General features: G+C 67.2%; 49 protein-coding genes and 1 tRNA gene (1 of these 50 running past the window's edge). 36 read left to right on the top strand and 14 right to left on the bottom strand.

From position 1 onward, the window contains the following. The 4 genes from HMPREF1868_RS07225 to HMPREF1868_RS07210 form a co-directional block, all read left to right on the top strand. Positions 1-416, top strand: the 3' end of a protein-coding gene (locus HMPREF1868_RS07225; protein WP_062531504.1) for a hemolysin family protein. Its footprint begins 895 nt before the window's first position; 416 of the gene's 1,311 nt are visible here — the last part of the coding sequence; its start codon lies beyond the left edge, outside the window; it ends in the stop codon at positions 414-416. Positions 417-563: 147 nt separating this feature from the next. Then, positions 564-1,514 carry a cyanophycin synthetase family protein gene (locus HMPREF1868_RS07220; protein ID WP_062531503.1) on the top strand — a complete coding sequence of 317 codons (951 nt, stop codon included), beginning with the start codon at positions 564-566 and terminating at the stop codon, positions 1,512-1,514. A 153-nt stretch (positions 1,515-1,667) separates the two neighbouring features. Then, on the top strand, positions 1,668-2,105 hold the full coding sequence (locus tag HMPREF1868_RS07215) for a YtxH domain-containing protein (RefSeq protein WP_062531502.1): 438 nt from the start codon (positions 1,668-1,670) through the stop codon (positions 2,103-2,105). Between the two features lie 136 nt (positions 2,106-2,241). Beyond that, positions 2,242-3,111, top strand: coding sequence for a PRC-barrel domain-containing protein (locus tag HMPREF1868_RS07210; protein ID WP_009278243.1), 870 nt, complete (start codon positions 2,242-2,244; stop codon positions 3,109-3,111). Positions 3,112-3,209: 98 nt separating this feature from the next. On the opposite strand, the gene HMPREF1868_RS07205 is transcribed toward HMPREF1868_RS07210, so the two are convergent. Then, entirely contained in the window at positions 3,210-4,478 is a 1,269-nt protein-coding gene (locus HMPREF1868_RS07205; RefSeq protein ID WP_197414973.1) for an Nramp family divalent metal transporter, read from the bottom strand. Position 4,479: 1 nt separating this feature from the next. Then, complete coding sequence (locus tag HMPREF1868_RS07200; protein ID WP_062531500.1) at positions 4,480-6,318, bottom strand: magnesium transporter; 1,839 nt, start codon at positions 6,316-6,318, stop codon at positions 4,480-4,482. Positions 6,319-6,807: 489 nt separating this feature from the next. Here HMPREF1868_RS07200 and HMPREF1868_RS07195 point away from each other — a divergent pair, with 489 nt between their 5' ends. From HMPREF1868_RS07195 to HMPREF1868_RS07170, 6 genes are all read left to right on the top strand, one after another. Further along, a complete protein-coding gene (locus HMPREF1868_RS07195) occupies positions 6,808-9,789 on the top strand; it encodes a glycoside hydrolase family 3 N-terminal domain-containing protein (RefSeq protein ID WP_231782278.1) in 2,982 nt (993 codons plus the stop codon). Between the two features lie 138 nt (positions 9,790-9,927). Continuing rightward, positions 9,928-10,776, top strand: coding sequence for a metal ABC transporter solute-binding protein, Zn/Mn family (locus HMPREF1868_RS07190; RefSeq protein ID WP_197414972.1), 849 nt, complete (start codon positions 9,928-9,930; stop codon positions 10,774-10,776). Then, entirely contained in the window at positions 10,773-11,435 is a 663-nt protein-coding gene (locus tag HMPREF1868_RS07185; RefSeq protein WP_062531498.1) for an ABC transporter ATP-binding protein, read from the top strand. The genes HMPREF1868_RS07190 and HMPREF1868_RS07185 overlap by 4 nt, the downstream gene beginning before the upstream one ends. After that, on the top strand, positions 11,435-12,235 hold the full coding sequence (locus HMPREF1868_RS07180; RefSeq protein WP_062531497.1) for a metal ABC transporter permease: 801 nt from the start codon (positions 11,435-11,437) through the stop codon (positions 12,233-12,235). The genes HMPREF1868_RS07185 and HMPREF1868_RS07180 overlap by 1 nt, the downstream gene beginning before the upstream one ends. Further along, a complete protein-coding gene (locus HMPREF1868_RS07175) occupies positions 12,232-12,585 on the top strand; it encodes a hypothetical protein (protein WP_062531496.1) in 354 nt (117 codons plus the stop codon). Before HMPREF1868_RS07180 ends, HMPREF1868_RS07175 begins: the two co-directional genes overlap by 4 nt. 5 nt (positions 12,586-12,590) lie before the next feature. Continuing rightward, entirely contained in the window at positions 12,591-13,877 is a 1,287-nt protein-coding gene (locus tag HMPREF1868_RS07170; protein WP_156439443.1) for a hypothetical protein, read from the top strand. Between the two features lie 116 nt (positions 13,878-13,993). On the opposite strand, the gene HMPREF1868_RS07165 is transcribed toward HMPREF1868_RS07170, so the two are convergent. Next, entirely contained in the window at positions 13,994-14,545 is a 552-nt protein-coding gene (locus HMPREF1868_RS07165; RefSeq protein ID WP_009278234.1) for a LemA family protein, read from the bottom strand. Between the two features lie 204 nt (positions 14,546-14,749). Beyond that, positions 14,750-14,840 (bottom strand) — tRNA-Ser (locus HMPREF1868_RS07160). A gap of 62 nt (positions 14,841-14,902) precedes the next feature. Here HMPREF1868_RS07160 and tadA point away from each other — a divergent pair. Beyond that, complete coding sequence (gene tadA, locus HMPREF1868_RS07155; protein ID WP_062531494.1) at positions 14,903-15,412, top strand: tRNA adenosine(34) deaminase TadA; 510 nt, start codon at positions 14,903-14,905, stop codon at positions 15,410-15,412. A 175-nt stretch (positions 15,413-15,587) separates the two neighbouring features. Beyond that, positions 15,588-16,574, top strand: a complete 987-nt coding sequence (locus HMPREF1868_RS07150) for a threonine ammonia-lyase (protein WP_231782277.1) — start codon at positions 15,588-15,590, stop codon at positions 16,572-16,574. A gap of 318 nt (positions 16,575-16,892) precedes the next feature. Here HMPREF1868_RS07150 and HMPREF1868_RS07145 read toward each other — a convergent pair whose 3' ends face one another. Then, the gene (locus HMPREF1868_RS07145) at positions 16,893-18,260 is read right to left on the bottom strand and encodes a class I SAM-dependent rRNA methyltransferase (protein WP_062531492.1); all 1,368 of its coding nucleotides are present in this window, start codon (positions 18,258-18,260) and stop codon (positions 16,893-16,895) included. Positions 18,261-18,666: 406 nt separating this feature from the next. Between HMPREF1868_RS07145 and HMPREF1868_RS07140 the strand changes: the two genes are divergently transcribed. Then, positions 18,667-20,529 carry a carbon starvation CstA family protein gene (locus HMPREF1868_RS07140; RefSeq protein ID WP_062531491.1) on the top strand — a complete coding sequence of 621 codons (1,863 nt, stop codon included), beginning with the start codon at positions 18,667-18,669 and terminating at the stop codon, positions 20,527-20,529. A gap of 158 nt (positions 20,530-20,687) precedes the next feature. Here the strand turns inward: HMPREF1868_RS07140 and HMPREF1868_RS07135 are convergent, their stop codons facing one another. Then, complete coding sequence (locus tag HMPREF1868_RS07135; protein WP_062531490.1) at positions 20,688-23,507, bottom strand: oxidoreductase; 2,820 nt, start codon at positions 23,505-23,507, stop codon at positions 20,688-20,690. Between the two features lie 254 nt (positions 23,508-23,761). After that, on the bottom strand, positions 23,762-25,468 hold the full coding sequence (locus HMPREF1868_RS07130) for a DEAD/DEAH box helicase (protein WP_062531489.1): 1,707 nt from the start codon (positions 25,466-25,468) through the stop codon (positions 23,762-23,764). A gap of 191 nt (positions 25,469-25,659) precedes the next feature. On the opposite strand from HMPREF1868_RS07130, the gene HMPREF1868_RS07125 reads away from it, so the two are divergent. Continuing rightward, complete coding sequence (locus tag HMPREF1868_RS07125; protein ID WP_062531488.1) at positions 25,660-26,322, top strand: orotidine 5'-phosphate decarboxylase / HUMPS family protein; 663 nt, start codon at positions 25,660-25,662, stop codon at positions 26,320-26,322. A gap of 89 nt (positions 26,323-26,411) precedes the next feature. Here HMPREF1868_RS07125 and metA read toward each other — a convergent pair whose 3' ends face one another. Continuing rightward, on the bottom strand, positions 26,412-27,383 hold the full coding sequence (metA, locus tag HMPREF1868_RS07120) for a homoserine O-succinyltransferase (protein WP_062531487.1): 972 nt from the start codon (positions 27,381-27,383) through the stop codon (positions 26,412-26,414). A 605-nt stretch (positions 27,384-27,988) separates the two neighbouring features. Here metA and HMPREF1868_RS07115 point away from each other — a divergent pair. Continuing rightward, positions 27,989-28,990: a helix-turn-helix transcriptional regulator gene (locus HMPREF1868_RS07115; RefSeq protein ID WP_062531486.1), complete on the top strand. Its 1,002-nt coding sequence runs from the start codon at positions 27,989-27,991 to the stop codon at positions 28,988-28,990. A gap of 84 nt (positions 28,991-29,074) precedes the next feature. On the opposite strand, the gene yfcE is transcribed toward HMPREF1868_RS07115, so the two are convergent. Beyond that, positions 29,075-29,641 carry a phosphodiesterase gene (yfcE, locus tag HMPREF1868_RS07110; protein ID WP_009278224.1) on the bottom strand — a complete coding sequence of 189 codons (567 nt, stop codon included), beginning with the start codon at positions 29,639-29,641 and terminating at the stop codon, positions 29,075-29,077. Between the two features lie 180 nt (positions 29,642-29,821). On the opposite strand from yfcE, the gene HMPREF1868_RS07105 reads away from it, so the two are divergent. The 9 genes from HMPREF1868_RS07105 to HMPREF1868_RS07065 all read left to right on the top strand — a co-directional run bounded on the left by HMPREF1868_RS07105 (position 29,822) and on the right by HMPREF1868_RS07065 (position 37,697). Continuing rightward, entirely contained in the window at positions 29,822-30,292 is a 471-nt protein-coding gene (locus HMPREF1868_RS07105) for a hypothetical protein (protein ID WP_050796593.1), read from the top strand. A 3-nt stretch (positions 30,293-30,295) separates the two neighbouring features. Further along, positions 30,296-31,543: a serine/threonine-protein kinase gene (locus tag HMPREF1868_RS07100; protein ID WP_062531485.1), complete on the top strand. Its 1,248-nt coding sequence runs from the start codon at positions 30,296-30,298 to the stop codon at positions 31,541-31,543. Positions 31,544-31,715: 172 nt separating this feature from the next. Continuing rightward, positions 31,716-32,156, top strand: coding sequence for a hypothetical protein (locus tag HMPREF1868_RS07095; RefSeq protein WP_062531484.1), 441 nt, complete (start codon positions 31,716-31,718; stop codon positions 32,154-32,156). An 86-nt stretch (positions 32,157-32,242) separates the two neighbouring features. After that, positions 32,243-32,719 (top strand): DUF5067 domain-containing protein, encoded by a 477-nt coding sequence (locus tag HMPREF1868_RS07090; protein WP_062531483.1) that lies wholly within the window; start codon positions 32,243-32,245, stop codon positions 32,717-32,719. Between the two features lie 67 nt (positions 32,720-32,786). Continuing rightward, positions 32,787-33,149, top strand: a complete 363-nt coding sequence (locus HMPREF1868_RS07085) for a hypothetical protein (RefSeq protein ID WP_062531482.1) — start codon at positions 32,787-32,789, stop codon at positions 33,147-33,149. A gap of 267 nt (positions 33,150-33,416) precedes the next feature. Next, entirely contained in the window at positions 33,417-35,402 is a 1,986-nt protein-coding gene (gene dnaK, locus HMPREF1868_RS07080; protein ID WP_255348642.1) for a molecular chaperone DnaK, read from the top strand. Between the two features lie 83 nt (positions 35,403-35,485). After that, complete coding sequence (locus tag HMPREF1868_RS07075; RefSeq protein WP_062531481.1) at positions 35,486-36,256, top strand: nucleotide exchange factor GrpE; 771 nt, start codon at positions 35,486-35,488, stop codon at positions 36,254-36,256. 63 nt (positions 36,257-36,319) lie between these two features. Next, on the top strand, positions 36,320-37,276 hold the full coding sequence (locus tag HMPREF1868_RS07070) for a DnaJ C-terminal domain-containing protein (protein WP_062531480.1): 957 nt from the start codon (positions 36,320-36,322) through the stop codon (positions 37,274-37,276). After that, complete coding sequence (locus tag HMPREF1868_RS07065; RefSeq protein WP_062531479.1) at positions 37,266-37,697, top strand: heat shock protein transcriptional repressor HspR; 432 nt, start codon at positions 37,266-37,268, stop codon at positions 37,695-37,697. The genes HMPREF1868_RS07070 and HMPREF1868_RS07065 overlap by 11 nt, the downstream gene beginning before the upstream one ends. A 273-nt stretch (positions 37,698-37,970) precedes the next feature. Here the strand turns inward: HMPREF1868_RS07065 and HMPREF1868_RS07060 are convergent, their stop codons facing one another. Continuing rightward, positions 37,971-38,336 carry a hypothetical protein gene (locus HMPREF1868_RS07060; protein ID WP_062531478.1) on the bottom strand — a complete coding sequence of 122 codons (366 nt, stop codon included), beginning with the start codon at positions 38,334-38,336 and terminating at the stop codon, positions 37,971-37,973. A gap of 167 nt (positions 38,337-38,503) precedes the next feature. Between HMPREF1868_RS07060 and clpB the strand changes: the two genes are divergently transcribed. The 3 genes from clpB to HMPREF1868_RS07045 all read left to right on the top strand — a co-directional run bounded on the left by clpB (position 38,504) and on the right by HMPREF1868_RS07045 (position 43,005). Beyond that, positions 38,504-41,122, top strand: coding sequence for an ATP-dependent chaperone ClpB (gene clpB / locus HMPREF1868_RS07055; RefSeq protein WP_062531477.1), 2,619 nt, complete (start codon positions 38,504-38,506; stop codon positions 41,120-41,122). A 160-nt stretch (positions 41,123-41,282) separates the two neighbouring features. Continuing rightward, complete coding sequence (locus HMPREF1868_RS07050; protein ID WP_062531476.1) at positions 41,283-42,764, top strand: PASTA domain-containing protein; 1,482 nt, start codon at positions 41,283-41,285, stop codon at positions 42,762-42,764. 40 nt (positions 42,765-42,804) lie between these two features. Next, entirely contained in the window at positions 42,805-43,005 is a 201-nt protein-coding gene (locus tag HMPREF1868_RS07045; protein WP_062531475.1) for a hypothetical protein, read from the top strand. A 78-nt stretch (positions 43,006-43,083) separates the two neighbouring features. Here the strand turns inward: HMPREF1868_RS07045 and HMPREF1868_RS07040 are convergent, their stop codons facing one another. Next, complete coding sequence (locus HMPREF1868_RS07040) at positions 43,084-43,620, bottom strand: hypothetical protein (protein WP_062531474.1); 537 nt, start codon at positions 43,618-43,620, stop codon at positions 43,084-43,086. A gap of 279 nt (positions 43,621-43,899) precedes the next feature. Here HMPREF1868_RS07040 and HMPREF1868_RS07035 point away from each other — a divergent pair, with 279 nt between their 5' ends. From HMPREF1868_RS07035 to HMPREF1868_RS07000, 8 genes are all read left to right on the top strand, one after another. Further along, entirely contained in the window at positions 43,900-44,331 is a 432-nt protein-coding gene (locus tag HMPREF1868_RS07035; protein ID WP_062531473.1) for an Hsp20/alpha crystallin family protein, read from the top strand. Between the two features lie 295 nt (positions 44,332-44,626). Next, positions 44,627-45,850: a peptidase T gene (gene pepT, locus HMPREF1868_RS07030; protein WP_062531472.1), complete on the top strand. Its 1,224-nt coding sequence runs from the start codon at positions 44,627-44,629 to the stop codon at positions 45,848-45,850. Positions 45,851-45,920: 70 nt separating this feature from the next. Further along, positions 45,921-47,468, top strand: a complete 1,548-nt coding sequence (locus HMPREF1868_RS07025; RefSeq protein ID WP_082719579.1) for a YfcC family protein — start codon at positions 45,921-45,923, stop codon at positions 47,466-47,468. 141 nt (positions 47,469-47,609) lie between these two features. Next, a complete protein-coding gene (gene tilS / locus HMPREF1868_RS07020; protein ID WP_062531471.1) occupies positions 47,610-49,115 on the top strand; it encodes a tRNA lysidine(34) synthetase TilS in 1,506 nt (501 codons plus the stop codon). A 359-nt stretch (positions 49,116-49,474) separates the two neighbouring features. After that, complete coding sequence (gene hpt, locus HMPREF1868_RS07015; RefSeq protein ID WP_062531470.1) at positions 49,475-50,029, top strand: hypoxanthine phosphoribosyltransferase; 555 nt, start codon at positions 49,475-49,477, stop codon at positions 50,027-50,029. 30 nt (positions 50,030-50,059) lie between these two features. After that, the gene (gene ftsH, locus HMPREF1868_RS07010) at positions 50,060-52,036 is read left to right on the top strand and encodes an ATP-dependent zinc metalloprotease FtsH (protein WP_062531469.1); all 1,977 of its coding nucleotides are present in this window, start codon (positions 50,060-50,062) and stop codon (positions 52,034-52,036) included. Between the two features lie 87 nt (positions 52,037-52,123). Further along, the gene (locus HMPREF1868_RS07005) at positions 52,124-53,317 is read left to right on the top strand and encodes a pyridoxal phosphate-dependent aminotransferase (RefSeq protein ID WP_062531468.1); all 1,194 of its coding nucleotides are present in this window, start codon (positions 52,124-52,126) and stop codon (positions 53,315-53,317) included. Further along, positions 53,314-54,450 (top strand): phosphatase, encoded by a 1,137-nt coding sequence (locus HMPREF1868_RS07000; RefSeq protein WP_197414971.1) that lies wholly within the window; start codon positions 53,314-53,316, stop codon positions 54,448-54,450. The genes HMPREF1868_RS07005 and HMPREF1868_RS07000 overlap by 4 nt, the downstream gene beginning before the upstream one ends. A 42-nt stretch (positions 54,451-54,492) precedes the next feature. Here HMPREF1868_RS07000 and HMPREF1868_RS06995 read toward each other — a convergent pair whose 3' ends face one another. The 3 genes from HMPREF1868_RS06995 to HMPREF1868_RS06985 all read right to left on the bottom strand — a co-directional run bounded on the left by HMPREF1868_RS06995 (position 54,493) and on the right by HMPREF1868_RS06985 (position 57,078). Further along, complete coding sequence (locus HMPREF1868_RS06995) at positions 54,493-55,656, bottom strand: sensor histidine kinase (RefSeq protein ID WP_197414970.1); 1,164 nt, start codon at positions 55,654-55,656, stop codon at positions 54,493-54,495. Between the two features lie 19 nt (positions 55,657-55,675). After that, positions 55,676-56,383, bottom strand: a complete 708-nt coding sequence (locus HMPREF1868_RS06990) for a response regulator transcription factor (protein ID WP_062531466.1) — start codon at positions 56,381-56,383, stop codon at positions 55,676-55,678. A gap of 83 nt (positions 56,384-56,466) precedes the next feature. Then, positions 56,467-57,078: a hypothetical protein gene (locus HMPREF1868_RS06985; RefSeq protein WP_062531465.1), complete on the bottom strand. Its 612-nt coding sequence runs from the start codon at positions 57,076-57,078 to the stop codon at positions 56,467-56,469. A gap of 84 nt (positions 57,079-57,162) precedes the next feature. On the opposite strand from HMPREF1868_RS06985, the gene HMPREF1868_RS10040 reads away from it, so the two are divergent. Then, a partial coding sequence (locus tag HMPREF1868_RS10040) for a hypothetical protein (protein WP_231782276.1) occupies positions 57,163-57,365 on the top strand: 203 nt, incomplete at its 3' end.

The following is a 57,365-nucleotide window of genomic DNA, read 5'->3' as shown; positions in this document are numbered from 1 at the left end:
TGCTCTCCGAGATGCGCACCAGCCACGACCAGATGGTCATCGTGGTCGACGAGTATGGCGGCACGGCCGGCGTCATAACCATCGAGGACATCGTCGAGGAGGTCGTGGGCGAGATCGAGGACGAGTTCGACCCCGACAACAAGTACCTCACCCAGCTGGGTGAGCGCGAGTGGCTGGTGGACGGCCGCTTCAGCATCGACGACGCCATCGAGCTCGGTTGGCCCATCGAGGACCGCGAGGAGTACGAGACGGTCGCGGGCTTCGTGCTCGAGATAGCCGACGGCCTCCCCAAGCCGGGCGATGCCTTCGAGGTCGATGGCTACAGGTTCCTGGTGCAGTCGGTGCGCGGCCGCCGCATCGCCCTGCTCAGGGTCACGGCCCCGGAGCCAACGACCGGAGACGAGCCGCAGGGCTAGGTGGCAGGCGCGGCGCGCCACCAGGTGCCGTGGGGCGTCTCGCCGACGAGGCCCTGCAAGGCTCCCGTCCCAACCTGCGCGCGGGGCGTCCTCCTCGCCTTTGACTACAATGTATGGACGCATGCGGTTCCTAGGAAAGGCAGCTCCATGGCACAGCTCATAGACATCCTGCGGGTCGAGGTCGGCCTCAAGAACCTCGTTGCCCGGGTGCGCGTCTCGGACGAGGCTCCGCTCATGACCAGCGAGGACCTGCAGGGGACCACGCGCGTCTACAAGCTCATGCCTCACATCGTCGAGCATGCCTGCCTGGGGGACGCGAGCGAGACCTTTAAGGAGGTCATGGGCAACACCGAGCTGGCCCACCTCCTCGAGCACGTGACGGTGGAGCTGCTCTCGCGCTCCGCCGCCTCCGCGGAGGTCTCTTCTGGCCGCACCTACCCCGTCGCGGGAGAGGCGCGCACCTACGACGTCGAGCTCTCCTGCCCCGACGACGTGTTGGTGTGCGCCGCGCTCTCCAGCGCCGTCTGGGTCATGGACTGGGCCTTTGGCGGGGGAGAGGGGCCGCGCCCTGACGTCGACGCCATCGCCGAGGGCCTGACCGGACTGGTCCAGAGCCTGGGCGACGAGCCTGCCGAGGCATACGAGCGCGAAGTCCAGGAAGAGATTGACGCCGAGGTGGAGAAGAGAAGGGACGAGCTCCTGGCCCAGCGCGAGGACGAGCTCGCCCAGAGGAGGGCCCTCGCTGAGGCCGCCGCAGCGGCTGCCGCCGACCAGGCACGCGCCCGCGCGGCCGCCGAGTCGGCCGCGCTCGAGTCGAGCCGTGCGGAGGAACTCTCGCAGCTGCCAAGCTGGGCGGTGGATCCCGACGACCCTTTTGTCCGGAAGGTCAGGGAGGGCCGCGGCCCTGACTTCGTCCAGCGGGAGGCCTCGCCCGAGGCCTGGCAGTCGGCCCAGGAAAGCCTCGGCTCGAGCGATGAGGAGCGTTCCGGGGACGCAGGCGACGTCCTCGATTCGTCGCAGGCCCCCTTCGTCGAGACGGTCGACGAGCCGGGGCCTGTCACGGATGGCGGGGACGTTGAGGTCGAGCTCCCCTGGTAGGAAACGCGGTCACCGACCGCGACGCACTCCTCCGGGCATTTGCGCTTCTGGTAGCCCCAGGTCGGCTAGGATGGTGTCACCATGCAGGGGCGGTCTGTCTCCGCATACGGGAAGGATCTCTCGGCCTTGGCTGGGAAACGACGGGAGGAAGACATGAGCGCAAAGGGAGCACTTGGATTCGTGGCAGGCTTGTTCGCGGGAGCGACGGCCGGATTCGCGGCGGGAATCCTGATGGCGCCTCGTCCCGGCGCGGAGAGCCGAGCCATGGCCGCCGACGCCATGAATGACGCGTGGGACAGCGCGGTCGACTCATACGAGCGCGGCTCGCGCGTGGTCAACGACAAGATCGCCGGAGTCCGTCCGGGCATGGACGCCACCACCGACGAGCTGCGCGCCAAGGTCGACCTGGCCCGCGAGCGCATGGACCAGCTGCGCGACTCGCTCTCCGAGGCCGTGACCAACGCTTCCACGCAGGTGCAGGAGACGGTCTCGGACGTCGCCGACAAGGTCAGCGCTGCCGCCGAGGCGACGGCGTCGGACTCCGCGGTCCACGTGGAGGTCGTCGAGGACGATGCGACGGACGAGGGGTAGCGCTCCTTCGAACGCTGCGTTTGGGGGCGGGCGGACGTTTTGACGTCGCCCGCCCCGCTTGGTTTCGTGCGCGCGGCGCGAGAGGCGCGCGGAACGTTCCGGCAGCCGGTTCGGGAGCCATCGAGGGGAGAAGGGCATGGCCAGGATCTCGGAGCTCATGGGCAGGAAGGTGTACGAGCTGCGTCCTGCCCGCAAGGCGGGCGGCGAGCCTCGGCGCAGGAGGGTCGGCAGGGTGCATGCCGCGGTCTTCTCCCCCGACGGCAGGTCCCTGGTAGGCTACATGGTCAGGCGCCCCGACATCGCGGGGATGGTCAGGCGCCCCGACGCCTTCCTGGCACTTGACTCGCTCCGGTCGGGCGAGGACGCCATATTCCTGACGAAGGACGCGGGGCTGGCGCTGGATGACGGGGCCCGTGGCAGGCTGGGCCTTGAATGGGACTCCTGCGTCATGTGGGCGGGCATGGATGCCAAGACGGAGCGAGGTCGCGTCCTGGGCTACGTGGGTGACGCGACCTACGACGCCGGGACCGGTCGCGTGCAGAGCTTTGCCGTGGGAGACGGCGGCGTGGCCCAGTCGCTCGTGGGCTCGGTTCAGGTCCCCGCGTCCATGCTCAGGGGCTACCGAGGCGGCTACATGGTGGTGGACGACGCTGCGTCTCGGCTCTCTTTGAGCGGTGGTGCCGCGGCGAAGGCCGGTGAGGCGAGCGCCAGGGCGCAGATCGCCGGAAGGAAGGTCGCGGCACGAGCCGACGAGACGGCCTCTCAGGCGCTTGACAGGGGGTCCAGCGCGCTTGGCCGCGCGATCGGCAAGGCCAGAAGGTCCGTGGAGGGGGCAGCGCAAGGTGGGTTGGAGCCCAAGAAGGCGACGGCCACCCAGCCAGGGGCAAAGAAGACCTCGCGGAAGAACACGGGCGCGGACGGCGCACGAGCCGTGGGCCGCCAGATGAAGAAGGCCGGCGGAATGTTCGGCTCCTTCATGGACGAGTATCGCAAGGCGAGCAAGTAGGCCAAGCGCCCTCGGCCTTCGCGGGAAGATCGTCCTGCGGCCTACCCATCGGCCGTCCCCGGGGTACGCGGGCCAGGGCGCCTCCGCGTCCCGACAGCCTAGTATCCCATCGCCTGGAGCGCGAACATGATCACCGTGAGGACCACCACGGCGACGATGGTGAACCAGGTTAGCGCGTTCCAGATGCGCCCGTTGGCCCAGCGACCCATGACGTGGCGGTCGCTTGCGATGTTTACCATGCATACCAGGAGCACGGGCAGGAGCACGCCGTTCACGATCTGTGCTGCCATCATGATGCCGAAGAGGTTCGCTCCCGGGAGCAGCACCAGGGCGGCGCTCAGGATGGCGATGGCCGTCAGGATGCCGCGGTAGGCGGGGGCCTCCTTCCAGCTGCGGTCGGTGCCCCTCTCCCATCCAAAGGCCTCGCACACGGCACCCGCGGTGATGCCGGGCATGACGCAGGAGGCGAGGAACGACGCCCCCACAAGGCCTGCGGCAAAGAGCACGGCGCTGTACTTGCCCGCGAGCGGAACCAACGCCTGGGCCGCGTCGGCAGCGTCCTGAATCACCACGCCCGCGGGGAAGAGGACGCTTGCGGTCGTGAGCACAATGAACCAGGCGATGGCCTGCGAGACGAGCGCGCCGGACACGTTGTCGGCGCGCTGCCCAAGGATGTCGCCCTCGTCGAGGTTCTTCTCGGCAACGTTGCTCGAGACCATGAAGATCATGTAGGGCGAGATCGTGGTGCCTATGCTTGCCACCAGCAGCGAGATGTAGGCGGGGTCTCCCGACATCTGCGGCACGACCGTGCTGCCAAGCGCCTTGCCCCAGTCGGGTCCCACCACGACGCCGGTGATCACGTAGGTGACGAAGACGGCGGAGATGGTGAGGAGGACCTTCTCGATGTGGCGGTAGGATCCAGACATGGCCAGGAGCCACGACGCCAGGGCGGCCACGGGCACCGAGACGTAGACCGGGATGCCGAAGAGCAGAAGTCCCGAGGCGATGCCCGCGAATTCCGACACCGTGACGGAGAAGTTCGAGAGGATGACGGCCAGCATGGCGACCGTCGAGATGCGGATGCCAAACTGCTCGCGGATGAGGGAGGCGAAGCCCTTGCCCGTCACGCAGGCCATGCGCGCGGCGGTCTCCTGCACCACGACAAGCAGCAGGCAGGTGAGCGGGATGGACCAGAGCATGCCAAAGCCGTAGCGCGCGCCCTCGGACGAGAAGGTCGCGATGCCTCCCGCGTCCATCCCCGCCAGGGCGGTGAGGATGCCGGGTCCCATCACGGAGAGCGTCGAGCGGAGCCGCTGCCCCCTCGAGGGCGCCGCGTCGACTCCCGCCGCCCGTCGTGCCGTCGCCACCCTAGGCCCCCAGCCCGCCGGGGAGGCATGCGAGTGCGACGGCGTACACCACGATCGCAACGGCCATGGCCGTTGCCTGGAGCGCGAGGCCCGAGGTCTCGAGGTTCTTGGCGTCCCTCACGCGCAGGATGGTGAGGTATGCCGGCGCGCAGAGGAACGACGCCATAACGCTCACGGCCGCGGAGGCGAAGCCGTGGAAGCTCGGGTCGTACGCGCCCAGGCCGCTCGCGAAGAGCGCCGCCTTGATGCCGCCGGCGACGAGCAGGACGAGCGCGGAGAAGAGAAGCCCCAGGCCGAGCCCCTTGATGGTGAAGCCCAGAAGCGACGGCGCGTCCTCGTCGTCAGGGTCGTAGCCCAGGAAGAAGTTGGTGACGTAGCTTATGGAGTCGTTCGCGGCAATCACGGCCACGGGCAGCGCCAGCGCATGTAGGAGGGTCGTGTCGCTTGCCCCGTTGGTCCCCGCGACCAGGGCGAGCGCCGCCAGGCCCAGCATCCAGAAGGCGAACCACAGCTCGTTCCTGAGCAGCCAGACGAGGTCGTGGCCACCGCGCGACCCGTCCCCGTCGCGACTCGCCGCACCGGCGATCTGCAGGTCCTCCTCGTGCTCCTCCTCCATGACGTCGAGCGCGTCGTCCACCGTGACGATGCCCAGCAGCTTGCGCGCGTCGTCCACGACGGGCATGGCTAGGAGGTTGTACTTCGCGATGTCCTTGGCCACGTCCTCCTGGTCGTCGTCGGGGCTCGCCACGACGAGCTCGCTCTCGGCGATGTCCGACAGCACGGTCTGGCCGCCATGGACGATGAGGTCGTTCAGGCTCACCGCGCCGGCGAGGCGGCCTTCCTCGTCCTTGGTGTAGACGTAGCGGACGGACTCGAAGTTCTCGTCCAGACCACGAAGCGCCGTGATGGCGTCGTCTACGGTGCCCGTCTCGTCCACCAGGACGAACTCGCTGGTCATGATGCGGCCGGCGGTGTCCTCGCGGTACCCCAGGAGCTGGCGGATGGCCTTCTGCTCCTGTACGCCCATGAGCCGAAGCAGCTTCTCTGCCTTGTCGTAGTCGAGCTCGCTCACGAGCTCGGCCGCGTCGTCGGGGTCCATCTCCGACAGCATGCGCGACGCCGTGGCTTCCTCCATGTCGCCCACGATCTCGGCTGCCATCTGGTCGTCGTCGAGCTCGGCCATGGCGTCCGCCGCCTGCTCGTCGTCGAGTTGGGCGAAGACCTGGCCGCGCAGGCGCGGGTCGAGCCTCTCGATGATGTCGGCGACGTCGGCGGGGTGAAGCTCGTCCAGCGTCTTGTGCGAGACCGACAGCTTCACGTTGGATAGGTCCCTCTCCACCAGGTCCATGTAGTTCCAGGCGATGATGCGCTCGGGGATGGACTTCCCGAAGACGCGGGCGATCTTGAGGGACGCGCGCTCGAACGCGGGCGAGAGGGACCTCAGTATTCCCCGGACGCCCACCTCGGCGCCGAGGAGGCGCAGCTGAGAGGAGCTGGTGTCCGAGAGCTTGAGGTCGTTCACGCGCACGACGCGCATGCCGCGCGTGTCGACGATCTGCTTGTTGAGCAGGTCGCGGGCGATGAGGACCTCGTTGGGTTGGAGGTACGAGAAGCGGATGTCGGTCGAGACGACCTTGAGTCGCACCTCGTCGTCGTCGAAGGAGCCTACGTACTTGCGCCACGAGATCATGAACGGTGTCTTGCCGGGCCCCTCGACCGCGAGCGAGGTCACGCGGGGAAATACCTCGCCGGTGGCGATGCCGAGGTCGTTGACCCTGCCAATCCTCTCACCGTCGAGGTCGTAAACGGGGTTGCCCAGCATTTGGGACAGATAGATCATGCGTGCTCCTTCGTTGGTCCGTCGCCGCGCATCGCCGTGGATCGCGTCGCCTTCGCCGGGGGTACCCCGCGGTGAGACCAACCAGGACGCACCGAGGGGTCATCGACTGTGAGGTCGAGGTTTCATCAATGACCCTTCTCGTAGCTTCTTCTCGTCACAAGGCGGGGTCGAAATGGCCACCTGCCTGCGCCTTGAGCATTGTACACGCGTCGAGCTGCCAGAACTCCCACGAATGCCAATCACCACGCAGGAAGGTCATGCGCCATCCCGCGCACCGTCCCGTCGCCCATTCCCGTCCAGGGGCACGCCGCGCGAGCCAGCTGATGTGGGATACTTCCTGGGGTGGACCCGCAGTCAGAGAAGGGGGCGCGAGGTGAGGACCCTGCAAGCCAAGCACTTCCTTGCGGCCTCTCCCGAGGATGAGGTCGGGCGGAGATGACGCGCGCCTTTCCACGCCTCCCCACGTTCGGAAGGCCCGGTGGCGCATCCTTGTCCCCCGATGCGGGACGCAGGTGCCGCATCGCCCTGCGCGTGGCGGCCGGCCTGGGAATCGGCCTGGTGGTCGCCGCCAATGTCGCTGCGGTGCGCTTCGGCGAGACGATCGACTCCTACCTGAGCAGCGACGAGGTCGACGTGTCAGACGTCCGCGTCGAGGCCCAGATGGCCCGCGATGAGAAGCTCTCGGAGGAGGTCGAGGCCGAGGGCCTGGTGCTCGTGCAGAACAGGGGAGACGTGCTTCCCCTCCCTCGCGACGTCGACCGCGTGAACGTCTTCGGCTGGGGTTCGACCCAGTGGGTGGGCGGCGGCTCGGGCTCGGGTGGCGTGGCGGGGGAGTGCGAGGGCATCCTGCAGGCCCTGACCGACGAGGGCATCGCCTACAACGAGGCGCTCGCCAAGATGTACCGTAACTTCCAGGGCGAGAGGCCCTTTCTCTCAAACGGGTCGCTCAACACCCATGACTACGAGTTCTGCCGGCTCTACGAGCCGAGCGTCGAGGACGAGGGGCTCTACACCCCCGAGCTCCTCCAGGAGGCGAGGGAGTACTCCTCCACCGCGATCGTGGTGCTGAGTCGCGTGAGCGGCGAGAGCATCGATTGCCCGCGCGAGCAGTTCCGCGTCACCACCAAGGGCGGTCCCGTCAAGCGGAGCATGGCCCGGCACTATCTCGAGCCCTCCCCCGAGGAGGAGGCGCTCATCCGCTACGTCGCCGCCAACTACCAGAACGTCGTCGTGCTGGTCAACTCGACCAACCCCATGGAGCTCGGCGTCGTCGAGTCCGTCGAGGGGGTGGACGCCTGCATGCTGGTGGGCGCCACCGGGACGACGGGCGCGCGAGCCGTGGTGAGGGCCCTCTGGGGGGACGTGAACCCATCCGGCCGCACGACGGACACCTACGCGTACGACTTCTCCACATCCTCCAGCTGGGCCAACGCGGGAGCGGACGGCGAGGGCCACTACCTCGACGCAGGGGGCTGCTACCCGGCCGACGGGACGCTCAACGGCAACGTGGGCACCCGCGAGGCCTATGACTCCGTGCGCTTCGTCGACTACGCCGAAGGCATCTACGTCGGTTACCGCTGGTACGAGACGGCGGACGCGGAGGGCTTCTGGGAGGGGGAGAGGACCAGCCATGGGGAGGGCTACGACGGCGTCGTCCAATACCCTTTCGGCCACGGCCTGAGCTACACGGACTTCTCCTGGCAGGTGGTCTCGCGCGACCCCCTCAGGGGCGGGGAGCTTGACCCAGACGGAAGCGTGACTACCGTGGTGCGCGTCACCAACACGGGCTCGCGGGCGGGCAAGGACGTGGTCGAGCTCTACGCCACGCCACCCTACGAGCATGGCGGGATCGAGAAGCCGTCGACGCAGCTCGTCGCCTTCGCGAAGACCGACGAGCTCCAGCCAGGCCAGAGCCAGGACGTCACGCTGAGCTTCGACGTGCGGTCCCTGGCGAGCTACGACTGCTATGACGCCAATGGCAACGGCTTTGCCGGCTGGGAGCTCGAGCGCGGGAGCTACAGGATCGAGCTCAAGCGAGACGCGCACACCCTCGCGACCTGCGCGCACGCGAGCGTCAGCTACGAGCTGCCGCACGACCACCCCTACCCAGACGACGCAAGGACGGGGGCGCGGGTCTCGAACCGCTTCACGGGCAGCTCGGCCGAGGCCGGCGTCTCCATCGACGGCAGCAGCACGGGGTCGCCGCTGAGACTCCTCACGCGGGCGGACTTCAGGGGCAGCTTTCCCAAGAACCGTGACGTAGACCGGACCATGCCCGACGCCGTCCGCATCCTCAACCGCTATGACGCGGGTCAGGCCCGCGCGCAGGACTCCCGGTACGACGGAGAGGTCCAGATGACCCAACAGCCCTCGCAGGCCAAGGCGAGGTTCTATGCGCTCGAGCGCCACGGCAGGCTCACCGCCCTGGGCCGCGCCCTGGGCGAGGACTACGACGACGAGCGCTGGGACTCCCTGCTCGGACAGCTCTCGCAGGGGCAGATGGAGCAGCTGGTCCTGCACGGCTACTCCCACACCTCCGAGCTCGGCGTGATAGGAAAGCCTCGCAGCAAGGAGCTCGACGGCTCGTCCCAGGCGTCCTCCTTCAACCAGCTCCGCTGGGGGGTGGGCTTCCCCAACCCCACCACGCTGGCACAGACATGGAACCCCTCCCTGTCAAGGCGCTTTGGTCAGGCGGTGGGCATGGAGTGCGCGATGCTGGGCATCGACGGCTGGTACGCCCCCGCCTGCAACCTGCATCGCACGCCCCTGGGCGGGCGGAACTACGAGTACTACTCAGAGGACCCCCTCGTGTCCGGCGTCATGGCCGCCCGTACCATCGAGGGCGCGCGCCAGGCGGGGACCTACACCTACCTCAAGCACCTCGCCCTGAACGAGCAGGACTCCTATCGCGACTCCCTCTATACCTGGCTGAGCGAGCAGTCCCTGAGGGAGCTCTACCTCGAGCCCTTCCGCAGGGCGGTCGAGGACGGTGGCTGCACGGGCGTCATGAGCTCGTACAATCGCATCGGCGCCATCTGGGCGGGCGGCAGCGAGGCTCTCGTCGATGGCGTGCTGCGCGGCGAGTGGGGCTTCCGCGGCTCCGTGATAACCGACTACAGCGACCATCACGCCTATATGAACGCCGACCAGATGCTTCGTGCCGGCGGCAGCCTCTTCATGGACGGCGTCTTTGACGATGGCGGCTTCGCCCTTGACACCACCACCCCAAACTTCCGCCGGCGCCTGCGGGCGGCCAGCAAGGACGTGCTCTACACCTGGCTCAACGCCCGCGCGTCCAACCTTGGCTACAACGACGCGGCGGCCGCGGCGGGCGAGGCCACGCTCGACCGTCCCGCCAAGACCAAGGGGACCTCCCTCGTGCTGGTGGTCGTCTCGCTGGTCGACGCGCTTGTCGCGGGGACCGTCGTCGTCCGCGCCGCCATGAGGATCCGCCGCCGCCGCAGGGCGTAGGGCCGCTCGCTCCCGCTCCAAAAGGACCGATTTCGACAAGGTGCCCAATCGGGGGGGCCACCGTTCCTCTCCCCGGGCGCGTTGTTGGCCGCCGGGGCCATGGCGCTCGCCCTTACGGGTTGTGCGGAGGGGGCAAACATGAGGGGGAGCTCTTCGGGCGGCGACAAGCCCGTGGTGTACGCGAGCTTCTATCCCGTGGCAGACCTCACGCACCAGGTGGTGGGAGACCGCATGGAGGTGCGGACCATCATCAAGGGCAGCCAGGAGCCCCACGACTTCGAGCTTCAGGCTGGCGACCGAGCCGAGCTGGGCGAGGCCGACCTCGTCATCTACAACGGAGCAGGCATGGAGGACTTCATGGACGACCTCAGGGGCTCCGAGGGTGACGACGGTCGCTTCCTCGACCTCTCGCAGGGCCTCACGCTGCTTCGGGGCAAGGACTCGGACGGGGACGATCGCTCGAGCGTCAACCCCCACACCTGGCTGAGCGTGAGAAACGCCCAGCACGAGGTCGAGCTCATCCGCGACCGGGCGAGCGCGATGGACCCCGACGGGGCGGGCACGTACCAGGCAAACGCGCAGAGGCTCATCGACGAGCTGCACGAGCTCGACCAAAGTTTCCAGGAGCGCCTGGACAAGGGCAAGGCGGGCGAGAGGTACTTCGTGGTCTCGCACGCGGCGTTCAACTACCTGGCGCACGACTACGGCCTGCGGCAGGTGGCCGTGACGGGCATCTCTCCCGAGGACGAGCCGTCCGCGGCCCAGCTTGCGACCATCGCCGACTTCGTGAGGCAGCATGGCATCGACACCATCTTCTTCGAGGGGAGCGCGACCCCCAAGGTCGCGCAGACCCTGGCGCGGAGCACCGGCGCCACCACCTCGACCCTCTACACCATGGAGAACCTGAGCGAGGAGGAGATGGGGCTTGGCTACGTCGAGCTCATGAGGCGCAACCTCGACGCCCTGGCGGAGTCGTTTGATGTGTGAGCTGGTGCGCGCGGGGGCTCGAGTTCTCGTACGAGGGCGTCCCCGTCATAGCCGGCCTGGACTTGAGCCTGCGCCCTGGCGAGCTGGTCGCCCTGGTGGGCAGGAACGGAGCGGGCAAGTCGACGCTCATGAGGCTGCTCTTGGGCGAGCTTGCGCCTGACGCGGGGGAGCTTCTCGTCCTGGGCGAGCGTCCCGTGACGCACCGCCACTACCCGCGCGTCGCCTACGTCTCGCAGGACTCCTTGCGTGGCTACCGCCATTTTCCCACGACCGTCCGCGAGCTCCTCCAGGTCCACTGCCGGCAACTGGGAATCAAGTCCGACGTCGGCGAGCTCCTGGCCCAAGTGCGCCTGGAGGGCTCGCTCGACAAGGCGCTCGACCAGCTTTCGGGTGGGCAGCTCCAGCGGGTGGGGCTGCTCGTCGCCCTTCTCAAGGACGCCCGTCTCATTCTCCTCGACGAGCCGACCAACGGAGTGGACGCCAGCTTCTCGGACGAGCTTTTCCAGGTGCTGAGGGACATGGCGGACGCGGGCAAGGCAGTGCTGGTCGTGACCCACCATCCGGACGAGCTCGAGGGCCGTGCCGACCGTGTGATCAGGCTCAGGGACGGCAGCATCGAGGAGGTCGTTCAGTTGTCGGAAGGAGACGTCGGCGCGTGATGTTCGAATACGAGTTCATGCGGCGCGCCTACCTCGCGGGCAGCGTCCTGGCCGTGATCCTGCCGCTCATAGGCCTGCCAATTCTGCTCAAGAGGCTCTCGATGATGGGCGACACGCTCTCACACGCCTCGCTCGCCGGCGTGGCCATAGGCCTCTGCCTGGGCTTCGACCCGCTCCTTGGTTCCCCGTGGTCGCCTGCGTCGTGGCAGCCTTGGGGGGTCGAGCTCATCAGCAGTCGCCTCAAGGCCTACCAGGAGATCTCGACCGTGATCGTGCTTGCGACCGCCATCGGCCTCGCGGGCATCTTCACGAGCCTCACGGGCGGGAGCAACGCCATCAGCTCCTACCTCTTTGGCTCGATCGTGACCATCGGGGACTTCGAGCTCGCGCTGGTGCTCGTCGTGGCGGCTGTGGTGCTGGTCACCTACCGCCTGATCTACGACCGCCTCTACCTGAGCGCCTTCGACCCCGTCGCGGCCCCTCTCATGGGCATCGACGGCCGGGCGCTCAACCTGGCGTTCTCGTTCCTCGTCGCCATCACGGTAAGCGTGGCGGCAAAGACCATCGGCTCGCTGATCGTCTCGTCGCTGATGGTCATACCCGTCATCTGCGCCATGCAGTTCGCACGCAGCTACAGGGGGACGCTGCTCCTCTCTATAGCCCTCTCGCTCGCCTTCGTCCATGCGGGCCTTGCGGTCTCGTACCACCAGAACCTCAGGCCCGGATCCGTGATCGTGCTCATCGCAGTGCTTGCTTTATCAGTGGCGATGCTCGCCAAGAGAAGGTGGGGGTACCTATGAACAACGTAAGGAAGGCAGGCCTGGGCCTTGCCGGTGCCATTGCCGCGGCGGCCGTCGTCGCGGCGCTGGGTGGTCGCGGGCTTGGCGTTCCCGCGTCGGGTGGCCGGCAGGCGCCCGCGGCACAGGAGCAGGTTCGGGTACTGCGCCAAGACGACCCCGCGAGCAAGGCGGACGTGTCCTTCGCCACGGACGACACCACTGAGGTCCTCATCGACGCCCCCGAGGTGGATTCAGACCAGATCGTGAAGGTGGTCAAGCACGGGGACCACTGGCACGTCTTCACCGCGGACGGACGGGAGTTCGTCACCTACGAGGACCCGAGCGCACTGTACCCCCACGCATACTCGTGAGGGTGGTGAGTCTGGACGAGCTCGCCCGCCAGCCCATCGTCCGCATCCTCAAGCATGACGACCACTACCACGCCTACACGGAGGACGGCAGTGAGTTCATCTGCCGCGAGGATCCCTCCCGTGCCTTCCCCAAGATCAAGATAGGGACCTTCGAGGGGAGCCATGGCGGGCATGTCTCGCACGTGGGTCGCGGCGCTCGGGGTGGCGCGGCTGGGAACGGCGCGCCCCGCTCGCGCGGCAAGGCGGGCGCCTCGAAGCCTGCGGGCCCCATCGCCCCCATCAAGCAGGACAAGAACGACCCCAAGCGCGTGCTATCCATCGAGCACCACAACAACCACTGGCACCTGCACCACGCAGACGGCTCCGAGAGCGTGGTCTACGAGGACCCCTCCTCCGCCTACCCTGACATCAAGATCACGGAGTACGACCTCAACATGGGGCGCCACTTCGAGCCCCTCAAGCCGGGCGAGAGCTTCCGCTACGAGGACGTCGACGCCGCGCTTCTGGTTCCGCTTGACCAGATTAACTATGGCAACGTGGTCCACTCCGTCGACTACGACGAGGCCGCCGGTGGCTTCGTGATTCCCCACCACGACCACTACCACTACGTGTCCATCCAGACGATCATCCAGTTCTGCAAGGACGGTGGGGACACCTTCCACGGCAACGCCCCGCGCGCCGTCGTCGCCACCCTCAAGTACCTGGTCCAGCACCCCGAGGCGCGTCCCAAGGGCAAGAACGGCTGGGGGAGCGACGCCGAGGTGGGGCATGGTGGCGGAGGCAATGCCCACGACGACGAGCGGAACGGCGACCACGAGGTCGAGCGCGACCACGAACGTGCGGCGGAGTCCCGAGACGAGGAGGAGGTGGACTTCACGCGCGGCCCCAGGATCGAGCGCATCGTGCACGAGGGCAGCGTCTGGTACATCTATTACGTCGACGGCAGCTTCAGCACGCTGACGCACGACCCCGAGGACCGCTATCCTGGCGTGCCCATCGAGGAGGGCTCGACGCCCGTCAACGACGGCATGAGCGACGACCGCGCAGGCACTCCCGCCACGGACAAGGACGAGGTCGGGGGTGAGGGGGTCGCAACTGTCCGCCCCGAGACGGGGCCCACAAGGGAAGGGACGTCCGCCGCGGTTGGCCACGAGTGCGAGGCGTCGGCGGCGGCCGAGGGTGCCGACCCCGAGCGCGTGGACGCCTCCCGTGAGAAGGACGCTCCGGCGGAAGCGGCAGATGCCGACGAGACGCCGGCGGGCACGACGGACGACGCCCCCGGCGTGGCATAACCCCGGGCTGGCACTGCGCGCCACGCGAGGTGCGGGGCATTCTCGCCTAAAGAAGGAACCCGGTCGGGATGATCCGGCCGGGCTCCGCTCGTGCGAGGGGGAAGGAGGCTAAGGCTCTAGAACTTGACCTGGGGCGCCTGGCGCACGGAGGCGTCGGCGGCCTCGAAGCCCTTGCGGCGCGGGAACTTGGACCCGGCGACGATGTTGCCGGGGAAGGTGGTGACGGCGTTGTTGTACTCGAGCACGCAGTCGTTGAAGCTCTGGCGCGCGTAGCTGATGCGGTTCTCGGTGTCGGTCAGGTCGCCCTGGAGCTGTTGGAAGTTGGCATTGGCCTTGAGCTCGGGGTAGGACTCCGCGACGGCGAAGAGGTGTCCGAGGGTCTGGGTCAGCTGGTTGGAGGCGGCCATCTTGTCCTCGGGGGTGACGGCGGAGCTCACGGCAGAGCGGGCCTTGATCACGGCTTCGAGGGTCTGGGACTCGTGGCTGGCATAGCCCTTGACGACCTCGACCAGGTTGGGGATCAGGTCGTTGCGGCGCTGGAGCTGCGTGTCGATGGTCTCCCACGCGTTGTCGCAGCGGTTGTTCTTCTGGACGATGCCGTTGTAGATCGAGATGAACCAGATTCCCACCACCACGATGAGTGCGATGATGATTATGGCGAGCGTCATGGCGATTCCCTTCTCGCGGCTCGTATCCTGTCAGACAAGTATACCCGGACCCGCCCACATTCGACCTGGGACGTGGTCCTGACGGCATGTGATGTCCGCGGGGCAACGAAGTCGGATTGCGGGGGTTCAATGTCGACGCGACCGTAAGGCAGGGGACTGACGCCATCGCACCGGGAGGCACCTGGGCGACCTGGCTGATGCGCATGGCGGAGGGGGAGGGATTCGAACCCTCGGAACGGGGTTACCGCTCGACGGTTTTCAAGACCGCTGCAATCAACCACTCTGCCACCCCTCCAATGGGTGCGCGGATATATCCTAGCGCATGAGCCCATGCAGAAGAGGGGAGGCTAGGGGACGATGGCCGAAGCGGAGCGACGGCGCGAGGTCGACGAGGCCTTCATGCGCGAGGCCATCGAGGAGGCCCGCCTTGCCGCGCAGGAGGGAGAGGTGCCCATCGGCGCCGTCGTGGTCTGCGACGGAAGGGTGGTCGCACGCGGTCGCAACCGGCGCGAGCTCGACCATGACCCATCGGCCCATGCCGAGTTCAGCGCGCTGGTGAAGGCGTCGCAGGCGCTGGGTCGCTGGCGGCTTACGGGCTGCACGGCCTACGTGACGCTCGAGCCCTGCCTCATGTGCGCGGGGCTCATGGTCAACTCCCGCATAGACCGCTGCGTCTTTGGTGCCCCAGACCCCAAGGGCGGCGCGCTGGGAACGCTCTATGACGTGAGCCACGACGGACGGCTGAACCACGAGTTCGAGGTGGTGGGTGGCGTGTTGCAGGGTGAGTGTGCGCAGCTGCTTCGCGACTTCTTCCGCGCCCGCCGTGCGGAGCAGCGTGCCGCGAGGGGTGTGGCCTCGGACGAGTAGGGTCGCGCGGGCTCAGGAGCCGGCTCGTCCGCTTACGGACGTCGTCTAGGGCGCATGAGGCCACGCATGCCCTGCCCGTGCGACCGCTCGTCCGCCACGTAACTGCAGTTTTTCTCGCTGTTTATCCAATAGTGAAGTATCTTTGTCTGTATTCCGGGCGAAGGGGCTTATGGGCATGGGCAAGTGGTTCGACGCGGACGACGTACGCGAGGCATACGGGCACATTCGCGACCACGTGCGTCGGACCCCGCTGGAGGAGGCCGTCTATCTCAACGGAGGAGACACGCGCTACTTCTTCAAGCTCGAGAGCCAGCAGATCGGCAAGAGCTTCAAGATTCGTGGCGCCTACAACACCATGTCGCGGCTGAGCGACCGCGAGCGCCGGCACGGCGTGGGCACGGTCTCGACGGGCAACCATGGCGTTGCCGTCGCCTATGCCGCCCGCGAGCTGGGAATCCGCGACTGCATGGTGGTCGTTCCCATGGGGACGCCGCATTCCAAGACCGACCGCATACGCTACTACGGCGCCCGCTCCATGATGCTGGGCTCGGATTACGACGACTCCATCACGCTGGGCATCAACTACATAGACCGCAACGAGATGTTCTTCGTGGACCCCTATGAGTACGACCCGCGCGTGTACTGCGGCCAGGGGACCATCGGGCTCGAGGTCCTGGAGCAGAACCCAGAGGTCGACACCATCGTCGTGCCCGTGGGCGGTGGCGGGCTTATCACCGGCATCGCCACCATAGCGAAGGCCATGAGGCCCGACGTGCGCATCGTGGGCGTGCAGACCAGCGCCTGCCCGGCCATGCTGCAGTCCCTGCGCGACGGAGTCTGCTACAACCGCTACCCGACCTCGGGGAGGACCGTCTGCGAGGCGATCGTGGGCGGCGTGGGGCAGATTGCCTTCGACATGCTGCCCGACCTCCTCGACCAGATGATCATAGTGAGCGAGAGGTCCATCCGCTCCGCCTTCAAGTTCATGGTGAGCCGCGAGCAGCTGAGCATCGAGCCGGGAAGCGCCATGGTGGTCGCTGCCGTGCGAGAGCATGCGGAGCTCGTGGGCGGCCGCAACGTCGCGCTGGTGATAAGCGGCGGCAACCTGGACGCGGACGTGCTCTCGGCCATCCTCGAGGAGGACTTCGGCGACGAGGGGTAGGCCGACTTGGCATCGCGTGTCGGGCACGCTTCCGCGCGCCCCTCGCCTTGCCGCGCACGCTTCAGCGCACATCGAGTCACGTCGAGCACGCATCAACGCACGCTAGGTCGCAGCGCACACGCCGTTGCGCACACGATTTTTGTCGAGCACGCACCAACGCACAGCCGGAGCTGCGTCTGCGCTGTTGGCACGTGGGTCTCGTGTGCGCAAGAGCGTGCTTGGTCCGTGGCGCGTGCGCAAGGGCGTGGACAACGCGGGCCGTGTGCGCCGGCCCGTGGGCGCCGCGGGTGCAGTGGTGCAAAGGGGCGAGGGACGCGCCTACACCAGCTGGAAGATGAAGAAGTCCAGGTAGTGGGTCTCGGGCACGCCCCAGAGGATGGGGTGGTCCGGTGCCTGCTGGCGCTCCTCGACCTGGCGCAGCTGCACCCCGGCCCCGTGTGCCGCCTCCGCGATCGCCTGCGCCAGGCGCTCTCGCGACATGAAGTGGCTGCAGCTGCAGGTGGCCAGGTAACCGCCGCGCGGAAGCATCCGCATCGCATCCTGGTTGATCTGGCGGTAGCCGCGCATCGCGTGGTCGATGGTCCTGCGGCTCTTGGTGAAGGCGGGCGGGTCCAGCACGACGAGGTCGAAGGGACCTCCCTCGGCGCGCAGCCGTGCCTTGTCGCGCGCGAGCTCGGGCAGGTACGCCAGGACGTCTGCCTGGGTGAACCCCATGCGCGGCGTCCCGTCCGCATTCACGTCGAGCCCGTTCAGCCGCGCGTTCTGCGCCGCCAGGTCGAGGGCCGTCTGGCTCACGTCCACGCAGCGCACGAACTCCGCCCCACCCGCGGCGGCGTTGAGGCCGAAGGGCCCCACGTGACAGAAGCAGTCGAGCACGCGTCGTCCCCCGCTGACCTGCCTCACGGCGCGGCGGTTGTACTTCTGGTCGAGGAAGAAGCCAGTCTTCTGGCTGTTCTCTATGTCAAGGTCGAAGGCCAGGCCGTTCTCGTGCACCACGAGTCGCGCGTCTTGGGGCTCCCGCGCCAGGCAACCGTCCAGCGCGCCGCCGCTCACCTCGATCGCGAGCGGGTCCACGGCCCCCGGGGCCGAGAAGTCGTACCAGCCCTTGCGGGGCTCGAGCCCCTCCTTCAGGCGTGCGGGCGAGTCGGAGCGCTCGTAGATGCCGCGCACGCGGACGCCGTCCTCCTCGAGGACGAGGGCCAGGAGCGGGAAGAGGGTGGGCCTCAGGAGCTCCATGCCCACGGTGCCCACCTGCGCCACGAGCACGTCCTCGTAGCGGTCCACCACGAGGCCGGGGAAGGCGTCGGCCTCCGAGAAGAGCAGGCGACAGCAGTTGGTGTCCGGCTCGCAGCCGGCAAGGGCGCGCGATCCCATGGTGGCCTTGCGGTGCCCCCACGCCCAGCGGAGCTTGCGCCACCAGAAGGCGGCGTCGAGCCGGTCGTTCGCGTTGCGGCTCACCACGCGCACGCGGATCTTGCTCTTGAGCGAGAGGAGCCCCACTCCCTGCCAGGTGCCTCTTTCCTCGAAGAGGTCGATGGCACAGCCGTTCGTGGCCTCACGCCCGTCCAGGGGAGAGGGACGCAGTTCCAGGACCTCGCCTTCGAACACCCATGGGTGACCTGCCTTGAGGGAGCGGGCGGCCTTGCGGCTCACGATTGCCTGGGGGTAGGGTCTGAGCTGCTTCATGCTGGGCGTCCCTCCGGTCCTTGCGCTGCCTGCGGGCGAATACGTCTCGTTTGGTCCCGCGTCTTGCATTATGGCCGACACGCCGCCCCCTGCTGGCCGACAGCCTTGAGGCACCAAGTTCGCTGGGCATGGGCCGACCTGTCCCATGCCCCGGCCCCAAAAGGTTACGAGCGGGGGACGGATACCGTTACGTCCGAGTTTCGCCTTGGGCCTCGTAGCCCACGCTCCTCTCATCCGGCCCCTAACATGGCCAGACACCCGCGGCGTCGGATGGGGAGGGAGTGGCCCCAAGGGGTCCGACTCGGCCCAACCCACTGGAGCCGCGGCGTCAGCCAGGGCGGGAGAGGCCCGCCGGCACGAGTGGCGACGCGTCGCCGCGACCCCTGCGAGGGAGGTTGTAACTACTATGAACGGACTGTTTGTGATCGTTGTTGCTGCGGTGGTCCTGGTCATTGGCTATATCGGGTATGGCCGCTGGCTAGCGAAGTCCTGGGGGGTCGACGAGGACGCGCTGACGCCCGCGGTGCGCATGGAGGACGGCCACGACTTCGCCCCCGCCTCGCGCTTCACCGTCTTCGCGCACCAGTTCTCGTCCATCTGCGGCGCGGGTCCCGTCACGGGCACCATCGTCGCCATGATGTTCGGCTGGCTGCCGGTGCTGCTCTGGGTCCTGGTCGGCGGCATCTTCTTTGGCGCCGTCCATGACTTCGGCGCCCTCTACGCCTCCGTCAAGAACAACGGGAAGTCGCTGGGGCAGCTGATCGAGAAGTACATCGGCCGCACCGGCCGCAGGCTCTTCCTGCTCTTCAGCTTCCTCTTCTGCTGCATCGTCGTCGCCGCCTTCACCTCCATGGTCGCCGGCACCTTCAAGATGAGCGTGGGCGAGGCCGGCGTCCTGGACGTCGCGAGGTCCTATCCCGCTGGCGCCGCCGGCACCATCTCGATCCTCTTCACCTTCGTCGCCATCCTCTTCGGCTGGATGTGCCGCAGGTACGAGCTTTCCGGCTGGAAGCAGTTCGCCTTCGCCGTCCTGCTCATCGCCGCGATGTTCTTCCTCGGCATGCTCTTCCCGATCTACTTGAGCCTCAACGCCTGGATCGCCGTGGTCATGGTCTACTTGGTGTTCGCCTCCGCCATGCCCATCCAGACCCTCAAGCAGCCCCGGGACTACCTCACCACCATCATGATGGTGGCCATGATCGCCTGTGCCGTCGTGGGCATCGTGGTCCTGGGCGTGAGCGGCAAGGCCACGATGACGGCACCCATGGTCGTCTCGTCCCAGACTCTGGACGCCCTGTCCGCCAAGGGCAACTACCTCTTCCCGGTGCTCTTTGTCTCGGTCGCCTGTGGCGCCCTCTCGGGCTTCCACAGCCTGGTGTCCTCCGGAACCTCCTCGAAGCAGGTCTCTAACGAGGCTGACGCCCTGCCCGTGGGCTTCGGCGCCATGGTCCTCGAATCCTTCGTGGGCGTCCTGGCGGTGGTCGTCGCCGCCATTATGTTCAGCGACATGAACACAGCAGGAACCGGCGCCCTCAACTCCGGCGCCGCGAGCACGCCCTTCCAGATCTTTGCCGCCGGCGTCGCGCGAGGCATGACCGCGATTGGCATCAACTCGAGCTTTGCCACCGTCTTCATGACGATGAACGTCTCGGCATTGGCGCTGACCTCGCTCGACGCCGTCGCCCGCATCGCCCGTACCTCGTTCCAGGAGTTCTTCCTCAAGACCAACGACGCCGGCGAGGAGGCTGGGGAGGGATCCCTCGCATATCGTGTCGTGACCAACGTGTGGTTTGCCACCTTCGTGACCCTGGCGATCGGCCTGTCGCTCACCTTTGGCGGCTACCTCAACATCTGGCCGCTCTTCGGCGCCTCCAACCAGCTCCTGGGCGGCATGACCATGATCACCCTGGCCGTCTTCTGCAAGGCCACGGGCCGCAAGGGCTGGATGCTCTACCTGCCCGTTACCTTCCTGCTCTGCAGCACCTTCACCTCACTTGCTATGAGCGCCTACGGCTGCGTCACAGCGCTTGCCGCGGGGATGACGGTGGACGTGCTGGCCACCAAGGGCCTGCAGCTGGTCTTTGCCGTCCTGCTCATGGCCCTGGGCCTGATCGTCGCCTACAACTGCCTGAAGGAGCTCTTCACCACCGAGGCCGGCTCCATGCCCGACGAGGAGCCCGAGTGGTCCGAGCTCGGCTGCAAGCACGTCGCTGCCCGCGCCGCGGAGGACGCTTCCTCAGGCGCCGCGTCTGCGGCGGCCCGCGCGTAGGCGCGCCCCTCCCCGGGGCTGCCGGCGCGGCAGGAGCGCCCCTCTCACTGTGTCAAAGGTGGAGTCCCCGCAGCTCTGATTGGGCTGCGGGGACTCCCTTTTCGTCGTCCATGACCCCCGTCGCAGGACGATCACCTGTGACGGGGCCGACACGCTCGCTAGATGTGCCCGCACTCGCCCAGCGCGGAGCGGTCGTACCAGGCGGAGAGCAGGTAGGGCAGGATCGCTTTGGCGTCCACGTCGGCCAGGCGCCTCATGCCGCAGACCGTGAGGTCCAGGGTGGAGAGGCCACCGCCTATGACGCTGATGACGGGCAGCTCGCCCCAGGGGTCGTCCGGAGTCGAGCGAAGCTCGAGCTTGGTGACGTAGCCCGGCGTCCACTCCTTGTAGTCGTACTGCACGAGCGCCCCGAGGAGCGCCCCGGAGGTCAGCTCGGCGCCGCCTTCGGGTCTCACCATGCGGTCGAAGTGGTAGTAGAAGCCGCATCCCTTGGTGGTGACGCCCGCCCCGGGCCCCTGGAAGATCATGTGCGTGAGGGGCGTGTTGTACTCGCCGAGCTCCATGCGCACGCTGGCGACCTGACAGCCCCTGCGGCTGACCTCGGCCGTCACCACGTCGCCGTCACGGCGCAGCACGAACTCGGCCCCCATCTTCTTGGGCATGGAGCCGTTGTCGCGCCCGAGCTGCGTGGCCATCTCCTGGCCGTTGCCGCCCAGGAGCAGCGAGAGCGTGTACTGGCCCAGCTGCTCGCCGGCGTAGCAGTAGACGCCCAGGATCGCCTCGTAGTAGTCGTCCGTGAACGAGGGACGATTGATGTGGTTGATCGAGAGGACCACGACGGGCATCTTGAAGGGCGTGAGCTCCGGTGGCAGGACGCGGCGGATGGCCTCGGGCGTCGTGGTGAAGGCGATGTAGATGCCGCGCTGGTCACCCATGATGGAGGGCTGGCCGAACTTCGCCACGTCCTCGTCCAGGGCATGGAAGCTGGTTTGCGGCCGGTGTGGGAGGAAGAGCTCGCGTGCCGCCGCATAGCCACCGTGTGTGGCGGGTGAGATGTTCCCGTCCTTGACGGCGGACCCCACGACGCGCACCTCGACGTCTGCTGCCTCGAGCCCCTCGCGCAGTTCGGTGTTGGGGCGGTTGCCCAGCGAGAGCACGACGAGGTCGCAGTCAAGGCGAGAGGCGCTTCCGTCCGCCGTCGACTCGAGCGCCAGGCCCTGCGCGTCCGCGCTGACGAGCTTCTGTCCCAGCCTGAACTCCACGCCGTACTTGCGCAGGCGTCCCATGACGTCAAGCACGTTGACGGGGTTGACGCCAGGCGCGACGGAGTCGAGCATGTCCACCACGACGACGTGGGCCGCGCCCTTCTCGGCTGCGTATTCGGCGGTCTCGATGCCGGTCATGCCCGCGCCGACGACCACGACGCTCTTGCCGGCAAGCTCGCGCCTGCCGGTGAGGACCTCGGGCACGCAGGCGACGTTGGGGCCGTCGAGGCCGGGAATGGAGCGCGGCACGATGGGGCTCCCGCCGGTGGCGAGTATCACCGCGTCGGGCTCGAGCGCGAGCACGGATTCCACGGTCGCGCGCTCTCCCAGGTGGATGTCCACGCCCAGGTCGGGAAGGACCTTGGCGTAGTACTCGGGCACGAAGGACATCTTCTCCTTGAGGGGAGGCGCCGCCGCGAGGACGACGTCGCCGCCCAGCTCGCGCGCTGCCTCCAGGAGCGTGACCCTGCAGCCTCGCGTGGCAGCCGTCTCTGCCGCACACATACCGGCGGGACCTGCCCCCACCACAACGAGATGGTGGTGCTCGACGTCGGGTTCGAGGCTGCCGCAACGGAGCTCCGCCGCGCAGGTCGGGTTGACGGCGCACTCGAGCGGCATGGCCGCCTCGGCGTTCTGCTCGAGGCTCTCGAAGCAGCGCAGGCACGAGATGCACTTGCGGAGCTCGTCCACGCGACCCTCCTGGACCTTGCGGCCCCATTCGGGGTCCGCCAGCCAGGCGCGCCCCATGCCCGCGAAGTCGATGAGCCCCTCCTCGAGGAAGCTCTCGGGGACGTCAGGGCCACGGAAGTTCGACACCGCTATGACGGGGATCGAGACGTTCTTGCGCACGGCGGCGATGAGGTCGTGCCTCCAGCCCTCGGCGTACGAGACGGGCTCGACGGAGGTTATGCCGGTCTCGTAGATGCCGCAGGAGACGTCGATGAAGTCGACGCCGGCCTTCTGGAGCTCCTGGGCGATCCTCACGCCGTCCTGGATGTGAATGTAGTCCTCGGTGACGCCCGTGGCAGAGAGGAACTCCTCGACCGAGAGGCGGCAGCCCAGGGGGAAGTCCTCCCCGCAGCGCTCGCGGATGCCCGAGATGATCTCGAGCACCATGCGCAGGCGGTTCTCGAAGGACCCGCCGTACTCGTCCTCGCGCTTGTTGGTGTAGGGCGAGAGGAACTGCTCAAGCAGGTAGCCGTGGGCGCAGTGCAGCTCGACGCCATCGAAGCCCGCCTGCTGGACACGCGCGGCGGCGTCCACGAACTCCCGGATGATGTGCCTGACCTCGTCGGTGGTGAGGGCGCGCGTCTCCTGCTTGCAGCGCTTGCAGGGGATGGCCGAGGCGCTGACCACGGGGGCACCGCCCAGTAGTGAGCTATAGGTCTCGCGCCCGGGGTGGTGGAGCTGGATCATGGTCTTCGCGCCATGGCGATGGATTGCCGCCGCGAGGCGCGCCAACGCGGGGACGTTGCGGTCGCGCGTGGCGGATATCTGGCGCAGGAGGCCGGGGCCGGTCACGTCGTCGACGCGGCAGATCTCGGGCAGGATGAGCCCCGCCCCGCCCGCGGCGCGCGCCTCGTAGTAGGCGATCATCTCGTCGCTCGGCGTGCCGTCGAGGTTGGCCAGGCCCACGCCTACGGGTGTCATGACCAGTCGGTTCTTGAGCTTCAGGCCACCTATCTGCCCCGCCTCGAAGAGCTTCTCGTACATGGGATCCCCCTTCCTCGCGCCCGAGGCGTCGAGTGCTGGCGCCCCAGGCAACCCCTCGTGATGTCTAGCTTGCTACCACGGGCGACGGGACGTGCGGCGATTAGGGGAGAAGTCCGCATTGCGGCGCGGACGGCATGGGGCATGTGGGATGTGGCGCGTGACCATGGCGCCAGGGGAGAGAAGAGGCACGTCCACGACTGCGAACGCGCCTCGGAAGCAGGTCATTGATATGTTCGTACGTCTTATCGCAAAGTCTAGAAGTGCCTGCCGTAGCGTCCGGAGCTGATGCCACGCCCCCGGCTGCGTGAGCCGCTGAACATGGTGCGCGTCGCCTTGGTGGTGGAGCGGCCGGGATTGGGCACGATGCGCGTCTCGTCGTAGTCGAAGCCCTCGAGGTCCCATACCGGGACGAGCGCGTGCGTGAAGTACTCGATCTCGCGCAGGGGACTGATCTCGTCGGGCGCAACGAAGGTGTAGGCGTGTCCCGTGGCGCCGGCGCGGCCCGTGCGGCCGATGCGGTGTACGTAGTCCTCGGGGTCCATGGGGACGTCGAAGTTGACCACGGCGTCGATTCCACTCACGTCGATGCCGCGGCTCATGACGTCGGTGGCCACGAGCACCTGGCAGGCACCTTCGCGGAATCGTTCGAGTGCTCGCTCGCGGGCCTTCTGGGGGCGGTCAGCGTGCATGACGTCCACGCTGAAGCTCGCGCGCTTGAGGTACTTCTCGAGGTCGTCGCTGCGGTGCTTGGTGCGACAGAAGACCAATACGCGCTCGGGGACCTCGCCTGCGGCCCCGCCAGTCTTGAGCAACGCTTCCAGAAGCAGGGTCTTCTGCCCCTGCGAGACGGGGCAGAGGTGTTCCTCCACGGTGTCGGCAGTCTCTCCCACGCGGGCGATCTCGATGCTCGCGGGGTCGTGCAGCATGGCGTCGACGGTGCCCTTGATGCTGGGTGGGATGGTTGCAGAGAAGAGCAGCGTCTGCCGGTCTGCGGGGCAGGCCTTGACGATGCGGCGCACGCTGGGCCAGAAACCCATGTCCAGCATGCGGTCGGCCTCGTCCAGCACCAGGACCTTGACGTCTGCCAGGCTCACGTGCTCGTGCTCCATGAGGTCGATGAGACGGCCGGGGGTCGCCACGAGCAGGTCGCAGCCGCGCTCGAGCTCACGGATCTGGCGCTCGAACTTGGCACCACCCATGACAACGACGGTCTTCTGTCCGGTCTTGCGGCAGACGACGCTCACCACGTCCTCGATCTGTGCCGCGAGCTCGCGGGTGGGAGTCACCACCAGGGCGAAGGGTCCGAAGGGCCTGGCGTCGGGGTCCCTCTCGCGCGAGTCGTCCATGGGGGCGTCCGTGCGCTTCGAGGCAGGCTTCTTCCTGCGACGGCGCTTGCGCTTGGGCTTTGTGGGGGAGTCGCCCTGCGTCTCGGGAGCGGACTTGGTCTGGGGCGCGGCATCCGCGTTCGCCTTCGTATCGTCTGCGGGTGCGTCGCCGCCTTCCGCCTTCTTGTGATGCCTGCGACGCCGGCGCCGGGGCTTGCCCGATGCGTCGGCGTCCTGGATTACGCTCTCGTTGTTGACGGGTGCCGAGAGCACGGAGTCGTCCTCCACGCGGTCCGCGAGGACTTCGGGTCCGTCGTCCTGTGTGGCCCTGGTGGCCCCGTCCTGCGAAGGGCCGTCGTCACTCTCGCCCGCATCAGCCGGCTTTGCGCCGGGGGCGGCGGATGCTGCCCGGCTCTGCCGTGCCGCGCGAGAGAGGGGCTCGATGACCTGCAGGACCGGCAATGCGAAGGCGGCGGTCTTGCCCGTGCCTGTCTGTGCGGAGGCGATCACGTCGCGCCCGGCGAGGACGGCGGGGATGGCCTGCTCCTGCACGGGAGTCGGCGTTGAGAAGCCCAGCTCCTCCACGCCGGCGAGGATGTGCTCGTTTAGCCCGAGCTCGGCAAATGTCTTAGTCATGTGCCTAAGTATCGCCCAAGTTGCCTCGTGCTGCAGGGCAGACATCGGAGCCATGCGTCCTGACGGCTATGTGGGGCAGCCGTCTGCGGCGCGAATGGCGCCAGAGGGCCCGAGCACACCAAAGGCTCACGATTGCCCCGTGACCCTCGACTACGCTGGGCCTGTTGCGACGAATCGCCTGGGAGGTTGCCATGAGGCTGCAGCTCACGTTGGACGCGCTGAGGTTGGAGGACTGCCTCGACCTCATCCTGGACACCCGTGACTACGTCGACGTGGTCGAGGTGGGCTATCCGCTCCTGGTGGAGGAGGGGCTTTCGATGGTGAGGCACGTGAAGCATGCCTTCCCGGACAAGGTTGTGCTCGCCGACGCGAAGGTCTTCCACAGCGGTGGCTACGTCGCGCGGAAGTGCTTTGACTACGGGGCGGACGCGGTGAGCGTCCTGGGACTTGCCTCCGACCAGACCTTCGACGCGGTGCTGCGGGTGGCCGAGGTGATGGGACGGTGCGTGGTGGGCGACCTGGCTGGCATGGCGGGTCCGCTCAGCCGTGCCGTGGAGCTCGAGGCGCTGGGCGTGGGGGAGCTCGTCGTTCCCTCGGGGCTGGGGGCCGATGGTCACGAGCTCAGTGCCGTCTCGGACGTCGGGGAAGCGGGCACCTTCGCCCCGCTGGAGCTGCTGCGTGGCCTCAACGAGTGCCTGACGAGCGCCCAGAGCGCAGTGGTCGGCCACATCGGGCTCGACAACATAGTCCAGGTGGTGGCTGCTGACCCCTCCTGCGTCCTCGTGGGCAGGGCCATTGCGCAGGCTGACGACCCACGCGCCGCGGCCGCGCGGCTCAAGGCCCAGATGGTGTAGGCGGTGTAGGCGCGCGGGGCGGCCGCGTTCTCGGACACACGGCCCTCTCGCCCGCCGTGTCCTGCTCTGGGTGGACCTCTTGTCGTGCCCTATGCCTCGAACTTGTCCACCATGCCATCGGAGTCCGCCTTGAGCGTGCGGATTTGTGCCGGAATGTCCGCCCGGTCGTAGGGCGTCATCTGGTACACCCAGTTGAGCCAGTTGCGGTACAGCAGGTTTGCATGGGCTCGCCAGGTAAAGATGGGCTGCCGCTCGGGGTCGTCGTCGGGGAAGTAGTTCTGGGGCACGCGGATGGGAAGCCCGCGCTTGAAGTCGCGCCAGTACTCGTCGCTCAGGGTGTCGCGCCCGTACTCGTAGTGGCCGGTTACGTACACCTCGTGGAAGTCGCGGGTCGCGATGAGCGAGGGTCCGCTGGAGAAACCCTCGCTGAGCACGTGCAACTCGGGGTGGTTGGCCAGCTCGCCTGCGTCGATGGCGGCATGGCGCGAGTGGGGCATGTTGTGCATCTCGTCGAAGCCGTTGGTGAGGAAGCTGTACTCGTCGCAGAGCCGCTGGGGAAAGACGCCGAAGAGCTTGGCGGGAAGCTGCCTCTTGGGAATCCGGTAGAGGTGCCAGAGGCCGGCAAGTGCGCCCCAGCAGAGGTACATGGTGCTGAGCACGTGCCCCTGCGACCAGTCTATGATCCGGCAGAGCTCGTCCCAGTAGTCGACGGCCTCGTAGGGAAGCTGCTCCACCGGTGCGCCGGTGATGATCATGCCGTCGTAGTTCTTGTCCTCGTAGGCCTCGAAGCAGTCATAGAACTTCACCAGGTGGTCCTGCGAGACATGGGTGGACTCGTGCGTGCTCACGCGCATGAAGTCGCAGCTTACCTGCAGGGGCGACTTGCTGATGAGGCGCAGGATCTGGGTCTCGGTCTCTACCTTGGTGGGCATGAGGTTCAGGATCACCACGTTGAGCGGGCGGATCTGCTGCTGCCCGGCGACCTCCTCCTCTAGGGCAAAGATCCGCTCCTGGCGGAGGACCTTCTTGGCAGGCAGGCCGTCGGGGATGTTGATGGGCATGCTGGCTCCGTTCCGGCGCGATTTTTTCGCTATCAGGATAGACCAGGCGGGCGAGAGGGGCGCGGCGTGTCTTGCTCGCGACTTGGCCGCGCGAGCCGGCATTTGCGGGCCAGTGGTCGGCACTCCATGGCGCAGTCCTGGCGTGGTCGTCGCGAGTGGCGCCGCGGCCCCTCTCGCCCGGGAACCGCCCCTCGTCATCGTGCCCCTTTGGCGCGAGGACGTCCGCGCGGGGCCATGGTGATTTTCGAGTTCGACGCGCGCCTCTTCGTGCGGAGGCATCCATCTTGTCTTCTGCCACACTTTTTGGCGGATTTCGACCTCTTTGTGTGGCGAAAGACAAGATGGACCATCCGACAACCAGACCTCCACCGGGGCCGTTCTGCACCTGCATGTGGCGAGAGGCAAGATGGACCCTCTGGCAACCCTCCCGGTGGGTCTTTGCAACCTCTGAGCTGCGGCCCGCAACCGTCCGGTGCCCTGACATTCCATAAAATTAAAATGCAGCCTCGGGTTGGTGGCCGGGGACGCCCGGCTACCATAGATTCGAAGGTGCCGGCACAGAAGACGTTGGGGCCGCCGCGGGCGGCAAGGCAGAGGGAAACACCATGAGCTTCCGAGACAACCTTCAGCACCTGCGCGCCACGCGCAACATGACCCAGGAGCAGCTTGCCATGCTGGTGGGCGTGAGCCGCCAGTCGGTGACCAAGTGGGAGGCCGAGAAGGCCTACCCCGAGATGGACAAGCTCCTCAAGCTCTGCGACATCTTCGGCTGCACCCTGGACGAGCTCGTGAAGGGTGACCTTACGGACGTCGAACCACCGAGGTCCGAGCTCGTCTCGCCTGGACCCGCCACGGACGTATGTGGCTACGACGAGCACGTGCGCTCCTTTGCCCGGCGCATGGCCCTGGGCGTCTCGGCCATCATCGTGGGCGTGGCGCTGGGTGCGCTCCTTGACGGGGTCAACCCCGCAGGGGCCCTGGCAGACCCAAGCGCGCTCTCGACGCTGGCCCTCTTTGCCTTCGTGGCCCTTGGCGTGGCGCTTATCGTGCCAACCGTGATGGCCCACACGGCCTTCCAGAAGGAGCATCCCTTCGTGGAGGACTTCTATACCCCAGAGCAGCGTGCCGACGCGCGGGGCCTCATGGGGCGGGGCATCGCCCTAGGCGTCGGGGCGATACTCCTCGGGATCTTGTTTCCGGTGCTTCTGGGGGACGCAAACGTCTGGGCGGCTTCCATGCTGCTCTGCGTCGCGGCGGGTGTCGGGACTCTGGTCTACTCCCTCGTGATGGGCGAGCGCGTGAACCTTGCCAGCTACAACGAGGACGCCTTGGACGAGCTCAGCGAGGACGAGATTGCGGAGGCGCTCGAGGGAGAGGGGCTCGAGCGTGCGCTGGCGGTAAGGCGCGGGAATCGCAGGGTTGGGGCGATCTGCGCCATCATCATGCTCGCCGCGACCGCGCTGGCGCTGGTCCTGTTGTTCACGTCCATCGACCTCAACGGCGCCAACGGGTCGCCGAATGAATTCTTCTGGCTCCCCTGGCCAATCGGAGGCATTGCCTGTGCGGGCGTCGCCGTGTGGGAGCGCGACCTGAGGTCAAGGCACTAGCTCGGACATGGGATCGCGTCGGGGCAAGCTGAGGTGGGGTCCCTGCGCCGGGGGCAGCATGGCGGAGGGACCCGCCCCATCGTCCTAGAGCTCGCGGTGCTCGAGGCGCCCGTCCAGCCAGAGGCCGTAGCTGCTGCTGCCGTCCTTGGGAATGCCCACGCTGCCAGGGTTGAAGCACCAGATGTCGGGGTTGCCCGGCGCGGGCTCGTTGACCTTCCGGTGCGTGTGCCCGTACACGAGCGCCGCGCCATCGGGCAGCAGGGGCAGGTGGTCGACGGAGTTGTGGAAGCCTGCGCCCCAGACGTGCCCGTGCGTGAGGAAGAGCGTGCGACCCATGCCGCCGGTCACGGGGTTGGGGGCGGCAGGGTCCCAGAGCAGGTTGTGGTCGGTCATGCAGGGGAAGTCCAGGACCATCTGGTCCACCTCGGCGTCGCAGTTGCCGCGCACGGCTATGACCTGGTCCGCGATGGAGTTGAGCATCTGGATGACGCGTTTGGGGGCGTAGTCGGCGGGCAGGTCGTTGCGGGGCCCGTGGTAGAGGAGGTCTCCCAGGAGCACCACGCGGTCGGGCCGCTCCGCATCGATGGCGTCCATGAGGCGGGCGCAGCGGTCTGCCGCACCGTGGATGTCAGAGGCGAGGAGCAGCTTCATGTGGTGCCTCCCAAGGGCCGAGGACGAGGTCTTCTCTCGTCCGACGATGTTTTCTGGCATGCAGTCGAGCTTAGCGCAAGCGCCCGCATCCCCGGGGCCGCGCGCGTCCCGGGTGGAGTCTGCTCGCGTCCCAGGTGGGGGCTATGATGGTCTCTCCTGGGAAACGGGGAAGGGAAGCGCATGGCCAAAGAGCGGTCGGAGGTCGATTCTTGCGGCCACGAGCACGTGACCGAGGAGCTCCTCGAGCGCCTGCTCGCGTCCACCTCGATAGAGGGCTATCTCAGCGCCGTCGAGCCCGACCTCGAGGGGCGCGACCTCGCCGAGTACCTGCGCGACCTCCTGGAGCGGAAGGGCCTCGGGCGCGCGCAGGCCATTGCCGCCGCCGGACTCAACGCCACCTTTGGCTACCAGGTCTTCCAAGGCACGCGGCACATCGGGCGCGACAGGGCCCTGATGCTCGCCTTCGGCATGGGCTGCACCCTGCACGAGGCCCAGAGGCTACTGCGTCTGGCGGGGCATGCGGAGCTGTGGAGTCGCCGGCGGCGCGACGCGATCGTCATCTTCTGCCTCGAGCGCGGGCTCAGCCGCGAGGACTGCGACGACGAGCTCTACCGCATGGGGGAAGAGACCCTCCTGCCTGCGGAGGGCTGACGCGTGGACGAGGGAGAGGTGTTGCACGCCCTTGTGCTGGACGACGCCTACAAGGTCGAGCGGGTGCTTTCCGAGCGAGAGGGGCTCAGGACCGAGCTCGTGACCCTTGGTGGGGCTGGCCTCTTCGTGCGCAAGTACTTCGCTGGCGGACTCGCCGCACCTGGGCTCTGGGGCACGTTGCTGGGCGTTGACGAGCCGGGGCTTCCCCGAGTGGAGACCGTCTACCGCCTTCCTGACCGCCTGGCCGTGGTGCTCGAGTACGTGGACGGGGAGTCTCTCGAGGGCCTCGTGACGCGGGAGGGACCGCTCTCCCTGCCGCGGGCGGTGCGGCTCATGGACGGAATCTGCTCCGCCGCACAGGCGCTCCACGAGCATGGCATCATACACCGCGACATCACGCCAAAGAACGTCATCGTGGATGGCGGGGGATGCGCCCACCTCATAGACCTGGGCATCGCGCGCCTGCGCTCGGACGAGGCGGGGCGAGACACGACGCTCCTGGGCACCTGGGGCTTTGCCGCACCAGAGCAGTTCGGCTTCGCCCAGACCGATGCTAGGTCCGACGTGTACTCCCTGGCGAGCGTGCTCGCCTACATGCTCACAGCTACCTGGCCAGGCGAGAGGGGCTTCGATCCTGCGTTGGGACTCGCCGCCGTGCCAGGGGAGGTGGTCGGGCTGATAGGCCGTGCCCGGTCGCTTGAGCCCAGCGCGCGCCCTCAGTCTGCGGCAGAGCTCATGGCTGAGTTGCGCTCCTGCGTCGAAGGTTCGGGCACGGCGGGACAGGATGATCGGGAGGGACCCGCTGCCGTGCCGGCCGTCGAGCTGCGCCCCAAGGGCGACCGGAGCCTCGCCCCCCACTCGCTCCACGTCTGGATGGAGCTCGCCCCGACCGTTCTGGCGCTGCTTCGTGCGCCTCGCTCCGTGCGCAAGACCGTCGCGCTCGTGTTCGCGGTGGTCCTCCTCGTGGTGTTCGCCGCGGGTCTCCTTGGCATGCCAGAGCAGGTGGGACGGCAGGTGGGGATTGCCCAGGAGTCGCTTGCCGCCATCTCGTACCTCGTGCTCATGGCCTGGTGGATACTCCTCCCCTCCTACGAGCTCGCTTGCGCCGTGGCAGGGGTGGGGGAGTACGCGGGTCTGGATCGGGGCGCGCTCCCGAGGCGTCTGCTGCTTCGTGTGGCGGAGGAGCTTTTCGCAGGCTTTGCGATTATGCTCGCGCTACAGATCCTTGCCCAGGCGGCCGGTCTCGTCTAGGCCCTTTGCGCAATGTCGCGCGTGGCGCGGAGGCTGCTCTGCCTTGGGTGCGCCTGGCCGCGCGGCCGCTCCCCACCCCCGCGCCACGTGGCCCTTCCGCGAAACAATGAGCTGCCAGCTAATGAATCGCCGCGTCGCGCCACCTACCCTTTCACGCGAAAGGGGTTGTGCAATGGATGAGTGGGGCTTCTTGAGGGACTGCGGTTCGGACGTCAGGCGCGCGTTGGAAAGCGCGCCGCTTGACGACCGAAACTTTGCCGGCTGGGCGGATGACGCCCTGCGCGAGCGCTCGCTCTCGCGTGGCGCGGTCGTGGGGCGCTCGGGCCTCAATCACACCTACGCGTATCAGATCCTCTCTGGGTCGCGAAGCCCCACGCGTGACAAGCTCCTCCAGGTCTGCTTCGGGATGGGGCTGGGCGTGGAGGACGCGAGCGACGCCCTGGAACGCGGCGGCCTGAGCGCCCTCAGGCCCGACCGCCGCCGGGATGTGGTCATTGCCTTCTGCCTCGAGCGCGGGATGGGCGTGACCTGCTGCGACCATCTCCTCTGGGAGCAGGGGGAGCGGCCCCTCACGGGCGGCGCGGCTCTGGGTGGCCCGCTCGCGAACAGTTAGCTGACAGCTAATGAACGGGGGTTCTCTCGCCCCTACCATCTCCTTTGTCCTGGCAGAAGCCAGCAAAGAGAAAGGTGAGAGAACACATGAGCGTCAAGAAGACCGTTTGTGCAGTTGTCGTTGCCACGCTTGTCGCCCTGCCGCTGGCGGCTTGCTCCGGCACCCCGTCGTCGAGCGGCGACGGCGCGGGCTCGGATCCCGTCCAGGCTCAGAAGGCGAAGTCCGACTACGAAGTGACAATCGACGGCTGCACCTCCGCCGTCGACTACCAGGGCAACCCTGCCGCGGTCATCGACTACAGCTTCACGAATAACTCCGACGAAGCGCAGTCGCTGATGGCGGTGGCGTCAATGGAGGTGTACCAGAACGGCATACAGTGCGAGCCGGGCATCGTCGACGGGGTCGATACTGCCGACTGGTCAAACAAGGTCAAGCCTGGCGGGACAATAAAGGTGCGCATCCCGTATGCGTTACAGGACACCTCGGACATCGAGGTCGAGGTGAAGGAGTACGTCTCTGCGAGCGACGAGCCCCTGGCCACCCAGACCTTCAGTCTCTCGTAGGGGCTACGACGGCTCATCGGCGGAGCATGTCAAGGCGCAAGACCACGCAATCGAAGGAAGCGAAGTCATGAAGAAGAAGCTCAACGTACTGCTGCTCATCTCGTTCGTGTTGGGGGCGCTGTACCTCCTGTACAGCGTCTACTACTGGGGTGGTGCGGGCTCCTCGGGGATGACCGCCTATCGAGCCGGCGCCGCGATTGCGACCTACCTCGTCATGCCCCACCTGGCATCCACTGCCGTGGCGGTCATCTTCAACGGGCTCGGGCTCTTCATGCACAAGCCCTCTTTCGCCTTGGTGGGAGCCATCCTCTACGCCGTGGCGATGGTTCTCTTCCCCATGTACTTCTTCTTCGTGGTCGCCCAGACCGTACTCTCGTTCGTTGGCTTCTCCCAGCTCAGGAAGGCGGGGAAGGAAGAGGGGGAAGAGTAGCGAACTCGTGCTGCCAGACGGTGCACGTGTATCGGGGTCCGAGGCGAGCTGCCGCGGACCCCTTCTTGTGGCACGACCCTGTTCCGTGCCGCCCCACCCACCCATGGGCGTCGTTCCCCGCAGGCGATGCGTCGCCACAAGCTCGATTGTCGGCGAGTGACCACCCCCTCTGGGTGGCTCAAGATTCCTCACTCATGAGAGAACAAAAAATCTAATGTGTAGAGACTTAGATTGCGTATAGAATCAGATACCGCGGGAACAATCGCAATGTACGAAGGCTCCGTCGGCGACTCGGCGGCAGCACAAGGGCAGACAAGCTCCCCGCCCCAGGGGCCAAGGGAGAGACAGAAGGGAATCGCAATGGGCAAGATTCTGGGTATCGATCTTGGCACCACCAACTCCGCGATGGCAGTCCTCGAGGGCGGCGAGCCCACCATCATCGTCAACGCCGAGGGCGACCGCACCACCCCGTCCGTCGTGGGCTTCCGCGCCGACGGCGACCGCATCGTGGGCAAGGCCGCAAAGAACCAGGCAGTCACCAACCCCAAGAACACGGTCTTCTCCATCAAGCGCTTCATGGGCCGTCGCTACGACGAGGTCAGCTCCGAGCTCAAGACCGTCCCCTACTCCGTGAAGGGCGGTACCGGCAACCGTGCCGTGGTCGAGATCGACGGCGAGGACTTCACCCCCGAGCAGATCAGCGCAATGATTCTAGCCAAGATGAAGGCCGACGCCGAGAAGTACTTGGGCGAGCCCGTCACCGACGCGGTCATCACCGTCCCCGCCTACTTCAACGACGCCCAGCGCCAGGCCACCAAGGACGCCGGCAAGATTGCCGGCCTCAACGTCCAGCGCATCGTCAACGAGCCCACGGCGGCGGCCCTCGCCTACGGCCTCGACAAGAAGGACATCGACCAGAAGGTCCTGGTCTTCGACCTGGGCGGCGGCACCTTCGACGTGTCCCTGCTCGACCTTGCCGACGGAGTCGTCGAGGTCCTGGCCACCAACGGCGACAACCACCTGGGCGGCGACGACTGGGACCAGCGCGTCATCGACTGGATGGCCGACAAGTTCCAGCAGGAGATGGGCATCGACCTGCGTCGTGACCCCATGGCGCTGCAGCGCCTGAAGGAGGCCGCCGAGAACGCCAAGAAGGAGCTCTCCAGCGCCCAGCAGGCAGACATCAACCTGCCCTTCATCACCGCCGACGCCACCGGCCCCAAGCACCTCAACTACACGCTGACCCGCGCCGAGTTCGAGCGCATCACCCGTGACCTGCTCGACCGCTGCAAGGGCCCCGTCACCAAGGCCCTCCAGGACGCCGGCCTGCAGATCTCTGAGGTCAACGAGGTCATCCTCGTGGGCGGCTCCTCTCGTATGCCCGCCGTGCAGGACCTGGTCAAGACCATGACCGGCAAGCAGCCCAACATGTCCGTGAACCCCGACGAGGTCGTCGCCGACGGCGCTGCCGTCCAGGGCGGCGTGCTCACCGGCGACGTGTCCGGCATCCTGCTGCTCGACGTCACCCCGCTCTCGCTGGGCGTCGAGACCATGGGCGGCGTCATGACCAAGATGATTGACCGCAACACCACGATCCCCACCAGCAAGACCGAGGTCTACTCCACGGCGGCCGACAACCAGACCTCCGTCGAGATCAACGTCCTGCAGGGCGAGCGCGAGATGGCTCGCGACAACAAGAGCCTGGGCAAGTTTAACCTGACCGGCATCCCCGCAGCCCGCCGCGGCGTGCCCCAGATCGAGGTCACCTTCGACATCGACGCCAACGGCATCGTGAAGGTCACCGCCAAGGACAAGGGTACCGGCAAGCAGCAGCAGATCACGATCTCTGGCTCCACCGCGCTCTCGGACGACGAGGTCGATCGCATGGTCAAGGACGCCGAGTCCCACGCCGAGGAGGACAAGAGGCACAAGGACGAGATCGAGGTCCGCAACCAGACCGACTCGCTGTGCTACAGCACCGAGCAGACGCTGAAGGACCTGGGCGACAAGGTGTCCGAGGACCAGAAGAAGGAGGTCCAGGACGCGGTCGACGCAGCCAAGAAGGCACTCGACGGCACTGACGTCGACGCCATCAAGGCCGCGGGCGAGAAGCTCCAGGAGGTCGGGCACAAGCTGGCCGAGATCGTCTACTCCGACACCCAGGCCCAGACCTCCGCTACCGGCGGAAGCTCGACCGACGACGTCGTCGACGCCGACTACGAGGTCGTGGACGACGACAAGAACAACCAGTAGGCCAAGGCCGCCTAGGCCCTAGGACAAGATGTTGGCTGGGGCGGCCCTTGCGGCCGCCCCTTTGGCAGCCCGAGGAGGGTGACGTGAAGGTGCCTATCGAGGGTGATGACATGAGGGACGAGGACGTCGTCGAGGCCACGGCGGCCGAGGGCGAGCCGGCGGTTGGGCAGGAGGTGGTCGCCGACGCCGCGCCCGAGGCAGAGCCCAGCGAGGAGGACCTGGTGGAGGCGGCGAAGCGCGCCGGCGAGCAGGCAGCTGAGACCGACTTCAAGGCCGACGCCGACAAGATCCGTCAGGAGCGCGACGACCTCCAGCGACAGCTCGACGAGGTTGCGGACAAGGTCGCTGCGGCGCAGAAGGAGGCCGCGGACTCGACTGACCGCCTGACGCGCCTGCAGGCCGACTGGGACAACTACCGTCGCCGCACCGCGCAGGAGCGCCTGGCCGAGAGGGAGCGCGCGGCCGAGAAGCTCGTGCTCAACCTGCTTCCGGTCCTCGACGACATGGAGCGCGCCTCTGCCCACGCGGCACAGACCGCCGATGGCGACGAGGCCCTGCTGCAGTTCGTCGCCGGCGTCGACGCGGTGCACGACAAGATGGTTTCCGTCCTAGGGAAGGAGGGCGTCGAGGTCATCGACCCAGCCGGCGAGCCCTTTGACCCCCTGGTCCACCAGGCCGTGGGTCGCGAGGAGAACGCCGAGGCCTATGACGAGACGGTGGCCCAGGTGTACCAGAGGGGCTATCGCATGGGCGGCAAGGTGATTCGTACGGCCATGGTCACGGTGACCTATGGCGGGCCCAAGCGTCCCGAGCCGGAGGGCGAGCCCATGGGCGACGACGAGGTCAAGGAGTAGTCGCACTTGGCGCGCCCGGGCACAAGCCCGGGCGCTGCCACCAGGAAGGAGGCGTTGGCTTCTATGGCAGACAAGAACTACTACGACGTCTTGGGCGTGAAGCGCGACGCCAGCCAGGACGACATCAAGAAGGCCTTTCGCAAGCTCGCTGCCAAGTATCACCCCGACGCGGGTGGTGACGAGGCAAAGTTCAAGGAGGTCAGCGAGGCGTACACGACGCTCTCTGACACCCAGAAGCGTCGCGAGTATGACCAGATGCTGATGTTTGGTGGCATGCCCGGCTCGGGATTTGGTGGTGCGGGCGGCAGGAGCGGCGGCTACAGCTACACCACCAACGTGGGCGGGGCCGACTGGGGCGACATCTTCGACAATATCCGCAACGGTGACGGCGCCTTCCCTGGCTTCGACTTCTCGTCGATCTTCGGTGGGCAGGCCGCCGCCAACCGTCCTTCCAAGGGCCGGGACATAACCGCCACCATAGACGTGAGCGCGGAGGCCGCCTTTGCGGGCGAGCAGCGCAAAATCAGCTACTCGATTCCCTCGACGGGCGAGCGCCAGACCCTCAACGTCAAGGTCCCCGCCGGGGCAATCGATGGTGGCAAGCTGCGCTATCGCGGACGTGGCGAGTACGGGACCAACGGCGGTGCCCGCGGCGACCTCGTGGTGACGACCCGCGTGGCCGAGCACCCGCTCTTCAAGCGCGATGGGGCCGACGTGCGCATGGAGCTTCCGGTGAGCGCCTTCGAGGCTGCCCTGGGGGCCACCATCGACGTGCCGACGCCCGAGGGGGCGGAAGTCCGCCTCAAGGTTCCCGCAGGCACGCAGGACGGCAAGACCTTCCGCTTCAAGGAGCTGGGCGCCCCCGACGTGCGTCGCAAGGGATCCCGTGGCGCCCTGTACGTGACCGTGAGGGTCAAGGTGCCCACGCGACTCTCGCAAAAGGAGCGTGACGCGCTGGAGGCCCTACGTGATGCCGACGGCCGCGACTACAGAAAGGACGTCGAGGCATATGGCGCGTAGTGACGCGAGCGGCAAGGACAAGCCGCTTTACATGATCAGCGTTGCGGCCGAGCTGACCGGCATGCATCCGCAGACCCTGCGCGTCTACGAGCAGAAGGGCCTGGTCAACCCCGGCCGCTCGCGTGGCAACACGCGGCTGTACTCCCAAGGCGACATCGAACGCCTCAACCTGATCAGCAAGCTCACCGACGAGGGCATCAACCTCGCGGGCGTCGTGCGCATCCTGGACATGCGCGAGCGCGCCCTCAAGCGCGACAAGGAGATCGACGAGCTGCGCGCGCGGGTCCGCTCGCTCGAGGACGACATCCACGAGCTGCGCATGCGCGAGCGCATCACGGCGCTTGCCCGCTACGACGGCACGGGTCCCGAACAGGTCATGCGCGGACTCCTGGAGACCCACCTCGAGGACGATGACGAGTAGCGGCGGCGACGTTCGCACCAGGTAAGGGGCATCGCGACTCTGTCCGTGATGCCCCTCTCGTCTGGCCTGGGTCTGCCCTTTGTGTCGCGCTGGGCGCACGCGACTCCGGTCGTCGTCCCTTTTACGCGATTAGTGTACACAAACGAGCGAAATCACTGATAAAAGGGCTTTTTTGGCGAGAAATGCTTTCAGATTCGAGCATTGTGCACACCAACATGTCCGATTTTGGACGGGGGTGCCATCGTGCCATCTCATCCAAGCTCCCACTCCTTGTCACAGCGCGATGATGCAGCTCTCGACGTGCCCCTGAGGGCGTTGGAGCTCCCGGACGAGCTGTTGTGAGATGCGCCGCCCCCTCTCGCCTGGAAGAAGCGACCAGACCAGCCGCTGCCGCTCCCGCACGAAGGGCCGTCTGGTCAGGACGCTCCTCTGCAGCGAGAGGTCCCTGCCGGCCGTTCGCTCGATCGCCTCCATGACCTGCCCCATGAGACGGTCCAGGCTTCGGGGTTGGTACAGGTCCTCGCTCGTGGCGGGTAGCACCGTGAGGCCGCGTAGCCAGAGGTCGCGGTCGCGGCGCTTGTCGTCGACGATCGCGCGTCTGACGGCGGCAAGCGCCTCGTCCACCTCGTTGGGCCCCATCGTCGCCGCCTCGGCGCCGGCGTGACGGACCTTTCGCAAACGTACAAGACAACTCAGATAATCTATTGTGCAGACACTTAGATTTGCGCATAGCGACCACCACTCCAGGGAACAATCAACTCAACAGACAGCGGTGCTCCCCGAGGGAGCCAGAAGGGGTGAGGCAGATGAGGTTTGACAAGTGGGCGGTCACCGCCCAGGAGGCCCTGCAGTCCTCCATAACCATCGCCGCCGATGCCGAGGCGGGGCAGGTTCGACCCATCCACCTGCTCAAGGCCCTGATAGAGTCGGGCGAGAGGAACCTCCGCGCCATCGTCGAGCGCGTCGGCGCGGACCCGGCGCAGGTCGAAGCCCAGGTGGACCAGGCCATCGCACGTGCCCCCAAGGTGAGTGGCGACCTGTCGCAGATGGGCATCTCGACCGAGCTCACGCGCGTGGGCGACGCCGCGGAGAAGCTTGCCGCCAAGCTCGGCGACTCCTATGTCACCTCCGAGCACCTGCTCTGCGCGCTTGCCGACGAGCGCGGCGAGGCGGGCAGCGCCCTCAAGGCCGCGGGCGTCACGAGCAAGCGCGTGCAGGAGGCCTATCAGAGCCTGCGTGGTGACGAGCGCGTGACCTCCCAGGACCAGAAGTCCCAGTTCGAGGCCCTTGAACAGTACGGACGCAACGTGACGGACCTCGCACGCCAGGGCAAGCTCGACCCGGTGATCGGCCGCGTGGAGGAGATACGCCGCACGATCCAGGTCCTGAGCCGCCGCACGAAGAACAACCCGGTGCTCATCGGCGAGCCCGGCGTGGGCAAGACCGCCATCGTCGAGGGCCTAGCCGAGCGCATCGTGGCCGGCGACGTGCCCTCGACCATCAAGGACAAGGACATAGTCGAGCTCGACATGAGCGCGCTGGTCGCGGGGGCGAAGTACCGCGGCGAGTTCGAGGACCGCCTGAAGTCGGTGCTCAAGGAGGTGGAGAAGTCCGATGGACAGATCATCCTGTTCATCGACGAGCTCCACACTATCGTGGGCGCCGGCGCGACCGAGGGCTCCATGGACGCGGGCAACATCCTGAAGCCCGCCCTCGCCCGCGGCGAGCTCCATGCCATCGGTGCCACAACGCTGGACGAGTACCGCAAGTACATAGAGAAGGACCAGGCGCTTGCCCGCCGCTTCCAGACGGTGCTCGTGAGCGAGCCCACGGTCGAGGACACCATCAGCATCCTCCGCGGCCTCAAGGAGAAGTACGAGCAGCACCATCGCGTGCGCATCACCGACGCCGCCTTGGTGTCTGCCGCGGACCTCTCGAACCGCTACATCAGCGAGCGCTTCCTGCCCGACAAGGCCATCGACCTGGTGGACGAGGCGGCGAGCCGCCTGCGCATGGAGCTCGACTCCATGCCGGCCGAGATAGACGCCGTCGACCGCCAGCTCACGCAGATGCAGATCGAGGAACAGGCCCTCATGAAGGAGGAGGACGCAGCGAGCCGCGAGCGCCTCGAGACCCTGCGGAAGGAGATCGCGACCACGCGCGAGAAGCTCGACGGCATGAAGGCAAGCTGGGAGAACGAGAAGGCGAGCATCGACCGCGTCCAGGACCTCAAGTCCAAGATCGAGGAAGCCAGAGGCGAGATGGAGCGCGTCACCCGCGCCGGCGACCTGGCCCGCGCGTCCGAGCTGCGCTACTCGACCATCCCCTCGCTCCAGGCCGAGTACGACGCCGCCGAGGCGGCGCTCTCGCAGAAGCAGGAGGCGGGCGGCATCCTCAAGGAGGAGGTCACCACCGAAGAGATCGCCGAGGTCGTGAGCTCCTGGACCGGCGTCCCCGTGTCGAAGATGATGCAGGGCGAGATAGACAAGCTCCAGAACCTCGAGGCCGAGCTCCACGAGCGCGTCATCGGACAGAACGAGGCCGTGAGCGCGGTCGCCTCGGCGGTGCGCCGCAGCCGTGCGGGGCTTGCCGATCCCAATCGCCCCCTGGGAAGCTTCTTCTTCCTGGGACCCACCGGCGTGGGAAAGACCGAACTCGCCAAGGCGCTCGCCGAGTGTCTCTTCGACGACGAGCGCGCGCTGGTGCGCATCGACATGTCCGAGTACATGGAGAAGTTCAGCGTCCAGCGCCTGATCGGCGCCCCTCCGGGATACGTGGGCTACGACGAGGGAGGCCAGCTCACCGAGGCCGTGCGTCGCAAGCCGTACAGCGTCATCCTCCTGGACGAGATGGAGAAGGCGCATCCCGACGTGTTCAACATCCTCCTGCAGGTGCTGGACGACGGTCGCCTGACCGACGGGCAGGGTCGCGTCGTGAGCTTCAAGAACACGATCATCATCATGACCAGCAACGTGGGGAGCCAGTTCATCGCGGCCGCCAACGCCACGAGCGATCCCAAGGCGGTCAACTCCCAGGTCATGGAGGCGCTGCGCCAGGCCTTCAAGCCAGAGTTCCTCAACCGCATCGACGACGTGGTCATCTTCCACTCCCTCGGGCTGGCCGAGATAGAGAAGATCGTGGACATCCAGCTTCGCGACGTGCGCAGCCGCCTCGCCCGCGAGCGCATCACGCTCAGGCTCTCGGACAGCGCGGTGCAGCTCCTCTCGCTCGACGGGCTTGATCCGGTCTATGGCGCGCGTCCGCTCAAGCGGCTCATCCAGCGCCAGGTCGTGGACAACGTCGCCAGCCTGATCATCGCCGGGGAGCTCCACGAGGGCGATACCGTCATGGTGGACGTCGGGGCGGACGGAAAGCTCTTCGCCGCCCGTGACGAGCAGGCGTTGGAGCCCGATTCCGTGGAGTAGCTGCTATCGCATCGACCTTCGTACCGCACGGTACCCGCCATTTCGCGAGGGGACGGACCCGAAGGCCCGTCCCCTCGCGCTTGCTGGGCCGGCCTGGCGCGAGCCGGCCCTTTGCGCGACCATAGGGAAGAATCGCGCGCACAACCCACCGGGAGGGCAGATGGAAGACCCCAAGAGCAGGCTCTCCGAGGTCCCGTCGGACGGGCTGGGCCCCTCCGTGGGAAGGTCCGAGCCGGCAGGCGACCTGGAATCGCCGTCCGATCCTCCCGTCACGGCCGTCCTCCCACAGGCCGTCGCGGCTCCCGTGTGGGAGCCCGAATCGCTGGAGCCCCCAAAGAGCGTTCCCGGCGAGGGCAAGAGCCGCAGCGTTTCTCGTCCCGTCGTGGCTGCCGTGCTCCTGCTCGCTGCCGTCACGGTCACCGCGCTCTTCGTCACCTATGAGGCGGAGCTCTGGGGCGGCCGCCGCGTCCCTTCTGTCACGGGCAAGTCCCAGGTGGTGGCCCAGCGCGACCTGGAGCAGCGCGGCTTCGAGGTCGTGCTGGCGGAGGAGCCCGTCGACGACGGGGTGGGCAAGGCGGTCCGCTGCGACCCTGCAAGCGGAACCAGGCTCGAGCGTGGCAGCGAGGTCACGCTGGTCGTCGGCACGAAGCGCGTGCTTCCCGACGTCGTGGGCATGCGACTCGACGAGGCTCGTGCCGTCCTGGCTGATGCGGGGGCGCAAGACGTGTCGATCCAGTACGAGGCCTCGTCCGCCGAGGAGGGAACGGTCACCAGGTCGACCCCCGAGGCGGGGAGCGCCTTCGTGGCACGCGACGCGATTGCCCTCACCGTGGCGCAGCCCTATACGGTCCCCTATGTCATGGGGAAGGGTGAGTCCGAGGCAAGGTCGCTCGTCGAGGCGGCGGGCCTCGAGGCCAGGATCGAGTACGTGAGCTCCGACGAGCCGGGCGGGAGCGTCGTCGGGGTGAGCCCTGACCAGGGCATGCGCGTCGGTGGGGACGACGTCGTGACCCTCAGGGTCTCAGAGCCCTATCCGTCCGACTATCACCACCTGGCCGAGTACTTCGAGTTCACCGCCAGCCAGATTGGGGACTACCTCCAGAAGCAGGGATTCTCCCTCCAGGCAAGCTATGCAAACGCGCACGGCAAGGCGCAGGCGCTCTATGAGGGCGAGGGGGGCAGGGTCACCTTGGGCTCGTATCCCTTCTCGGCGAAGTTCGACCTCGAGGCAGCAAAGGAGGGGGCGACCCCAGAGGCCGACGCCGGCTTCGAGGGCGTGCGCCTGGAGCTGCCCAAGTCAGAGTGGCCCGCAGAGGCGGGCAAGCTCAACCGCGATGCCCTGGAGGAGGTCATGGAGCTCTGCGGTCTCAGCGGGCTGAGCAGAAGCTGCAACATGCAGACGGTCGTCCTCCCGCAGGGACGGGAACGCAAGGGCACGCCCTTCGTCTGCGGTTACGGAGAGATGGGCGACGCCTGCTGGACGGTGCTCATAGCCCAGGGCGGGAAGGACGCGCGCGTGGTCGTGACGTCTGCTCCCAAGTCCCTGTACAAGAGCTATGACCTGGCTCCCTTTGGGGGGAGCGTCTGCGACTTCGTCGCCTATGGTGACGTCTACGGCAAGCGAGGGGCAGAGGTTGGATAGAGAGCGGATTCACAAGGACGCCGTTGGGAGAGGGGACGTCATGCCAGCGAGCAAGGCAGAGGGTGTCGGCCCCGTGCGAGAGGCTGACCGGCCAGACGGGACGGTGCCAGGCGAGAGGCCCGTCTCGTCATCTGACGCCAGCTTCCTTCGGGCGGAGAACGAGGACGACGACGGCTACGACCCCTACTCGGACCGTCCCGCCCCGCGCGAGCCCCTCTTCGACGCCGACCCCTGGGGCTAGGAGGGTCTCCGGCCGGCAGGAGGGTGCCGCCGTCGCCCGTGAAGCGCGCGTCAGATCGTCGGGGGCATCCCGTCCGGCCTACCTGGTGGAGAGCAGCCTCAGGATGATGAGGGCGACCACCACGAGCAGGGCCACCACGACGATGAGCGAGAGCACCGAGCGCCTGCGGCGGCTCCTCTCGCGCGACGAGAAGATGGAGCGCCGACCCTTGGGAATCTCGAGGTACTGGCCGTAGCGGCTGTTCTTGATCCTGCCCATGCCGCCGCGCGAGCGGCGGTACTTGGACGCGCCGGAGAAGACTTTGCCGCTCACGGCGACGTTTGAGTCGTGGGCGTAGCCGCTGGCGGAGGCGCCGTCCTGTCCGAGGTCGTCGATGGCGGCCTGGGAGCGGTGCGGGGCGCGCTGCCTCACGTAGGGCACGCGGGCGGCCACGGGCTGGAAGGTGGTGGCCGCGAAGTCGCCCTCGCCCGTCTCGCCCGTGGCCTCGGTCCCACCTTGGGTTGCCGAAACGACCGACGGCCGGGCCTCGGTCGCCGCCGTCTTGGGCGTGCCCTCCTCATTCGTTGCGTTGTTGGGAAGGGGCTCCCGAAGACCCTCGTCAAAGCCCTTGTCCATGGAGCACCTCCGCCGCCGTGGCACGCAAAGCCCGTACACATCAATGGCAGTCATGATAGAGCAGGTGAGGCCTGCCAAAGTGTCATGCGCGATAGCTACATCTAACGTCTAACGCCATCTTCCTTCGTAATACCTAATTTATTCTGACTTAGATTTGCTAAGCAAACTCAACTAAGAAAATATTGACTCGAGGTATAAGGTCACGCCATGAGGGGCATATATACCAACGAGAACAAAGGGTGTCTACCAGGGCATCCGCAAGCAGAAGGAGTGGTAAAGATGACGAACCTCATCCCTTACACCAGCTATGACAGGGCCCTTCGCAGGGCGTTCCCCTTCAACGCGTTCGACGACTTCTTCAACGCGCCGCTGGCCAGCCTCTCGAGCGATGCCGCATTCAAGATGAACGTCGAGGACGCCGGCGACAAGTACGTCGTCTCGGCCGAGCTCCCCGGCGTGAAGCGCGAGGACATCGACGTAGAGCTCAACGAGGGTCGCCTCTCGGTCTCGGTCGAGAAGAAGGAGACCGAGGAGGAGAAGGGCAAGAACTACCTCCACAAGGAGACGAACGAGTGGCAGGCCACCCGTGGCGTGTACCTCAAGGACGCCGCGATCTCCGGTCTCTCCGCAAAGCTCGACGGCGGCGTGCTCACCGTCAACGTCCCCAAGCAGGAGGAGAAGGCCAACGTCACCAAGATTTCGATCGACTAGCTCGAATCGGGGTTTGGCCAGGTTTGATCTGCTGACATAGCGAGGTGGGGGAGGCGATGCCACGGCGTCGCCTCCCCTTTTTTGTGTCCAGGAACCTCTCGCCTGGAATTTGGGGCGGCTCGCCCAGTTTTGACCCCTGGCGGAAGCCATCCTGGCGCTCACTCCCTAGTATTTCTAGACTGTTAAACGTCATTCAAATTGTCATGGGCCAGCCAATCAAAAGGCCGTTGCATCGGCTGGCACCTCCAGTTCGCATGCGGCCGCCCGTGACATGCCATGGAGAGGAGAGCGCGACGTGAGGGCATACGAGAGACTCCTTGACTACGTCGTCGTGCGCACGCCCAGCGACGAGGGGAACGAGGCGCACACCCCCAGCAGCCCCGAGCAGTTCGAGCTCGCGCGCATGCTGGTGGAGGAGCTCAGGGGGTTGGGCGTCACCGACGTCCGCCTGAGCGACGACTGCTTCGTCTATGCGAAGGTACCGGCGACGCCAGGCCTCGAGGACAGGCCCAAGCTGGGGCTCATCGCCCACATGGACACGGTCTCGCAGTTCTGCGACCACGAGATCCGTCCCCAGCTTACGCCCGACTACGACGGTGGGGACCTTCCGCTCTTCCAGAGTGGGCGCACGCTCGCGGTGAGGGACTTCCCCCACCTGCCCACCCTCAAGGGCCGCACGCTCATCACCAGCGACGGGACGACGATCCTTGGCGCGGACGACAAGGCGGGCATCGCCGAGATTATGACCGCCCTCGAGACCCTGCTCGCCGAGGGCATCGCCCATGGCCCGCTGCGCATCGCCTTCACCCCTGACGAGGAGATAGGCTGCGGCGTGCACAGCTTCGACGTCGAGGGATTCGACGCCGACGTCGCCTATACCTTGGATGGCGACACCGAGGGCGAGATCCAGTACCAGAACTTCAACGCCTGCGAGGCCAGCTTCGAGGTCACGGGCGTGAGCGTGCACCCGGGCTCCGCCAAGGACGTCATGGTGAACGCCGTCCTCCTCGCCTGCCAGATCAACGGTATGCTCCCCGCCTTCGAGACCCCGCGCCACACCGAGGGCTACGAGGGCTTCTACCACCTGCTCCAGATAAACGGCGACGAGGCCCACGCGAGCCTCTCGTACATCGTGCGCGACCACGACGCGGGCTCCTTCGAGGCGCGAAAGCAGACGCTGCGCCACATCGAGAAGCTCATGAACGAGGAGTGGGGCGAGGGAACGGTCACCCTGACCATCAAGGACGAGTACAAGAACATGGCCTCGGTCATCGACGGCTGCATGTACATGATCGACAACGCGAAGCTGGCCGCGGAGCGCGCCGGCGTCAAGCCCGACGTGTCGCCCATACGCGGGGGCACGGACGGCTGCCAGCTCTCGTACCGCGGGCTGCCCTGTCCCAACCTGGGAACCGGCGGCCACGGATATCACGGTCCCTACGAGCACATCACGGTCGAGGGCATGGATGCCGCCACGAGGATGGCGGTCGAGCTCGTGAGGGTCTTTGCCGGGGAATAGCGGTCCGAGCGCGGGGGTTGCATCAGGGGCCGCCATGAGGGCGGCCCCTTTGGACGAAAGGGGTCTTGCTATGGCAGAAGAGGCGATGGTCGAAGCGGCTACAGAGGGGGGCGCGCCCAAGAAGAGGGACAAGCTCCACTTCCCGACCGCGATCACGGTGCTCTTCATCGTGATGCTCTTCGCTGCGGTGCTCACCTGGGTCGTGCCGGCGGGTGAGTACTCGAAGCTCAAGTACGTCGCGGACGACGACGTGTTCTCGATCACCAACGCGGACGGCACGACGGAGGAGCAGCCCGCCACGCAGGAGACCCTCACTAAGCTGGGCATCTCGGCGAACGTCGAGAGCTACCTCGACGGGTCCATCTCGAAGCCGACGGCGATCCCCGGCACCTACCAGCGAGTCGACCAGAACCCGCAGGGCGTCGTGGAGTTCCTTCTCGCCCCGATCAACGGTGTCTACGAGTCGATCGACATCATCCTGTTCGTGTTCTTGCTGGGCGGTTGCATCGGCGTCCTCAACCACATGGGCGCCCTCACCGCCGCGGTCGCCGCGCTCTCGCGCGTGACGAGGGGGCGTGAGTGGCTGCTCATCATCGTGCTGACGCTCATCATCGTTGCGGGCGGGACCACCTTTGGCCTCGCGGAGGAGACGATCGCCCTCTACCCGATCCTCATGCCCGTATTCATCGCAGCGGGCTATGACGCGATGACCTGCATCGCCGTCATCTTCATGGGCTCCTGCGTGGGCACCATGTATTCGACGGTCAACCCCTTCGCCATCGGCGTCGCCACTAAGGCGGCCGGCATCTCCATGGCCGAGGGCATGTCCTGGAGGTTCGTGGCGCTCGCCATAGGCACCGTCATCTCGCTCGCCTACGTCATGCGCTACGGGCACAAGGTTCGCCTCGACCCCTCCAAGTCCGTCGTCTACGACTTCAAGGAGAGGATCGAGGAGCGCTGGGGCCAGAGGGGTGAGGCTCCCGAGTTTACCACGCCCATGAAGGTCTCGCTCGCCGTCTTTGGCGTCTCGTTCGTCGTTCTGGTCTACGGCATCGTCGCCCACCAGTGGTGGTTCGACTACATGACCGCCGTCTTCCTAGCCTGCTCCATGATCCTCGCCTTCACCTGCGGCCTCGACGAGGAGGTCTTCATGGACGAGTACATCGGCGGCTGCGGCGACCTCATGAGCGTCGCGCTGGTCGTCGGCGTCGCCCGTGCGGTCAACATCCTGCTCGAGAACGGTCTCATCTCTGACACCATCCTGTACTTCTTCTCGGGTGCCATCGCGGGGATGAGCCCCGTGCTGTTCATCATCATGATGCTGGTCGTCTACATCATCCTGGGCTTCTTCATCAACTCGTCCTCCGGCCTCGCCGTGCTCTCGGTGCCCATCATGGCGCCCCTCGGCGGCGCGGTGGGCGTCTCGAAGACGGCCATCATCTCGGCCTACAACTACGGCCAGGGCCTCATCTCGTACGTCACGCCCACGGGCCTCATCCTCGCGTCCCTTGCCATGGTGGACGTGCCCTTCAGCCGCTGGTTCAAGTTCGTGACGCCGCTCTTGGTCATCACGGTCCTGCTCAACGCGCTGCTGCTCGTGGCTCAGGTCCTGGTCTAGCGGAGGCGGGGCCTCGCGTCGGGGCTTTGTGCGACGCGGGTATCATAGGGTTCCCAAGGGGCCCGGGCGACACTGGGGCGTCCGGGCCCCATGCATGGCCCGGCGTGCCCGAGCTGGGCCAAGACGAGGCTTGGAGGGCCCGTGACCAGCGTCATGCGCAGATATGCAAGCGTTCGGGGAAGGGGCGGCCGCCCTGGCCCCGCGGCCGACGACGAGGCACGCGCGCCCGTCGTGCTCATGGTCTCGGGCGGTGCGGACTCGACGGCCCTCCTGCTCCTGGCCGTGGGCTCCGAGCTCGACATCGACGACGGCCACGGCCGCGCGCGCATCGCCCGGGAGCGCCTCCACGTCCTGCACGTCAACCACCAGCTCCGTGGCGACGACGCCCTGGGTGACGAGGCCTTCGTGCGCGGGCTCTGCGCGGAGCTTGGCGTCCCCTGCACGGTGCGTAGGGTGGACGTGGCCGGCCTTGCCGCGCAGGCCGGTTCCGCCGGCGGCAACATAGAGAACGTGGGGCGAGAGGAGCGCTACCGCCTCGCCGGGGAGCTTGCCAACAGGCTCTCGGCAAGCTTGGGCACGCCGCGCTCCGCCGCGCGCATACTCACGGCGCATACCGCGAGCGACCGGGCGGAGACCTTCTTCATGAACGCCATCAGGGGCACGGGCACCTCCGGCCTCTCCTCCATACCCCGCCGCCGCAACCGCATCGTGCGCCCACTCCTGGAACGCACCCACGAGGAGCTCTGCGAGCTCCTCTCGCTCAAGGGGATCGCCTGGAGGGAGGATGCGACCAACGCGGACACGCGCTACCTTCGCTCCTTCGTGCGCCACGAGATCATGCCCGTTGCGCTGGGTCGCAACCCCCAGCTGGTCAGCGCCCTCTCAAACACCTGCGAGATTCTCTCGGACGAGGACGCCTACCTGGGACAGGTGGCCGCCCGCAGCTATCGCGAGCTCGTGAGACGCTCGGGCGAGGGGGTGGTCGCCTTGGACGCCCGCCGCCTCGGCGCGGCCGACGTGTCCATAGCCCGGCGCGTGGTGAGGCTCGCCATCCTTGGCCTGAGCCCCGCGGCACGCATCGAGTCCGCGCAGGTGGCAAGGGTCTTGCGCATCGTGGCCCAGGGATGCGGGTCCTGCAACGTGAGCTTGGGAATCGACGCGCGCGTCGAGTACGGCCTGCTCTTCCTGCGCGTCCCCCGGCGCACGGCCTCGGTGGGCCCGGCATGGCTCGACGTCCCGGGAAGCGTGCGCCTCCCCGACGGTCGCACCATCTCCGCGCGCCTGGCGTCGGTTCCGGCGGGCTCCTCCCCTGAAGAGGTGGCCCGCGCCCATGCCCTGGAATGGGGTGGCCGCTCGGTCTATCTCGACGCCGTGGCCTGCGGCGTCTCTCCCTCGGGGCAGGGGAGGCTGTGGGTGGACGCCCCCGCGGCGGGAGACGTCATGTGCCCCCTGGGCATGCACGGCCAGTCGAAGAAGCTCTCCGACCTCCTCAACGAGGTGCACGTACCCGCGGCCGACCGACCGGGAGTGCCCGTGGTGAGGAGCGGCCCCACGGGCCAGGTGCTCTGGGTCTCTCCCCTTCGCTGCGACGAGCGCGTGCGCTGCGTGCCCACCACCCGCCTCGTCCTCGAGCTCGCCCTGAGCTAGCACGTAAGAGCGCGCGGCCCGTCACGCGCGAACGCACGCTTCGTGTGGCGCGCCCGTCACGCGCGAAGCGCCCACGCTCCAACGCACGCCTCATGCGACGCGCACGCGGAAGAGCACGGACGCCTTCGCGTTTGCCCAGTTGTCAGTCGGGACATCCGTGCGTTCGAGCGTAGTGAGCGAAAGTTGCGTGCGTTCGAGCGTGGCGGACGAGAGGGGCGAGCGTTTGAGCATGCCGGCTAAGCTGCGCCTGCGTTACGTCGCACCCAACGGGGGCGGTCGCGCCCCGAGGGCGTAGTACCATAGGCGCATACGTCCAGCCAGCCGGCAAGACCGACTGACGCACAGGAAGGGCAAGGTCCATGGCAGACGAGCTCACCGCCGACATCAAGAGCGTCATCCTCACCGAGGACCAGATCAGGGGGATCGTCCAGCGCATGGGCGCAGAGATCAGCCGCGACTACGAGGGACGCAACCCCCTCATCGTCGCCGTGCTGCGCGGCGCCTTCGTGTTCACCGCGGACCTCCTGCGCTCCATCACCATCCCCTGTGAGGTCGACTTCATGGCGGTCTCGAGCTACGGGGATGGCGTGAAGAGCTCCGGCGTCGTGCGCATCATCAAGGACCTCAGCACCAAGGTCGAGGGTCGCGACCTCATCATCGCGGAGGACATCCTCGACTCCGGCCTCACCCTGAGCTACCTCGTCGAGCTGCTCAAGGGCAGGGGTCCCAAGTCCGTCAGCGTGGCTGCCTTCTCCATCAAGGACATCCCCAACCACACCCCCGCCATCAACCCCGAGTACGTGGGGGCGCACGTCCCCAACGAGTTCATCGTGGGCTATGGTCTGGACTATGCGGAGAAGTATCGCAACCTTCCCTACGTGGGGGTGCTCAAGCCCGAGGTCTACCAGGGGTAGCCTCCAGACCCTTCCAAGGAGCCCAGCCAAGTGTCAGACAACAACAACGGCCTCGATCCCTCGCGCCCGCCCATTCCCGGGCAGGAGGGTCCGGGGGGACGCCGTCAGCCAGCCATCATCGCCGCCCTCATGATCGCGTTGGTCGCCTACGTCGCTTACACCGCCGGTCAGTCGATGCTGGGGGCGAGCCAAGCGGACACCCTCACCACCAACGCCTTCGTCACCGCGGTCAAGGACGAGCGGGTGAGCGACGTCACCTACAAGACCTCCGACGGCAGCCTGAGGGGCAACTACCGCCATGACGGCAACGAGCAGAGCCGCTTCGTGAGCTACTACGTGGGTGCCGACAGCCTGCAGGAGCTCATGGCGCAGCATCCCGACGTGAGCTTCACCATCGACACGTCGAGCTCCGACCTGCTCCAGACCATCCTGGTGTCGATCGTCCCCACGGCGGTCATACTCGCCTTCATGATCTACTTCACCAGGCAGATGCAGGGCCAGAACGGACGCTCCATGAACTTCGGTCGCGCCAACAGGGCGCGCACGACGGAGGAGACCCGGCCCAAGGTGAAGTTCTCTGACGTGGCGGGCATAGACGAGGCGGTAGAGGAGCTCAAGGAGGTCCGCGACTTCCTGCGCGAGCCCGAGCGCTACCAGAAGATGGGTGCCAAGATTCCGCGTGGCGTGCTCCTGGTGGGTCCCCCGGGCACCGGCAAGACCTTGCTCGCCAAGGCCGTGGCCGGCGAGGCGGGGGTGCCGTTCTTCTCCATATCTGGCTCAGACTTCGTCGAGATGTTCGTGGGCGTTGGCGCGAGTCGCGTGCGCGACCTCTTCAAGCAGGCGAAGGAGTCCGCCCCCTCCATCATCTTCATCGACGAGATCGACGCTGTGGGACGCCAGCGCGGCGCTGGCTTGGGTGGTGGCCACGACGAGCGCGAACAGACCCTCAACCAGCTGCTGGTCGAGATGGACGGCTTCGAGGAGAACCAGGCCGTCATCCTGGTCGCCGCGACGAACCGTCCCGACATCCTGGACCCGGCGCTGCTGCGCCCCGGACGCTTCGACCGGCAGGTCACCGTCGACCGCCCCGACGTCAAGGGGAGGGAGAGGATCCTCTCGGTCCACTCCCAGAACAAGCCCCTCAAAAAGGACGTCGACCTCAAGCGGATCGCCAAGCTGACGCCAGGCTTCACGGGTGCCGACCTCGCCAACCTCATGAACGAGTCCGCGCTCCTCGCCGCCCGCCGGCACAAGGACCGCATCTCGATGGAGGAGGTGGAGGAGTCCATGGAACGCGTCGTCGCCGGTCCCGAGAAGAGGGGCCGCGTGATGACCCAGAAGGAGCGCGTTACCATCGCCTACCACGAGTGCGGGCATGCCCTGGTGGGGCACATACTCGAGAACTCCGACCCGGTGCACAAGATCAGCATCATCAGCCGTGGTCGTGCCCTGGGATACACCCTGCAGCTCCCCGAGGAGGACCACTTCCTCGAGACGCGCGACGGCATGCTGGACCAGATCGCCGTCTTCCTGGGGGGACGTACGGCCGAGGAGCTCTTCTGCGAGGACATCACCACCGGCGCCAGCAACGACCTCGAGCGGGCCACCAAGATGGCGCGCGAGATGGTCACTCGCTACGGCATGAGCGAGGAGCTGGGCACGCAGGTCTTCGGCGAGGCCCAGCACGAGGTCTTCCTGGGGCGCGACTACGCGAACCACAACGACTACGCCGCCGAGACGGCCAAACGCATCGACGACGAGGTCGAGCGCATCATGCGCGAGGCCCATGGTCGCTCGCGCGCGGTGCTCGAGGCGAGGCGCAGCCAGATGGAGACCATGGCCAAGGTGCTCCTTGCGCGCGAGACGGTGGAGGGCGACGTGGTCAACGCCCTTCTGGACGACCGCTGGGCGCAGTACGTCCTCGAGCACCCGGAGGTCGCGGTGGACTCGCCGCTCGGCGGTGACGAGTCTGTGACGGAATCGTCGCCCGTCCTCGGCGGCGAGTAGTCTGCAAGCTGGCGGCGCGGCTCATGCCGCGCCGTTCCCATATCGCGAGGCCGCGCCGGTCGACCGGTGCCGTGGAGGGGAGCGGTCGTGTCCATCAACCAGAAGAGCTACGAGTACGGGACCTCCAAGTCCAGCATCAGGGAGATCGCCGCCTACGGCGCCCAGCGCAAGGCGCAGATAGGGGCCGAGAAGGTCTTCGACTTCTCGCTGGGCAACCCCTCCGTGCCCGCGCCCGAGGAGGTCCGCCGCTCCATCGAGCGCTCCCTGGAGCTCCCTCCCGTGCAGCTGCACGGCTACACCCCCGCCGCAGGCCTCGTCGAGGTCAGGCAGCGCGTCGCGGAGTCGCTCAACCGACGCTTCGGCTGCGACTACGGGGCGGGCGACCTCTACATGACCTGCGGTGCCGCCGCCTCGCTCAGCATCAGCTTCAACGCGCTGGTCGATCCCGGCGACGAGGTCATCGTCATCGCCCCCTACTTCCCGGAGTACCGCGTCTGGATCCAGACCGCCGGGGCGTCCTGCGTCGAGGTCATGGCGGACCCCCAGACCTTCCAGGTGGACACGGAGGCCGTGTGCGCCGCCATCACGAGCCGCACCAAGGCCGTGGTGGTCAACTCGCCCAACAACCCCGTCGGGTCGGTCTACTCCCGCCAGAACCTCGAGGAGCTGGCGGACGTGCTTCGCGAGCGCGAGAGCGCCCTGGGGACCGCCATCTACCTGGTGTCCGACGAGCCGTATCGCGAGATCAGCTACGGCTGCGAGGTGCCTTGGATCCCCTCCTTGTACGACCGCAGCGTCGTCTGCTACTCCTACTCCAAGAGCCTGAGCCTGCCCGGCGAGCGCGTGGGCTGGGTGCTGGTCCCCAACACCAACCCCGACCACGACGAGCTTGTCCCCGCCATCGCCGGTGCCGGCCGCAAGCTGGGCTTCGTCTGCGCGCCGGCGCTCTTCCAGCGCGTGGTCATGGACTGCGTGGACGTCCCGAGCGACGTCGCCGCCTACGAGCGCAACCGCAAGGCGCTCACGGAGGGGCTCTCGGCGCTTGGCTACGAGTACATCGAGCCGCAAGGCGCCTTCTACCTCTGGGTGAAGTCCCTGGAGCCCGACGCCGAGGCCTTCTTCCAGAAGGCGAAGGCCCTGGAGCTCCTGCCCGTCCCGTCAAACAGCTTTGGCTGCGAGGGCTGGGTGCGCGTGGGCTACTGCGTGAGCCACCAGACCATCGTCGACTCGATGCCGGCATGGAGGCGCCTCGCCGAGCAGTATGCCCGGGGGGACGCGTGAGCTGGGAGCGCATCTGCCAGAACTGCAGCTTCTGCCAGGCAAAGACGGGGCTCCTGCGCACGCGCGGCGTCTGCGTCGCCCCAGACGGCAGAAGGGGAGAGGTGCATGCGTCCGACGCCGCCTGTCCCGCCTTCAGGATGACGCCCAAGGCGGGCTTCGGCCTCAGGGGACGCTGGGGCGAGGGCGTCTCGCGGTCGAGGGAGGCATCCCGTGCGGACGAGCCCGCGGCGCGGGCGGCAACGCGCCTCTCGCTTGCCGGGGGCGCTGCTAAGCTGGGAGGGTCTTCCAAGAGAGGAGCCCCCATGCTTCAGCTGGCCTGTGACGTCCACACCCACACCCTCTATTCGCGCCACGCCTACTCCACCATAGAGGAGAACGTGCGGGCGGCGGCGGAGCTGCGCCTCGAGCTGCTGGGGTCGACCGACCACTACTCCTCGATGCTCTTCTCCGAGGTTGGCAGCATGGAGCGTGCGCAGGGCTACGACCTGCGGGACTTCCAGTACTTCATGAACTACGGCGCCTGGCCGCGCGTGTGGCGAGGCGTGCGCCTGCTGCACGGCTGCGAGGCGGACGTCGTGGACCTCGACGGCCACCTCTTCGGCCATGACGTGCCCCTCACGCACGAGATAAACGGCAACCCCCTGCACCGACAGCTCACCCTCAAGGAGCGCGTCTTCCAAGGCTGCGACTACGTTATCGCCTCGGTGCACTGCGACGAATTTGCACGTGGCGCAAGCCTGGCGCAGACGACCCGGATGTACGTGCGGGCCCTCGAGGACCCCAAGGTGTTGATCCTGGGACACGCGGGACGTGCCGGCGTGCCCTTCGACGTGGGCGAGGTGCTCGCCGTGGCGCGCGAGAAGGGCAAGCTCGTCGAGATAAACGAGGCGACCCTTGCCAGCCACCCATCCGCGACGAGCACCTGCCGCAGGCTAGCCGAGCGCTGCGCGGAGGAGGGGGTCATGATCTCGACGGGCACCGACTCCCACATCTCGTGCGGGATAGGCCACTTCGACCACGTCCGCTCGATGCTGGAAGAGATCGGCTTCCCGCGCAAGCTCGTCGCCACGCGCGACGCCGAGACCTTCCTGGGCGTACTGGAACGGGCCGTGGGCACGAGCGTCGAGGTGTAGCTGAGCACCTCGTGCTGGGGGGCGCTGTGTCCCACCTCGTGCCTAGCCCAGGCGTACGCGTATCACCAGCCCGCCGTCCTCGTAGCGCGCCTCGACCCGCCATCCGTGCAGTTCGAAGACCTCGCGCGCGAGTGCGAGCCCTATGCCGCTGCCCCCCGCGGCGTCGGTCCTGAAGCGGTCGAAGAGGGCGTCGAGGTCCCGTGCGGCGGGTCGCGCGCAGTCGTTCCACACGACGAGCTCCCCGTTTCCAAGGAAGACGCGCAGTCGTGACCTCGCATGCCTGATCGCGTTGGTCACGAGGTTGTCGAAGGCGCGCTCGAACTGCCTCGCGTCGACCTCCGTCCGGATGGTGTGAAGGTCGAGCGACACGTCCAACTGGCGAGAGGCGACCGCCCCCTCGAAGGGCACGAGGCAGTCCTCCACGAGTTCGGCGAGGTCGAGCCTCTCGCACTCTAGCATGACCGCTCCACCCTCGAGCCTGCTGATGTCAAGCAGCTGGCCGACGCCCTCCGACATCTTGCGCACCTCGCCCAAGATCACCGCTCCCGCCTGCCTGTCATCCGCGATGACTCCCTCCCGGAGTCCCTCGGCATAGCCGCCGATTGCGGCAAGGGGGGTCTTGAGCTCGTGCGAGACGTTCTCGTAGAAGGTCCTCACCGCTCGCTCGCGGGCCTCGACCTGCCTCCCCTGCGCCCAGCCGGCGGCTGCGGCGCCTATGGTCGAGAGGAGCATGATGCCCAGAAGGAGCAGTCGCACCTGACCTGCCAGCGCCTCCTCGCCGGACACGTCCACGTAGGCGAGAAGCACCTCCGCGCCCTCATCCGACACAAGGCCGGCCTCGGTCTGTGGCGCGGGAATCGTTCCCTGGACCTTGAGGTAGCACTCGAGCCCATCCCGTTCCACGCGCACGAGTCGACCGGTCTGGTCGCGATGCTCCGATGCCCAGCTGGCGGCGAGCCTGTCAAGCGGCGTGTAAGGGTTGCCGTCCGATTCGTCGAGCTCCCACTCGGCCGTCAGCGCGAGGGGGATTGCAACGCGTGAGGGCTCCCCCTCCTCGTTGCCATCGCCCAGGAGGGCGTCAATCGCCTGCTCGGAGCCGTCGCGCATCTGCGCCTGCACGAGCTGGCCATAGGCGAGAACCACCACCAGCAGCGCGGCGGCGACGCAGCCCGCGAAGAGCAGGGCAAGCCGGAGGGCAGGACGCATGTTGCCGGCCCTCGGCCACCTAGCGCGGCGCATGAGCATCCCCCTCGCCCGCATCCACGAGGTGGTAGCCAAAGCCCCAGACCGCCTTCACGCCCACGCGGCTGCCGGCACCTCGCAGCTTCTGGCGTACGCGGCGTGCGCACTCGTCGGTGACGCGGGTCTCCACCTCCGCGTCCATCCCCCAGACCCTCCGGAGGAGCTCCGCGCGAGAGACGGGCTCCCCCGCCGCCTTCACGAGCACCCTCAGGAGCGAGAACTCCATCATCGTGAGGCGCAGCTCCCTGTCGCCCACCTCCACCACGTGCGTGGCGTCGTGCAGCACGAGGTCGGCGAAGCGCAGGGTGCCGCCTTCCTGTCCGCGTGACATGTTCGCCCTCCTGAGCAGGGCCCTCACGCGCATGACCAGCATGGAGGGCGAGAAGGGCTTGAAGAGGTAGTCGTCGCCCAAGGCGAGCCCGGTGATGTAGTCCATCTCTGACTCTCGGGCGGTGAGGATGACGATGGGCACGTCAGAGACCTCCCGGAGCTGGCGGCAGACCTCGAGGCCGTCCGTCCCCGGCATCATGACGTCGAGGATGACAAGGTCGGCGGGACGCTCGAGGAAGCGCTCGCGAAGGGCGTCTCCGATGGCAAAGCAGCTCACCTGATAGCCCGCGCCCTCGAGGAAGGCGCGTTGGACCTCGAGCAGGTTGAGGTCGTCGTCCGCCACGTAGATGAGCTCCGCCATCAGCCACCTCTCTTGGGACGAAAAGGGGCTGTCCCCGCAGGGCCAGCCCCGATTGTACGTTACGCACCACCAGTCGCGAGGTCCTAGAAGACGTTGCCGGCCTTCTCCATGTAGCCATCGAGACGCTGGTAGAGCTCGTCGAGCTCCTTGTAGACATCCTCCTCCTCGTTGTCGTTCAGGACGGCCTCGTCCTCGAGCAGCCTCTCCTCCAGCTGGTCTATGCGGGAGGCGTTCTCCTTGAGCGCGGACTTGGCCGCGTCGTCGAGCGAGCCGTCAGCGTCGATCGCCTCGTCGAGCGCTGCCCTCCAGGCCTTGCCCTCGAGCTCGTCCATGCGCTCGTACTGCTCGTCGCCGAGCCCCCTCTCGCCCGTCATCCCCATCCAAAGGCCCTTGAGCTCGGAGCGCTCGGCGTCGCTCAGGCCCTTCAGGCGCCCCACCGCCTCCTGGGCGTCCTTCTCGGTCATGCCCTGGGACATAGCCCGCGCCTCCTCCTCCGTGAAGGCGCGGGCGTCGGTGCTGACGTCGTCCTCGCTGATGGACTTGGTCTGGCAGTCCCCGCAGGCCTGGCAGCCCTGCGCTCCCTGGGCGCTCTGGGCGCGGGCCATCGCCAGGGTGGGGAGGGCGAGCGATCCCAGAAGCCCCGCGGTGCAGATTGCCGTTGCCAGCTGACGCTTGCCCTTGCTTCCCTTGGTCATGTCGATCACTCCTTTTCTTGGCTCCTCATCATTTCTAGTGGCTACCACTCCCCGGGGCGCCTCCCCACCGCCGGGGCGCGCGCCGTGGCCGGGGCGACGGGGGGCGTCCGCGACCGCCCGGGCGGGGGGCCGGCCCCCAGGGGGCCGGGTCGGGCCGCCGGCTGGGTCGTGCGCTCGGACGTCCCGAGGACGAAGGCGGTCGCGAGGGCCGTGCGCGAGGAGGGGGAGGGCATCCTCGACTGGTTCCCCCGCAACGCAGCAAACGCGATCCCGGAGGGGCCCGGCTC

Origin of the sequence: Olsenella sp. DNF00959, from assembly GCF_001553055.1 — a bacterium.
Classification (GTDB): domain Bacteria; phylum Actinomycetota; class Coriobacteriia; order Coriobacteriales; family Atopobiaceae; genus Olsenella_I; species Olsenella_I phocaeensis.
This window is presented reverse-complemented; position numbering and strand designations above follow the sequence as displayed.

Excerpts from the sequence above, each read along its gene's own strand:
- HMPREF1868_RS07220 (WP_062531503.1), top strand. The coding sequence starts at position 564 with ATGGCACAGCTCATAGACATCCTGCGGGTCGAGGTCGGCCTCAAGAAC.
- HMPREF1868_RS07215 (WP_062531502.1), top strand. The coding sequence starts at position 1,668 with ATGAGCGCAAAGGGAGCACTTGGATTCGTGGCAGGCTTGTTCGCGGGA.
- HMPREF1868_RS07210 (WP_009278243.1), top strand. The coding sequence starts at position 2,242 with ATGGCCAGGATCTCGGAGCTCATGGGCAGGAAGGTGTACGAGCTGCGT.
- HMPREF1868_RS07200 (WP_062531500.1), bottom strand. The coding sequence starts at position 6,318 with ATGATCTATCTGTCCCAAATGCTGGGCAACCCCGTTTACGACCTCGAC.
- HMPREF1868_RS07190 (WP_197414972.1), top strand. The coding sequence starts at position 9,928 with ATGAGGGGGAGCTCTTCGGGCGGCGACAAGCCCGTGGTGTACGCGAGC.
- HMPREF1868_RS07180 (WP_062531497.1), top strand. The coding sequence starts at position 11,435 with ATGTTCGAATACGAGTTCATGCGGCGCGCCTACCTCGCGGGCAGCGTC.
- HMPREF1868_RS07175 (WP_062531496.1), top strand. The coding sequence starts at position 12,232 with ATGAACAACGTAAGGAAGGCAGGCCTGGGCCTTGCCGGTGCCATTGCC.
- HMPREF1868_RS07165 (WP_009278234.1), bottom strand. The coding sequence starts at position 14,545 with ATGACGCTCGCCATAATCATCATCGCACTCATCGTGGTGGTGGGAATC.
- tadA (WP_062531494.1), top strand. The coding sequence starts at position 14,903 with ATGGCCGAAGCGGAGCGACGGCGCGAGGTCGACGAGGCCTTCATGCGC.
- HMPREF1868_RS07150 (WP_231782277.1), top strand. The coding sequence starts at position 15,588 with ATGGGCAAGTGGTTCGACGCGGACGACGTACGCGAGGCATACGGGCAC.
- HMPREF1868_RS07145 (WP_062531492.1), bottom strand. The coding sequence starts at position 18,260 with ATGAAGCAGCTCAGACCCTACCCCCAGGCAATCGTGAGCCGCAAGGCC.
- HMPREF1868_RS07140 (WP_062531491.1), top strand. The coding sequence starts at position 18,667 with ATGAACGGACTGTTTGTGATCGTTGTTGCTGCGGTGGTCCTGGTCATT.
- HMPREF1868_RS07135 (WP_062531490.1), bottom strand. The coding sequence starts at position 23,507 with ATGTACGAGAAGCTCTTCGAGGCGGGGCAGATAGGTGGCCTGAAGCTC.
- HMPREF1868_RS07130 (WP_062531489.1), bottom strand. The coding sequence starts at position 25,468 with ATGACTAAGACATTTGCCGAGCTCGGGCTAAACGAGCACATCCTCGCC.
- HMPREF1868_RS07125 (WP_062531488.1), top strand. The coding sequence starts at position 25,660 with ATGAGGCTGCAGCTCACGTTGGACGCGCTGAGGTTGGAGGACTGCCTC.
- metA (WP_062531487.1), bottom strand. The coding sequence starts at position 27,383 with ATGCCCATCAACATCCCCGACGGCCTGCCTGCCAAGAAGGTCCTCCGC.
- HMPREF1868_RS07115 (WP_062531486.1), top strand. The coding sequence starts at position 27,989 with ATGAGCTTCCGAGACAACCTTCAGCACCTGCGCGCCACGCGCAACATG.
- yfcE (WP_009278224.1), bottom strand. The coding sequence starts at position 29,641 with ATGAAGCTGCTCCTCGCCTCTGACATCCACGGTGCGGCAGACCGCTGC.
- HMPREF1868_RS07105 (WP_050796593.1), top strand. The coding sequence starts at position 29,822 with ATGGCCAAAGAGCGGTCGGAGGTCGATTCTTGCGGCCACGAGCACGTG.
- HMPREF1868_RS07095 (WP_062531484.1), top strand. The coding sequence starts at position 31,716 with ATGGATGAGTGGGGCTTCTTGAGGGACTGCGGTTCGGACGTCAGGCGC.
- HMPREF1868_RS07090 (WP_062531483.1), top strand. The coding sequence starts at position 32,243 with ATGAGCGTCAAGAAGACCGTTTGTGCAGTTGTCGTTGCCACGCTTGTC.
- HMPREF1868_RS07085 (WP_062531482.1), top strand. The coding sequence starts at position 32,787 with ATGAAGAAGAAGCTCAACGTACTGCTGCTCATCTCGTTCGTGTTGGGG.
- dnaK (WP_255348642.1), top strand. The coding sequence starts at position 33,417 with ATGTACGAAGGCTCCGTCGGCGACTCGGCGGCAGCACAAGGGCAGACA.
- HMPREF1868_RS07070 (WP_062531480.1), top strand. The coding sequence starts at position 36,320 with ATGGCAGACAAGAACTACTACGACGTCTTGGGCGTGAAGCGCGACGCC.
- HMPREF1868_RS07065 (WP_062531479.1), top strand. The coding sequence starts at position 37,266 with ATGGCGCGTAGTGACGCGAGCGGCAAGGACAAGCCGCTTTACATGATC.
- HMPREF1868_RS07060 (WP_062531478.1), bottom strand. The coding sequence starts at position 38,336 with ATGGGGCCCAACGAGGTGGACGAGGCGCTTGCCGCCGTCAGACGCGCG.
- clpB (WP_062531477.1), top strand. The coding sequence starts at position 38,504 with ATGAGGTTTGACAAGTGGGCGGTCACCGCCCAGGAGGCCCTGCAGTCC.
- HMPREF1868_RS07050 (WP_062531476.1), top strand. The coding sequence starts at position 41,283 with ATGGAAGACCCCAAGAGCAGGCTCTCCGAGGTCCCGTCGGACGGGCTG.
- HMPREF1868_RS07045 (WP_062531475.1), top strand. The coding sequence starts at position 42,805 with ATGCCAGCGAGCAAGGCAGAGGGTGTCGGCCCCGTGCGAGAGGCTGAC.
- HMPREF1868_RS07040 (WP_062531474.1), bottom strand. The coding sequence starts at position 43,620 with ATGGACAAGGGCTTTGACGAGGGTCTTCGGGAGCCCCTTCCCAACAAC.
- HMPREF1868_RS07035 (WP_062531473.1), top strand. The coding sequence starts at position 43,900 with ATGACGAACCTCATCCCTTACACCAGCTATGACAGGGCCCTTCGCAGG.
- HMPREF1868_RS07025 (WP_082719579.1), top strand. The coding sequence starts at position 45,921 with ATGGCAGAAGAGGCGATGGTCGAAGCGGCTACAGAGGGGGGCGCGCCC.
- hpt (WP_062531470.1), top strand. The coding sequence starts at position 49,475 with ATGGCAGACGAGCTCACCGCCGACATCAAGAGCGTCATCCTCACCGAG.
- HMPREF1868_RS06995 (WP_197414970.1), bottom strand. The coding sequence starts at position 55,656 with ATGCGTCCTGCCCTCCGGCTTGCCCTGCTCTTCGCGGGCTGCGTCGCC.
- HMPREF1868_RS06990 (WP_062531466.1), bottom strand. The coding sequence starts at position 56,383 with ATGGCGGAGCTCATCTACGTGGCGGACGACGACCTCAACCTGCTCGAG.
- HMPREF1868_RS06985 (WP_062531465.1), bottom strand. The coding sequence starts at position 57,078 with ATGACCAAGGGAAGCAAGGGCAAGCGTCAGCTGGCAACGGCAATCTGC.